The following is a 55,765-nucleotide window of genomic DNA, read 5'->3' on the forward strand; positions in this document are numbered from 1 at the left end:
CGATCGTGCCGCTTTCCCTGTACCACCGAACGGCGAAGATAACCGTTTCCGCAGGTACTGATCGTGACGACGGCCGGGCGGGCGGGTACAGGCGTTCGTCCACCGCGACTTCTTAGGCTTTTCGCGTCCGGTGGTGGCGAGGGGTTCGGAGCAGCCGTCGAGTGGGGTACGACGGCTGCACCCGAGCCTTCAGACGCCGAAGCGCTCCAACAGGGCGCGGACGGCGGCTGGGTCCTCGACATGGGCGTTGTGTCCGAGACCGGCGAGGACGACCGCGTCCGGGTCCAGCGCGCGTAGCTGTTCCGGGCGGCACATCGGGTCGTTCTCGCCCGCCGCCAGCACAACCGGGCACCGCGCCGCGGCGAGCAGCGCCGGCATGTCCGGTGCGCCGACGCCGAACGCGGCCGGGTCCATCGCGAGGCGCCAACCTCCCTCGGTCTCGCGAAGCCCGGCCGGGTCCGCGGGCGCGATCCCGAGCAGCCCGGACACCTTGAGGTACGCCTGCTCGGCGTCTTCGCGGGTCTCGAACACCCGCGCCGGGCGAGCCGCGAAGCTCGCCGCGCGCCCCAGGTCGTCCTGGCTCCACTCCACCTTCACGCCGAGCGCGAGCACGCCCGCGACCTCGACGTCGTACTTACCGGACGCCAGTTCCAGCGCCAGCACCCCGCCGAGCGAGTGCCCGGCGACGACCAGCGGGCGGCCGTCCGGCAGGGCCCGCGCGAGGGCCGCGGTGAGCGTCTCGAAGCTGTAGTGCGGCAGTGGCGAGGACGGGCCGTGGCCGGGCAGGTCGGGGACCAGGACGCGCCGGTCGAGCAGCACGGAGAAGTGGGCCCACACGGCGCCGGTCGCGCCCAGGCCGTGCACGAGGAGGACGGCCGGTTCGCCCTGGCCGCCGGTGCGCATGTTCAGCGTGTCCATCCCGGCAGCCTGCCCGAGCGGGCCGCCCGGAGCTAGGGGGCGACGCCGCCGCGGAGGGCGTCGAACAACGCCTCCAGCCGGACGCGCTGGCCGGCGGCCACGTCGTCCGGCGGGTCCCCGGCGATCAGCCGGCGGGCCATCTCCACGAACACCGTGCCGTACCCGGCGACGAAGAAGGCCGCGTACAGGGCCGCGTCGCCGTCGAAGGCCGGGTCGCGGGCCAGTTCCTCAGCGAGGACAGCTTGGAGTTCGGCGCTGATCTCCCGGGCGCGGGAGAGCAGCGCGGGCGAGCCCGCGACGGTCCGGAAGAACGCGGCCGACCCGTCCGCGAGGCCGGAAACCGGGTCGCGCTCGTCGAGGAGACGCAGGGTGGTCGTGCGCAGGGACGCCGTCACGTCGGTGCCGGGCGCCCGGTCGCGCACGGCCGCGCGCAGGACGTCGACGGCGTCGGCCGAGCGGTCCAGGAAGAGGTCTTCCTTGCGCGGGAAGTGCTTGAAGACCGTGACGCTCGAGACACCGGCCTCGCGCCCGACCTCGGCGACCGTCACGTCGTCGAACCCGCGCTCGAGGAACAGCCGGGCCGCGACCCCCGCGATCTTCGCCCGCGTCTGAGGCCCGCCGCGCGCACTGGTCCTGGGCATCCGAGCACCTTCTCTTGTGTCACTAAACTTAGTCCGTTAACGTAGTGGCGTGTCCTCCGAACGCGCCACGGCCATTCTGGCCGCACCCCGCGCCCCGCGATCGCTGCGGGAAGCCTGGGTCGCCCTCGCGGGCCTGTCCGCGGTCTTCCTCTTCGAGATGCTCGACAACTCGATCCTCACCGTCGCGCTGCCGACCATCGGCCGCGACCTGCACGCCTCCACCACCGCCCTGCAGTGGGTGACCGGCGCCTACGCCGTCGTCTTCGGCGGCCTCATGCCGGCCTTCGGTGCGCTGGCCGACCGGTTCGGCCGCCGCCGGATCATGCTCGCCGGGCTGGTCCTGCTCGGCGCGGCGAGCCTCGCCACCGCGTTCGTCACCAGCGCGGAGCAGCTGATCGCGGTCCGGGTCGCGATGGGCGTCGCCGCCGCGATGACCACGCCCGGGTCGATGGCGCTGGCCTTCCGGCTCTTCGACGACGACGGCCTGCGCGTCCGCGCGACGACGATCATCTCGACGGTGGGCCTGGCCGGGCTCGCGGTCGGCCCCACCACCGGCGGCTTCGTGCTCGCGCTCGTGCCGTGGCAGGCCCTGCTGCTGGTGAACGTGCCGATCGCGGCGCTCGCCTTCCTCGGCATCCGCGGCGGCATCGCCGCGGACGACCCCGCGAGCCTGCACCGCGACCCGTTCGACGTCCCCGGAGCCGTGTTCGGCACCGCGACCGTCGTGCTCGCGCTCGTCGCCCCGACGCTGTTCGTCGACGAAGGCGCCGGCTCGTGGGTGCCCTGGGCGGTCACGGCCGCGACCGTCGCGGCGGCCGCCGGCTTCGTCCGGCGCGAACGCTCGGCGCGGCACCCGCTGCTCGACCTGAACCTGGTCGCCCGTCCGCTCGTCTCCAGCGGCCTGGCCTACAAGGCCGCGTCCGGGCTCGCGACGGCTGGGCTCGGCTACCTGGTGACCCTGCAACTGCAGCTCGACTGGGGCTGGCCGCCTGTGCTGGCCGCCCTCGGGATGCTGCCCCAGGTCGTCGTCCTCGTCGCGGGCGGCACGCTCGTCTCGCCGTTCGTGAACCGCGTCGGCCTCGAGCGGGCCGCGTGGCTCAGCGCGTCGGCGGTCGTGGCCGGGCTCGCGGTCTACGCCGTGCTGGGGCGGCTCGGCTACGTGTTCGTCGCGCTCGCGCTCGTGCTCGTCGCCGCCGGGATGCGCGTGGTCGGCGTCGTCGCCGGGGTCAACGTGCTGCGCGGCCTGCCGGAGAACCGCACCACGATCGGCGCGGCGCTCACCGACACCGCGACCGAGGTGACCTCCGGTGCGGGCATCGCCGTCACCGGCACGCTGCTCGCCGCCCTCTTCACCGGCTCCATCGCGACCCCGCACTGGACCGCACACCAGACCGCCCAGTTCCGGGAAGCCGTCACGATCGCGGGGCTCACGCTCACCGTCGTCGCCGCGGCGCTCGTCGCCTGGGGCTTCCTCCGCATGCGGCGCGCGGCCCGCGACAACGGTTAGATTCGGTCCGTGGGGATCACCGATCCGGACACCTACGTACGAGGCGTCCCGTACGACGAGCTGGCGCGGCTGCGGGCCGCGTCGCCGGTGGTGCGCGTCGACGACTTCTGGGCCGTGCTGCGGCACGCCGACGTGCGGCGGGTCCTGCGCGACCCCGGGCTGTTCTCCTCGCAGCTCGGCGGGACGCAGATCCGGGACCCGGCGACGTCCGCGGACCTCGCCTACGTGCGCCGGATGATGCTCAACATGGACCCGCCGGAGCACGGCCGGCTGCGCGGGCTGCTCACGAAGGCGTTCACGCCACGCGCCATCGCGAAGCTGACTTCGCAGATCGAGACGTGGGCGCGGGACCTCGTCGCCGCGGTCGCCGACGACGGCGAGTGCGACTTCGCGAAGGTGGCCGCCGACCTGCCGCTGCTCACGCTGGCCGGGGTGTTCGGCGTGCCGGAGCGGGACCGGCGGCTGATGTACGACTGGAGCAACCGGGTCATCGGCTACCAGGACGCCGAGTACGCGGTCAGCGCGACGGTGTCCGAAGCCGACGTCACCGACCTGGCGCGGGCCGCGCTCGCCGTCCGCCCCTCCCCCGGCCCGGACGGCTCGATGCCGGATCCGCGCACCCGCGCGGGAATGCCCGATCTCTACGCGTACGCGAACGCGTTGGGCGACTACAAGCGCTCGCACCCCGGCGACGACGTGATGAGCAACCTGATGCAGCACGTCGGCGCCGACGGCGGCCGCGTCCCGCTCGCCGAGTTCGAGAACCTCTTCTGGCTGTTTTCCGTGGCGGGCAACGAAACCCTGCGCAACGGCCTGCCCGGCGGGATGCTGGCGCTGCTCTCACACCCCGCGCAGTACCGGCGGTTGCTGGCGGACCGGTCGCTGCTGCCGTCGGCGGTCGAGGAGATGCTCCGCTGGTGGACGCCGGTCATGAACTTCCGGCGGACGGCGACCGCCGACGTCACTCTGTCCGATGTGGACATCCGCGCCGGGGACAAAGTGGTGGTGTGGTTCTCCTCGGCCAACCGCGACCCTGACGTGTTCGACGACCCGGACGCGTTCGACATCTCCCGGACGCCGAACGACCACCTGACCTTCGGCCACGGCCCGCACTTCTGCCTCGGCTCGCACCTGGCCCGCGTCCAGCTGCGGGCGATGTTCGCCGCGGTCCTCGACCTGCTGGGCGAAGTCTCCCTGGCCGGGGACCCGGTGCGACTGCGCTCGACCTTCCAGAACGGCCTGAAGTCGCTGCCGATCCGCTGGTCCCGCTGATGGAGATCCGCGAACTGCGGGCGTTCGTCGCCGTCGTCGAGGCGGGCGCGATGTCGAAGGCGGCGCGCCAGCTGCACGTCAGCCAGCCGGCGCTGTCCCAGACGATCACCGCGCTGGAACGGCGGCTGGGTGTCCAGCTGCTGGTGCGCACCAGTACCGGTGTCCAGGCCACGGACGCCGGGACGACGTTGCTCGGCGAGGCCCGCGCGGTTCTGGCCCGGCACGACCAGGCCGTGGCCACGATGGGCCGGCACACCGCGACCGGCGTGCTGCGCGTCGGCGTTCCCCTCGAGCTGCCGCCGGACCTGCTGCCGTCGGCGCTCGCGCGGCTGGCGGAGGCCTACCCGGACACGCGGGTGCAGGCACGGCACCTGTCGTCAGTGGCGCAGGTGGCGGCGTTGCGGGCGGACGAGCTGGACGTCGGGCTGGTCCGCGAACGCCCGCCCGGGCCCGACCTCGACGCGGCGCTCGTCGTCACCGAGGACGTGGGCGTCCTGCTGGCGACGGACGTCGCGGAGAAGCTGGGCTCGCCCGTCCGGCTGGAAGACCTCGCGGGGCTGGAGTGGTTCGCCTTCCCGCGCGCGGGCAGCCCGGCCTGGTACGACGAGCTGGCGGCGACCCTGCGCAGCCACGGCCTCGACGTCGGCCCGGAAGTGCCCGAGGAGCAGCGGCTGATCGTCGAGCTGAAGATCCCGGCGGTCAGCGCGGGCGGCGCCTACGCCTTCGCCCCGCCCGAGTGGCCGTACCCGATGCCGGACACCGTGCGGTGGCTGCCGCTGGCGGGAAACCCGATCGTGCGACGGACCTGGGCCGTGTGGCCGGCGACGTCGCATCGGCGGGACGTCGCGGAGTTCGTCGCCGCGCTGGAAGACCATCGGCGGGACTGATCACGGGCATAAGGAAGGCCGAACGCTCGTCCGGAAGTCCTTTTCCGTGGTCGCGCTTGTACCTCGTGACGGACATCGGGAACGAGGAGTTGAGTGATGACTGCAGATCTGTCCGGGTCGACGGCCCTGGTGACCGGCGGGACGAGCGGGATCGGCCGCGCGACGGCGGTCGCGCTGGCCGCGCTCGGCGCGCACGTGGTGGTGTCCGGCCGGGACGCGGCCCGCGGCGCGGAGGTCGTCGCGCGGATCCGGGAATCGGGCGGCAAGGCCGACTTCGTCGCGGCCGACCTGAAGGACGCTTCGTCGGCGCGCGAACTGGCCGCGCGTGCCCGTGAAATCGGCGGGCACGTCGACGTGCTGGTGAACAACGCCGGGATCTTCCCGACCGGGCCCACCGCGGACACGGCCGAGGCCGAGTTCGACCGCGTCTCCACGACGAACGTGAAGGTGCCGTTCTTCCTCGTCGCCGAGCTGGCGCCGGAAATGGCCGCGCGCGGGCACGGCGCCATCGTGAACGTGTCCACGATGGTCGCCGCGCGCGGCATGGCCGGGATGGCGCTCTACGGCTCGTCGAAGGCGGCGGTCGAGCTGCTGACCAAGGCGTGGGCCGCGGAGTACGGGCCGTCCGGCGTCCGGGTCAACGCGGTCAGCCCCGGCCCGACGCGCACCGAAGGCACGGCGGTCTTCGGCGACGGCCTGGACGAGCTGGCGGCCGCCGGCCCGGCGGGCCGCACGGCGGCCCCGGAGGAGATCGCCGCGGCGATCGCGTTCCTCGTGACCGGCGAGTCGAGCTTCGTCCAGGGCGCGATCCTGCCGGTGGACGGCGGGCGGCTGGCGGTGTGAGTCCGGCCGGGACGGCGTCACCGCAGGAAGATGACGCCGTCCCGGGGGCGCTCGTCCACCGTCAGCGAGAAGACGTCCGGGCGCGCGTAGTGACCCGAGACGTCGAGGCTCTTGCGGGCGGTCACGATCTCCTCGAGGTCGATCTCCGCGGTGATCAGGCCTTCGCCGTCCCGCAACGGCCCGGCGAGGACCTCCCCCAGCGGGCCCACGATCACGCTGCCGCCGCGGAACGGGTCTTCTCCCGCAGACTCGTACAGGCACGCCGAAACCACGAAACACCGGCCTTCGTCGGCGATGTGGCGCATCGAGGCCTGCCAGACGTCGCGGTCGTCCGCCGTCGGGGCGCACCAGATCTCCACGCCCTTCGCGTACATCGCCGCGCGCAGCAGGGGCATGTGGTTCTCCCAGCAGATCGCCGCGCCCGCCAGGCCCGCCGCCGTCGGGACGACCGGCAGCGTCGAGCCGTCGCCGCGGCCCCAGACCAGGCGTTCGCGCTCGGTCGGGACCAGCTTGCGGTGCTTGCCGACCAGGCCCAGGTGCGGGTCGAGGAACACCGCCGTGCTGTACAGCGTCGAACCGTCGCGCTCGATGACACCCGCGACCAGGCTCGCGCCGGTGCGGGACGAGAGCGCCGCCAGCTCCTTCACCTCGGGGCCGGGGACGTCCACCGCCGCGCGGAAGTAGCCGGCGAACGGGCCACCTCGCGGGTAGCCGCCGACCACCGCCTCCGGCAGCACCACGAGCGAGGCGCCCCGCAGCTGCTCTTCGAACGCCAGGATCCGGTCCAGGCCCGCGCCGACCTGGAGCGCCGCGACGACCGTCATCCGCGGACGGACTCGCGCTTGGGCCACCACGGGACCACCGCCGACACCCGGCGCTGGTAGTCCGCGTACTCCGGGTACCGCGACTTCGTGATGCTCTCGGTGAACTTCGTCGAGCCGACGAACAGCAGCGTCAGCAGGACCGCGCCCACGACCGTCCACTGCAGACCGCCCGCGACGACGCCGAACGCCGCGATCGCCCACCACTGTGCCTGCTCGAAGAAGAAGTTCGGGTGCCGCGAGCAGGCGAACAGGCCCGTCTGGCAGAAGCGCGTCGACGCGCGGCCCGCGTGCTTCTCGCGGTGGAAGACCCACTGCTGCTGGTCCGCGGTCGTCTCGCCGACCAGGAAGGCGGCGAAGATCACCGCGACCACGACGTCCGCGACGCCGAACGAGCCCTGGTGCTGCAACGCCGTCAGGGCGGGCAGTGTGATCAGCAGCAGGATCGCGTTCTGGTACAGGGAGATGAAGAAGAAGTTGAACACCTGGAACTGCCACGGCGCCATCCGCTCGCGCAGCACCGCCCACCGGTAGTCCTCGCCGCCGCGGGCGTAACCACCCTTCCGGGCGAAGTTGAACGTCAGCCGGATCCCCCACAGGGCCACCAGCGCGAACATCACGTCCAGCCGCGCGTCGGCGAACCCGGCGGCGCCCGCGAAGATCGCCAGGTAGACCACCGGGACGATCGACCAGATCCGGTCCACCCAGGAGTACTCCCTGGTCAGCACCGACACCAGCCAGGTGCCGAGCGTCACCCCGGCGAAGACGTAGAGGCACACCCGCAGCGCGTCCATCCCCTCACAATAGGACCTAGGATCGGCCGCATGAACCTGCCGCTGCGGGACCGCAAGATCGACGTCTTCTTCGCGGTGCTGTTCTCGGCCTTCACGGTGACGTCGCTGATCAGCGACCTGCTGCCGACCGTCGGCGTCGACTTCTCGCAGCCGTCGAGCAACTTCTTCGTCAACTCGAACTATTGGTACGCCCACGACGCCGACGTCCTGTTCATGCACCCGCCGGACTGGATGCGGATCGTCACCGGGCTCTCGGCGTTCGTCTACATGCCGTTCTACGTCGTGCTGGTGTTCGCGTTGCTGACCGGCCGGAACTGGATCCAGCTGCCGGCGGTGATCTACGCGACGATGATCGTCACGCTGACCGGGATCGTCGTGTTCGGCGTCGAGTTCTTCGGCGACCCGGCCTTCCGGACCGGCAACCCGGCGAAGTTCCTGGCGTTCAACCTGCCCTACGTCCTGGTGCCGCTCCTGCTGCTGGTCCGGATGCGCAAGCCACTCCCGTTCACCCGCCCGTTCTGACCGGAGGCGCCGTGCCGTACTCGTTCCTCAGCCACCTCGAATGCTCCCGGACCGGCGAGCGCCTCGACGCCGACGCGGTGCAGGGCCTGTCGCCCTCCGGCGCGCCGTTGCTCGCGCGCTACGACCTCGACGGCGTCCGCGAAGCCGTGACGCCGAAGGAGATCGCCGGGCGCGAACCGACGCTGTGGCGCTACCACGAGGTGCTGCCGGTGCGGTCGGCCGAGCACGTGGTGAGCCTGGGCGAGGGCATGACACCGTTGCTGCGCCTGCCGCGCTACGGCCGTGAGCTGGGGCTTTCGCGGCTGTGGATGAAGGACGAGGGCCTGGTCCCGACCGGCACGTTCAAGGCGCGGGGTGCCGCGGTCGGCGTCTCGCGGGCGGCCGAGCTGGGCGTGGGCGGCATCGCGATGCCGACGAACGGCAACGCGGGCGCGGCCTGGGCGCTGTACGCGGCGCGCGCGGGCATGTCGAGCCTGGTCGCGATGCCGGACGACGCGCCGGCGATCACCATGCGGGAGTGCGTCGCGGCCGGCGCCGAGCTGTACCGGGTGGACGGTCTCATCGGCGACGCGGGGAAGCTCGTGGCGGACGCGGTTTCGCGTCGCTCCGGTGTGCAGGACGTCTCGACGTTGAAGGAGCCCTACCGCATCGAGGGCAAGAAGACGATGGGGTACGAGATCGCCGAGCAGTTCGGCTGGCGGCTGCCTGACGTCATCCTCTACCCGACCGGCGGCGGGGTCGGGATCATCGGGATCTACAAGGCGCTGCTGGAAATGCTGGCCCTGGGCTGGGTTTCCGGGCCGCTGCCGCGGCTCGTCGCCGTTCAGGCCACCGGGTGCGCGCCGATCGTCACGGCGTTCGCGGCGGGTGCCCGGGAGAGTGTTCTGTTCCCGGACGCCCGGACCGTTGCCTTCGGCATCACGGTGCCCAAGGCCCTCGGTGACTTCCTGGTGCTCGACGCGGTTTACGCCACCGACGGGACCGCTGTTGCCGTCACCGACGAGGAACTGCTTGCGGCGCAACGGGAACTGACCACCTTCGAGGGGACGTTCGTCTGCCCCGAAGGTGGTGCGTGCTTCGCCGCGCTCCGGCACCTGCGCTCGTCCGGGTGGCTTTCCGGCGACGAGGACGTCGTGGTCCTGAACACCGGCGCCGGGATCAAGTACCCGGAGACGGTGGCCCTGGACGTGCCTTTGCTGCCGCGGGACGGCCGCATTCCCTAAAGGACCGAGCGGACCGTTTCGGGGTCGCGGGCTACGACCGTCGTGCCGTCGTCGGCCGTGATGATCGGGCGCTGGATCAGCTTCGGGTGGTTCACCAGCGCTTCGATCCACTTCGGCCGGTCCGCGGGCGTGCGGCCCCACGTCTTGAGGCCGAGTTCCTTCGCGACCGGCTCCGCGGTGCGCGTGATGTCCCACGGCTCGAGGCCGAGCCGCTTCAGGACGGCCTTCAGCTCCTTGACGGTCGGCGGATCGTCGAGGTAGCGGCGGACGGTGTACTGCGCGCCCGCTTCGTCGAGCAGCGACACGGCGGACCGGCACTTCGCGCACGCGGGGTTGACCCAGATCTCCACGGCGGCAGCTTACCGCCCTGGTTTTGGAGCACGTGTTCTGTTACGGTGGCGGCATGCCCCGCCCCCGCGTTCACGACCTCGACGCGCTGCTCGACGTCGCCGAACGGCTCGTCGCGTCGTCGGGAGAGGTCACCGTGCGTGGCCTCGCAGCGGCCGCGGGGGTGCCGAACGGGACGATCTACCACGCGTTCGGGTCGCTGAACGCACTGCTGGCGCAGGTCTGGCTGCGCGCGGCGACGGCGTTCCTCGACCTGCAGACCTCGGTGGTGGACGCCGCGCCTTCGCCGGTGGACGCGGTCGTCGCGGCGGCGGACACGCCCGCGGTGTTCGCCACCCGGCGTCCCGACGGCGCGCGGATGCTGTTGAAGGTCCGCGGCGACCGGCTCTTCGGGCCCGACCTGCCCGACGAGCTGGCGGAGTCCCTGCACGCGCTGGACAAACGCCTGGTGGCGCTGCTCGTGCGGCTGGCACGTCAGGTGTGGGACCGCGGCGACGGCCTGGCCGTCGAGGTGATCACCACCTGCGTCGTCGACCTGCCGACCGCGTTCTTCCGGCGGGATATCACAGACCCCCTGGTGCGGGAAAGGCTGGCCGCCGCCGTGCGGGCCGTGCTGACCGTGCCACCCCGAGAAAAGGACCGACCGTGACCGTTTTGCACTTGGGCGACGACGAAAACCGCTTCTCGCCCGACTGGCTGCAGCGCGTTCATTCCACTTTGGACGAAGTGTCCGACGTGCTGGTGACCACCGGCGGCGGCAAGTTCTACTCGAACGGCCTCGACCTCGAGTGGCTCCTCGCGAACGGCGACAAGGCCTCGGAGTACGTCGCCGAGGTGCAGGAGCTGTTCGCGCGGGTGCTGACGCTGCCGGTCCCGACGGTCGCGGCGATCAACGGCCACGCGTTCGGCGCGGGCGCGATGCTGGCGATGGCGCACGACTTCCGCGTGATGCGGGCGGACCGCGGCTACTTCTGCTTCCCGGAGGCCGACATCAACATCCCGTTCACGCCCGGGATGGCCGCGCTGATCCAGGGCAAGCTGACACCGTCGGCGGCGATCGCGTCGATGACCACCGGCCGCCGCTTCGGGGGCGCGGACGCGCTCGCGTTCGGCCTGGTGGACGAAGTCGTCGCGGAGCCCGATCTGGTGACGGTGGCCGCGGAGCGGGTCGAGGCCTTGGCGGGCAAGGACCGCGGCACGCTGGGCGCGATCAAGGCGACGATGTTCGCTCCGGCGGTCGCGGCTTTGCGTACCGCTTAGCCCTGCGGCCCCGGATGTCTTGCTCGCCGCTTGGCCCTGCGGCCCCCGGAGGCTCTGCGCGCGGCTCAGCCCTGCGGCCCCGGCTTAGCCTGCGCGCGGCTCAGCCTGCCGCCATCGGAGGCCTTGCTCGTCGCCTGGCCCTGCGGCCCCTGGAGGCCCTGCGCGCCGCCTGGCCCTGCGGCCCCGGCTAAGCCTGCGCGGCTCAGCCCTCCCGCCATCGAAGGCCTTGCGCGCGACTTAGCCCTCCGGCCCCCGGCATCCAGTTTACCGGCGGCCACCGACACTTCCGGGCCTACGCACGCCGCCCGGGCCCACTCCATCCACACCCGCCGTGAGGGTGTCCCTCACGGCTCCCGGCACTCGGTGAGGCGGCGCCGGAGGTGGGCGCGCTCGGGTTCGGTGCGGGCCAGCGTCAGGGCGTCGCGGTAGGCCTGGGCCGCGTCGGTGAGGCGGCCGAGGCGGGCGAGCAAGTCGCCTCGTGCGGCTGGGAACGGGCTGTACTCGCGCAGGCGTGGTTCGTCCGCCAAGGCGTCGAGGAGCACGAGGCCCGCCGATGGGCCGTCGCGCATGGCCACCGCCACCGCCCGGTTCAGCTCCACCACCGGGGACGGCGCCAGGCCGCGCAGGACGTCGTACAACCCGACGATCTGCGGCCAGTCGGTCCGGGACACGTCCGGGGCCTCGTCGTGCAGGGCCGCGATCGCCGCCTGCACGCCGTAGGGGCCCGGTGGGCCGCCGGTCAGCGCCACCGGGACCAGGTCGGTTCCCTCCGCGATGAGCGCCGGGTCCCAGCGGGCGCGGTCCTGGTCGTCGAGCAGGACCAGGTCGCCGTCCGGGCCGGTGCGGGCCTCCCGGCGCGCGTGGATCAGCAGCATCAGCGCCAGCAGGCCCGCGACCTCCCGCTCCGCCGGCAGCAGCCGGCGGAGGATGCGGGCCAGCCGGATCGCCTCCTCCGCCAGGTCGAGCCGCTGCAGGTCCGGGCCCGAACTCGCCGCGTAGCCCTCGGTGAAGATCGAGTAGACGACCTGGAGCACGCCCGGCAGCCGGCCGGGCAGCTCGTCCGCGTCCGGCACCCGGAACGGGAGGCGAGCCGCGCGGATGCGGTTCTTCGCCCGCACGATCCGCTTGCCCATCGTCGCGCTGGGCACCAGGAACGCCCTCGCCACCTCCGGCGTCGTCAGCCCGGCCAGGCACCGCAACGTCAGCGCCGTCCGGTCTTCGGCCGGCAACGCCGGGTGGGCGCAGGTGAAGAACAGCTGCAGGCGCTCGTCCGGCAGACCGCCGTCGGACGCCGGGGCGGGCGCGGCGCGGTCGGCCTCGACCTGCAGCACCGCGACCCGGGCCGCGTAGGCCTGGTCGCGGCGCAGCCGGTCGACCGCCTTGCGCCGCGCCGTCGTCATCAGCCAGGCACCCGGCTTCGGCGGCACGCCTTCGGCGGGCCAGTGCACCAACGCGGCCTCGATCGCCTCGGACGTCACCTCCTCGGCCAGGTCGAGATCGCCGAACCGGCGGACGAGCGCGGCGAGCAACAGCCCGCGCTCCTCCCGGAACACGGCTGCCAGGGTCAGCCGGGGCTCCGCCCCGGGCCGGGGGCTCCGCCCGGAAGCACCGGCCGCGCCGTCCGCCACGGCCGTCAGTCCCCGTAGGAAGCGAGCGGCCGGACGACGATGTGCCCGCCGTCGCGGGCGCCCGGGCAGCGCGCCGCCCAGTCGAGCGCGACGTCGAAGTCCGGCACGTCGACGACGAAGTAGCCGCCGAGCACCTCGCGGGACTCGGCGAACGGCCCGTCGGTGACGATCCGCTCGCCGCGCTCGTCGACGCGAACCGCGGCGGCCGTCGTGAAGTCGGCGAGCGAGTTGCCGCCGACGTGCACGCCGGCGTCCTTCATGGCCTTGTCGAACAGCATCCAGTCCTCCGGCGTGCTGCAGCCGGCAGGCTCGCCGTTCGCGTCGAGCGAGGCGTTGATCAGCATCAGGTACTTCACGGGATCCTCCTGTGGCTCGGTTGCCGTACGCGGTGACTACGAACGGCCGACGCCGCCTTGGACACCCCTCGACCAAGATTTTCCCACGTCGGGAACCCGGCAAAACCGACCCGCGTTGCGCACGTGCTCGGGATCATCCCCGGAAGCCGCGGTCCTTCAGCTTCTTGATCCGGTCGATGTGCGCCGGGTGCCCGGCCAGCAGCCGCGCCCACAGCCGCCGCTCGTCGCCGCCGGTCACCCGGATCCACTCGCGGAACAGCCCGATCAGCGCGGGCCCGTAGCCCAGCCGCGCCGCCATCAGGTCGGCCCGGTACTCGCCGAGCCGTTTTGACCAGGCGAGGAGCGGGCCGAGCAGCGGCGTCAGCAGCAGCCACGGGTCGAGGAAGGCGAGCGCGGTGAGGATGCCCAGTGCCAGCAGCACGGTCACGAGCACGGCCACCGACCGCCCGAACGCGGCGAACGCGCGCCCGACGTAGGGCACGGCCAGCGCGAGCAGCCGGACCAGGCGGGCCAGGACCCGGGCCGGCAGCTCCAGCCACCAGAGGAACAGGGAGACGCGGGTGTGCCCGGAAAGGTGGTGGCCGAGCTCGTGGGCGAGGATCGCCTCCAGGCCGGGGCGCGGGAGTTCGAGGGCCAGCCGCGTCACGGCGACGGTCCGGCCGCCTGCGGCGAAGGCGTTCAGCTCCCGCGAACGCTCGACCCACAGCCGGTACCGGCCGCTGTCCACCCCGGCGGCGGTGCAGACGGCCGCCCAGCACGGCGTCAGGCGCGTCAGCTCCCCCGCGGTCGGTGAGCGCAGGCCGAACAGCAGCGGCAGCAGGAGGTGCTCGAACGCGGGCACGAACGTGATCCCGCCCGCCACCACCCAGCCCGCGGGGATCACCCAGAAGTACGGCGGCCACGCGAGCTTCCCGACGAGGGCGAGCACGAGCAGCCCACTGGCGACGACCGGCACCGACAACACGACGGCGAGCACGGCGGAGAGGTCGGGACGGGAGGCCTTCACCGGGTCAGCGGAAAGCGGCCGCGTGCGCGTGCGCCCAGTCGGCGAACGTGCGGGCGGGCCGTCCGGTCACTTCGGCCACCGTCGGGTACACCGTTGCCTCGTCGAGGGTCCCGGCGACGTAGAAGTCCCAGAACGCGTCGACGTACTCGCGGGGCATGCTCGCCTCCAGTTCCGCGCGCGTCTCCTCGTCGGACAGGCCCACGAACTCCAGGTCCCGGCCGAGCACCTCCGCCAGCACGGCGACCTGCTCGGCGGGCCGCATGGCCACCGGTCCGGTCAGGTCGTACGCCCGGCCCTCGTGTCCGCCCGCGAGGGCTTTCGCCGCCACCGCGGCGATGTCGGCCGGGTCGACGCTCGCCGCGGCGACGTGCGGGAACTGCGCGCGGACCGTGTCGCCTTCGCGCAGCTGCGGCAGCCAGCGCAGCGCGTTCGCCATGAACGCGCGCGGCCGCAGGAACGTCCAGTCCAGGCCCGACGCCCGGACCGCGCGTTCGGCGAGCGTCATGTACGCCGAGACCGCGTTGTCCAGGTTCTCGAGCGCGGCCGACCCGCCGGACAGCAGGACGATCCGGCGGACGCCCGCGTCCCGCGCCCGCGCGAGCATGCCGGGCATGTCCTGGTAGCCGGCCAGCAGGAAGATCCCGTCGACGCCCTTCAGCGCGCCGTCGAGACTTCCGTGGTCGTTGAGATCGCCGACGACGGCTTCGGCGCCCGGCGGCAGGGCGGCGTCCGGCCGGCGCACCAGCGCCCGGACCGGCTCACCCGCCTTCGCCAGTGCCGCAACCACTTCCGCGCCGACGTTGCCGGTGGCGCCGGTGACGAGGAACATCGCTCCACCCCCAGTGAACGGTTCCGCGCCAGCCTAGCGCCACCGGGGCCGTCAGTCCCGCGGCTGAAGGTCCTCGAACTCGACGACCTGGCGGACCTCCACCTCGATCTCGAGGTCGAACAGCTCGACGTACCGCTTCGCGAACTCGACGGCCTCCGCCCGGTCCGCGGCGTTGATCAGCGCGAACCCGCCGATGACCTCCTTGGCCTCGGCGAAGGGGCCGTCGGTGACGCGGACGGCCGCGCCGCGCGGCTTGCGGACCAGGGCGCCCTTGTCCGTCGGGTGGACGCCCTCCGCGGTGATCAGGATGCCCTTCTCGGCCGACTCCTGGATGAACCCGCCCATCTTCGCCATGAACTCCGGGGTGGGGTTCCACGCCTGCGGGTCGTGCTCGTCGATCCGGTGCATCATGAGGAAACGCATGGTCTGCTCCCTGGTTCTCGTCGGCCGGGGCCCGGGTCGTCCCGGGCTCGTGACCGGCCTTCACCCCCGCGTCGATCGGCCGCTCGCGGCGTTCGACATTTTTCCCCCGAGATTTTTCGGGAGCGGCGCAGGCCCCGCTTCGAGCTCGGTGAACAGCGCCGCCGCCCGCCGGGCCGTGACGGCCGCGCGGTCGCCCGTGCTCAGCAGCGCCAGGGCGAGGACGCCGGCGCCGAGCGCGGCCACCAGCCACCACACGCCGGCCGCGGTCCCGGTGCCCGTGCCGGCGATCGTCCCGGCGATCGCGACGCCCAGGGTGGTGCCGGTCTGCCGGCCCGCCGAGGCCAGCGAACCCGCGACCCCCGCCATCGACCGCGGCATCCCGGACACGGCGGTGTTGGTGATCGGCGGGTTGACCGTGCCGAGGAAGATGCCGAACAGCACGTAGACGGCGAGCACCGCGGGCAGCGGCGTCGCCGGGCCGAGCCACGCGGACGCGGCACCGCCCAGGGCGAGCGCCGCCCCGGCGACGACCAGCGGCAGCCGCGGGCCGCGCGTGCCGACCAGCCGGCCCGTCCTGGGCGAAAGGACCAGGACGAGCACGCCGACGGGGAGCAGGCACAGCCCGGCCGTCAGGGCGGTCATGCCGCGCGCGTCCTGCAGGTACTGCGTGGTCAGGAACAGGAAGGCGCCGAACCCGCAGAGCGAGAACAACGCCATGACGATCGCCGAGCTGAACGAGACACTGCGGAACAGGCGCAGTTCGAGCAGCGGGTCGGCGCGGCGCGGCTCGTACCGGAGCAGTCCCAGCACGCCGAGGCCGGCGAGGACGAGCAGGCCGAGCGTCACCGGCGACGTCCAGCCGAGCCACCGCGCCTCGATGATGGCCTCGACGACGCTGCCGAGCACGACGACCACCAGCACCTGGCCGACGAAGTCGAACCGGCGGGCCCGCGGCGCGCGGGACTCGGGCACGAACACGGCGGTGGCGGCGATCGCGACGGCGATGATCGGCACGTTGACCCAGAAGACGGCCCGCCAGCCGAAGCCGTCGACGAGCGCGCCACCGAGGATCGGCCCGAGCGCGAGGGCCAGACCCGACATCGAGGCGAAGACGCCGATGGCGCGGGCGCGTTCGGCGGGCACCGGGTAGACGGTGGCGACGATGGCCAGGGCGACCGGGTTGAGCATGGTGCCGCCGACGGCCTGCACGGCGCGGGCCGCGATCAGCCAGCCGATGCCGGGCGCCAGGCTGCAGAGCAGCGAGCCGGCACCGAAGACGGTGAGCCCGGTGAGGAACACGCGCTTGCGCCCGAACCGGTCGGCGGTCGACCCGGCGAGCACCAGGAAACCGGCCAGCACGAGCGTGTAGGCGTCGACGGTCCACTGCAGGCCGGAGACGGAGGCACCGAGGTCACGGCGGATCGACGGCAGCGCGACCGTGACGATGGAGATGTCCATCACCGCGACGACGATGCTGGCGCAGCAAATGGCCAGCACGAGCGCCGGATGACGCGAAGTCGGAACGTTCATGGCATCGACGCTAGGATTTAGAGCGTGCTCGAAGTCAAACCGATCCCCGAGGCCGGCCTGACCATCGCCGAAGCGGCGCAACGCACCGGAGTCAGCGCGCACACGCTGCGTTACTACGAACGTGCGGGCCTGGTGGTCACCGAGGTCGACCGCACCTCCGGCGGCCGGCGCCGCTACCGCAAGCTGGACCTGGACTGGATCAAGATCTGCACCAAGCTGCGCGCGACGGGCATGCCGATCAAGCTGATCCGCCGCTACGCGGAGCTGGTCAGCGCCGGCCGCGGGAACGAGGAGGAGCGGCTGGCGTTGCTGGAGTCCCATCGGGCGGACGTGCTGGCCCGGCTCGAGGAGCTGCAGGAGAACCTGAAGCTGATCGACCGCAAGATCGGCGTCTACCGCGGCCGGCTGGAGGCCGGGGACGCGGACGGGTTGTGGGCGCCGGGCGGGGTGACCGGGAAAGGGCGTTAGTCCTGACACCGCGACACGCGGTAACGGCGATCGCTCGCGCCACGACTAGCTGCCGAACGGTCGCGCGTCGTGGCGGGAGAGCTGATGGAAGCGAGTGCTTGGGCCAAGCTGTCGGTCCTGGACAAGGTGCAACAGGTCCTCGAGGACGTGTCGGTCGACGACCACCACTTCGGACGGCGGTGGGTGACGGCCTATCAACTGGCCATCCTGCTGGACGAGCGGTACCCCGAGGTGGGTGCGGAACTCGGCCTCGAGGTCGGCGGGGCCGGCACTGGCAGCCACACCAGCCTCTCCCAGTACCTCGCCCGGCAGCTCTCCGGCTTGATCAAGGCCGAAGGCGACCGCTTTCCCGTCGAAGGCGCGTTCCTGTCGAACGAGCACGTCGCGTCGCTGAACTTCGTGGGACCGGGCGGAGCGACGGTGACGAGCAGCCTCACCGACAGCGGTTACGACCTCTCGATGTTCCGCGTCCGCGCGGTGTGACTCAGAACAGCGTCGCCTGGGTGGGTTCCTCCGGGGGCTGCCCCCGCCGGCCGTTGAGGGCGAACTTGTCCTCGATCGCCTTGCCCGGCTCCGGGAAGCCGTACCGGGCGATCACCGGCCGGATGCGGGCCGCGATCTCGTGGCGGTACGCCGTCTCCGAGCCCGACGAATACAACCGCGTGTAGTCCGGCACCAAAGCCGGGTGCGCCGACCGGAGCCAGGCGAAGAACACGTCCTTCACCCCGGAAGACAGGTACAGCGGGTGGAACAGCACGTCGGTCGCCCCCGCCGCGGCGACCGCCGCCACCAGCTCCTCCAGCTGCGCAACCGAATCCGACAGGTACGGCAGGATCGGCGACAGGAACACCGTGCACGGCAGCCCGGCTTCGCGGATCGCGCGGACCGTCGCCAGCCGGGCGGACGTCGTCGCCGTGCCGAACTCCACCGACTGCTGCAGCTCCTCGTCCAGCATCGACAGCGACACGCCCAAGTGCACGGTGCACCGCGCCGAGGCGTGGACCAAAGCCGGCAGGTCCCGGCGGATCAACGGGCCCTTCGTCAGGATCGAGAACGGGACCCGGTGCCCGGACAGCGCGTCGATGATCCCCGGCATCAGCTCGTACCGGCCCTCCGCGCGCTGGTAGACGTCCGTGTTCGTGCCGAACGCCACCTGCGGCGGCAGCTTGCGCTTGCGGGCCAGCTCGTTCCGCAGCACCTCCACGATGTTGGTCTTGACGATCACCTCGTTGTCGAAGTCGCCCGCGATGTTCAGCCCCAGGCGCGTGTGCGTCGGCCGCGCGAAGCAGTACTGGCACGCGTGCGTGCAGCCGCGGTACGGGTTGATCGTGTACTCGCCCGGCAGCATCCGCGCGTCCGCCGGGACGTGGTTCAACGCGCTCTTCGCGAGCACTTCGTGGAACGTCACGCCGCGGAACTCCGGTGTCCGGACGCTGCGCACGAACCCCGTCAGCCGCGCCAACCCGGGGAGTGCGCCCTCGTCGACCCGGTCCGCGCGCTGGCCGCTCCAGCGCATCACGTCTTCGTTCACCCGCCGAGCATGCCCGGGCCGCCGGGGCCCGGGCTAGCCGTATTCGGACATCACCCCCTAGAGCGCTTCGCCCCACTGCCCGGGCCCGGAGACTTGCCGCGGGTCGGTGACCGTGTGGTAGCCGCCGTGCACGAACACCAGGGCCGGCGCGTGCCGGTCGTGGCCGGTCGCCAGGACCTCCCCGACGACCAGCGTGTGGTCGCCGAGGTCGAACTTCTCGGCCAGGGCGCATTCCAGCCAGCTCGCGCCGTCGAGGACGAGCGCGCCCGTCCGCTCCCCCGGTTTCGCTTGCAGGGCCGCGATTTCGGCGGCCCGCGCCGCGCGGGGCCCGGCGAGCCGGCGGGCGAGCTCGCGCGCGCCCGCCGGCAGGATGGACACCACCCAGGCGCCGGTCACCAGGAGATCCGTGAGGAACGCGGATTCACGGCGGAAGGCCAGCGAGACCAGCGGCGGGTCCAGCGAAATCGACCCCAGCGAGTTGACGGTCACGGCGTCGTGCCGCCGCCCGCCCGGCGTGTCCAGGTACGTCGTGGCGACGCACACGCCGGTCGCGAAGGTGCGCATGGCACCGCGGAGATCGGTCATCACAACGCCTGCGGGAACTCGAAGAACCGGTCCGGGTCGTACCGGCGCTTGACCTCGGCGAGCCGGGCGGCGTTCGGGCCGTAGTAGGCGCCGCGCCAGTCCTCGAGGTCCGGGTCGGTGAAGTTGACGTACGACGCGTCCGGCGCGAACTCGCCCGTCTCGGCGTGCAGCGCGTGCAGCCAGTCCAGGTTCGCCGCTACGACGCCCGGCGAGTCGTCCGAAGTCCACGACGTGTCGAGGCTCAGCAGGAACTTCGTATCTCGGTGCGGGAACGCGCTGCCGGCCACCGGAACACGGCCGATCGCCCCGCCCCAGGCGAACAACGCGGCCCCGGCCCCGTCCGGGTTGCCGCTGCCGGGCCACTTTTCGACGGCCCGGACAAGCGCCTCCAGCCCGGCGTCGGCGATCGCGTGCGGCGTGCACCGCGTGCGGACGGCGAACGCCCCGCCCTCGCTGGCGTGATGCAGGAACCGGGCCGCTTCCCAGAAGTCGCGGTCCTCGACGTCCACGCGGTCGGGTGCCGCGACGGCGAAGGCGGGGGCCAGCAGCTCACGCAGCTCCGACGCCGGGCCCAGGTGGTGGCCCACCACGGAGACCACGCCGTCTTCGCCCGCCGAGCGCGCGATGCCGATCCGCGCGGAGAACTCCTCCGGCGCGGCCAGCATGATCTCCTGCAGCACCGCCAGGACCTCGACCGCGTGCGGCCACGCCCAGAGCACCACGCAGGTCGAACCGGCCGGGGCCGGCCGCGCCTGGAACGTGAAGCTCGTGTTGACGCCGAAGTTGCCGCCACCACCGCCGCGGCAGGCCCAGAACAGGTCCGGGTGCTCCGTGGCGGACGCCGTGACGACCTCGCCGGACGCGAGCACGACGTCGGTCGAGACCAGCGCGTCGCACGTGAGGCCGTGCGCGCGGGAGATCGTCGTGACGCCGCCGCCGAGGGTCAGGCCGCCGATGCCGACGGTGTCGGAGTTGCCGAGCGGGAACGTCAGGTCCCACGGGCGCAACCCCGCGTACAGCGCCTTCATCGGCGTCCCGCCGCCGACGGTGACCAGCCCGGTGCCGCGGTCGACGCGGATCCCGGACAGTCCCCCGAGGTCGAGCACCAGGCCGGGACCCGCCGAGTGGCCCGCGTAGCTGTGCCCGCCGCCGCGGACGGACACGGGCACCGACTCCGCGCGGGCCCACTCGACGGCGCGGGCGACGTCGTCGGCGCGCACCACCGAAAGCACCGCCGCCGGGCGGGTGGCGGCGAACCGCCGGTTCACCGGGGCCACGGCGGCGAAGCCGGGGTCACCGGGGAACCGGAGCTCGCCCAGCCCGCGCAGCGCGTCCCACCTGGTCATGACGCGACCGCCTGCGGGATCTCCTCGAGGTAGGAGACGCCGGTGGCCGCGTGCTCGCCGTAGCGCTCCCAGACCTCGCGCAGCACGAGCGTGCCGCCGTGCCACTGCGGGGTGTTGGTGCTGTGCCCGGCGATCACCTCGCCGCCGCGCAGGACCATCGTGTAGGCCAGCCGCAGGACGCCGCCGGCGTCGCAGGTGCCGGTCACCGTGCCGCGCAGGACGTGCCCGCCCGCGAACTCCGCCCAGACCAGGTTCCCCTGCTGGCGGTATTCCGCGTACGTGCCGTCGCCGCCGCCCAGTGCCTGGAACCGGCGGCCGTCGTAGTGGATGCTCATTCGTCCACGTCCAGGAGCCCGGCCGGCATGGCGAGGGTGGTGCCCGCGGGCGGCGGCTCGATCTCGACGGCGTCGAGCTCGACGAGCGAAGCCGCGTGCTCCAGCCGGCCGCGGCACGTCTCGGCGTCGTTCGCCTTGCACACCACGAACGAGTGCCGCGCGATGTAGCCGCCCGGCGGCAGCCGCAGCGTGGTGCCCGGCTCGACCATCGGCGACGCCGTGACCAGGCCGTCGGCGTCCCACGGCACCTCGACCGAGTGCACGACGCAGTCGTGGTCCGGGTAGCCGAACCGGATGCCGGCCACCCCCGAGCGCGTCGGGGTGACGTCCGGGCGCCGGCCGGTGGCGACGTCGAACAGGACGCTGCCCGGGTCGATGCCGGTGGCCGTCTTGCCGAGGAACGGGATGAGGTCGCCGCCGAGCCGGCCGTTGACCTCGATGATCACCGGGCCGCGGGCGGTCAGCCGGACCTCGGTGTGGGTGATCCCGTTCTCGATGCCGAGCACCTTGTGCGCGTCGGCGAGCACGCCCAGCAGCTCCTCGTCGCGCAGCAGCGGGTCGGCGGCGTCGACGAGGTGGCCGGTCTCCTCGAAGAACGGCGGCATGCCGGTGCTCTTGCGGGCGACGAACATCGGCAGGTACTCGCCCTGGTGGACGGCGCCGTCGATGCTGATCTCCGGGCCGTCGGCGAAGCCCTCGACGATCGCGCCGCCGCGGTAGGGCTCGTCGCCGACCAGGCTGGCCTCGTGGGCGACGCGGTAGGCGGCGTCGAACTCCGCCGCGTCCCGGGCGAGCGAGACGCCCATGCTGGCGCCGAGCGCACGGGGCTTGACGACCACCGGGAAGCCGATCCGGGCGACCGCCGCGCGGGCGTCGTCGAGGTCGGCGGCCAGGTGGAAGCCGGGCTGCGGCAGGCCGGCCTCGGTGAGCCGGACGCGGCAGCTGTGCTTGTCGCGGCAGCCGTGCACACCCGGGATGCTCAGGCCCGGCACGCCGAACTCGGCCGCCAGCTCCGCCGCGGGCATCACCAGCGGCTCGTCCCAGCAGAGCACCCCGGCCACGGTGTAGCGGGTCGCGAGCTCGCGGGCGGTCCCGGCCAGCAGCGCGTGGTCGAAGACGTTGACGACGGTGATGTCGTCGAAGTACTCGTGCTGCCAGGTCGGCTTGAGGTTGTTGATCAGGACCAGCCGCAGCCCGGCTTCGCGGGCGCGGTCGGCGACGGACTTGACGAGGTATTCGCGGTACAGCTTGAGACCGCTGCCGATGACGAGCAGCGCACCCGGGTTCGGGTTCATCGGAAGTCCTTTCGGGTCAGGGGAACGAGGGCGGGGCCGGCCAGTTCGGCGACGACGTCGTCGGCGGCCAGCGGGGCGGTGCGGAAGCCGTCGGGGCCGCTGGCCGGGCGGGCCCACGCGGCGGCCCCGACGCGGACGAAGCCGGTGTCGCCGTCTTCGGCCGTGGCGTAGTGGCAGTGCTTGACGCGCACGACGGCGTAACCGTCCACATCGGACACGACGCCGGCGGCCAGGACGCGCGCCGCCCAGCCCGCGTCGTCATCGGGGCCCGACAGGGTGCGCACCTCGCGCCGGACGGCGTCGGTGCTGACCTTGAGCAGGGTGCCCGCCACCGACGGCAGCAGCCACGCCCGCCCGTCGGCGCCGATGCCGCCCGCGGTGGGCGTCGCCGCCCAGGCGTGGGCGAGCGCGGCGGGCGGGCGCAGGTAGACCATCGTCTGCCGGTGCAGGAACACCGGCCGGTCGACCAGCGCCCCGGTCCACGGCCCGGCGGCGACGAGCACGACGTCGCCGGTTTCGGCGCTGCCGTCGGCCAGCTCCACCCGCGCCCGGTCGGCGTCGACGGCGACGGCCTCCCGGCCGGGCCGCAGCTCGGCGTCCGGGTGGTGCCGCAGCCAGCGGGCCGCGGCGTGCAGCACGCGGTCGGCGAGCAGCGTCCCGGCGTGCGGCTCGAGCACGGCACCGCTGCCGCGCGGGAAGCCGACGAGCGGGTAGGCGGACGGGTGCACGATCCGGACCGGGACCCCGGCGGCCGCCGCGGTGGCGACGGCCGCCGGGATCTGCCCGGGCGGCAGGGCCTGGAGCACCCCGACGCGCCGGTAGAGGCCGGCACCCGGCAGGTGGTCGCACAGCAGGGCGTCCAGCTCCCGCCACCGCCGGTGCAGCTCGGCGGCCCGGCGGGTGGCGGCCCGGTCCCCGACGACGAGCGCCCGCAGCGCCCGGTGCTGGTCGAAGGAGGTGGCCCCGGGGTGCGGCACCGGGCCGCGTTCCAGGAGGACCACGCGGTGCCCGGCCAGCACGGCCCGGATCGCGGTGAGCAGCCCGGTGATCCCGGCCCCGACCACGACGACCCGGAGGCCCCCAGCCGTCGCTTTCCCGGGAAAGTGATGCCCTTCGCTTTCACGAAAAAGCGACGCGCTGTCCTGCCAGGTGCCCGTGCTCACCGCCCGGCCCCCGCTTCCCGCAGCCGCGGCAGCGCGACCGGGGTGAACGACTCCGCGTCCGCCCCGGCGTCCGGGCCGAGCACCCGCGCCGCCAGGTCCACCAGGATCGGCGCGGCCCCGCGCAGCAGCCGGTCGACCTCGAAGCAGAAGTCGCCGGCGTCCGCGGCCGTCACCTCGCGGCGGTCGAGCCGGGCCAGCTGCTCGGTGATCGCCTCGGCCGCCCGGTTCAGGCTGAACCCGGCCAGCTCGTACGACGCCGCGAACCGCTCGGCCATCCGCGAAGCCGCGCGGCGCGACCGCGAAGACACCGGCAGCGGGCCCCGCCCGGTCCAGCGGTTCACCTTGTCCGCGACGCGGTTCCAGGGCTCGACCAGCCGCGAAGACGTGACGCTCGCCAGCGCGTCCCGGCTGAAGCTGGTCCGCTGGTGCTCCGGGCTGGTCGCGGCCAGGTGGAACCGGATCAGGTCGCGCGGCACCTCGGCGGCCAGCTCCCGGCTCCACACCACGTGCCCGCGGCTGGTGGAGAACTTCTTGTGGTCCAGCTCGTAGAACTCGTTGGTCAGGTACCGCGTGGGCACCTCGTAGCGGCCGTCGAGCGCGAAGAGCATGGCCGGGCCGGCGATCGCGAACGGGTAGATGTTGTCGAACCCGAGGAAGTACACGATCTCCGAGCCCGCCCCGGCGAGCCACAGCGCGTCTTCCGGACCCGGCCGGCCGGACCGCGCTTCCGCGGCCAGCGCCGTCGCGTGCATGCTCCACGCCATCGGCTCGGCGTTGGGGTTGACGCGCTGCCCCGCGACCTCCGGGAAGGGCACCTCGATGCCCCACGAGATCGGGTAGGTCACCGGGAAGTCCGGCAACGGCCGCGCGAGCATCGCCGCCATCGCCTGCGCCATGTGCGGCCGCAGGCCCGAGGCGTGCGCCTCGAAGTGCGCCCGCAGCTGCTCGCGGTAGCGCTCGACGGGCAGCACGAGCACGTCCGCTTCCCGCAGCTCCACCGGGTCCGCGGGGTCCAAAGTGGACCGGACGTCCAGCAGCTCCCCCGCGGCGACGAGCTGCCCGCAGCTCTCGCACAGCCCAGCGCACCCCTCGGCCAGGCACTCCGGGCAGCTGCCCGACGCGAACCCGTCCACGAGGAACTCGCCGGTCCGCGACGAGTACGGGAACTTCATCGTGCGCAGCTCCAGCTTGCCCGCCGAGTGCAGCCGGCCGACGAATTCGGCGACCCACCGGGTGAACCGGGCGTCGTCGCCGGTGTAACCGTCGACGCCGATGCCCATGGCTTCGAGGCTCGCGGAAATCTGCGCGGCGGAGGTCGCGACCAGCTCGGCCGGCGTGACGCCGCGCCGGTGCGCGGTCGTCACCACGAACGTCGAGGTGTCCTGGAACCCCGTGCCCAGCAACACTTCCCGGCCCTGCGAGCGGGCGTAGCGGGTGTGCACGTCGGCGGCCAGGAACGGGCCGGCGATGTGCCCGAGGTGCAGGTCGCCGTTCGCCGTCGGGGCCGGCGAGATGACGACCGTGCGGGAGCTCATGACACGCCTGCTTCGTGGCGGGCCGTGAACTGCGCGGCCATCTCGGTGTCCCACCAGACGCCGTAGTACTCGAAGTCCGCGTCACCCTCGTTGGCGACGCAGTGCTTCGAACCCGGCGGCAGCCGGACGACGTCGCCGGCGGTGAACGGGTGCGGCTCGTCGTCCACGACCAGCGTCGCGCTGCCGGAGACGGCGATGAAGATCTCGTACTCGTGGTGGGCGTGCGGCGTGGACGTCGTGCCCGGGCGCAGGACGCACCAGGCCCCTTCGAACGGCGCGTTCAGCTGCGGCCAGGGCAGCAGGCGCTGGGAGTCGAGCCCGTACGCGCGTTCCAGGTTTTCGCGGTCGAGCGAGCGGATGTCGATCATACCGCCACCACCACGGACTCGTCGGACCGGCGGAGGTCGTCGTCGGGACCCGCACCCGTGGCGCGGCGCTCGACGATGTCGCCCGCGATCTCGGCCGAGCGCTGCGCGAGCACGCTGATCAGCGAGTCCGAGATGCCGTGCGTCGCCTCGTTGACGCCCTGCAGGTACAGCGCGCCGTGGGCGTCTTCACCGAGGTCGGCGCGGTACTGCCGGTTGACGGTGACGCCGTCCAGGCCGATCGCGCCGGCCAGGCCGCGGACCATCGACGGCATCCGCGGGTCGAAGCCGGTGCCGAGGAAGACCGCGTCGCAGTGCACCCGCTCGACCGTGTCGTGCTTGAGGTCGCGGACGTCGAGCACGATCTCGCCGCCTTCGGCGCGGGCGCCGACGACGTCGGCCGAGCCGCGGATCGTCGAGACGGGCTGGCCGAGCATCTTCTGCTTGTAGAGCATGGTGTAGAGCTCTTCGAGGAACGGCGCGGCGAGGCCGCCGTAGTTGGTCAGGTGCATCTCTTCCAGCACCTTCGCCCGGGCCTCGTCGGACATCGTGAAGAACTCGTCGACGAACGACGGGAAGAACAGCTCGTTGACGAACTTGCTGGTCTGGTAGTCCTTCAGCGCGATCGACCGCAGCAGCAGCGTCGGCGACGAGCCCGGCGCCTCATGGTGCAGGGCCATGAACATCTCGGCCGCGCTCTGCGCGCCGCCGACCACGACCGGCCGCAGCGCCTTGCCCGGCCGGGCCAGCCCGACGGTCTCCGCGACACGGGTGCTGAACTCCGTGCTGTGCACGACCCGCTCGGCCGGCAGCCCGCGGAACACCTCGGGCACGTGGGCGTCGCGGCCGCCGCCGACGACGAGGTCGCGGCAGAGGATCGTGTCGCCGTCGGACAGCGGGACGGTGAAGCCGAGCACCCGGCCCGACTCCGAGTGGATCGGCAGGACGCGCTCGGCGCGGGCGTTGTAGCGCACCTTCACCTGCTCCAGCGAGTCGGCCACCCACTGCAGATAGGCCGAGACCTGCCAGCGGAACGGGTTGAACGTGCCGAGGTTGACGAACTCGTCGAGCTCGCCGCGCTCGTGCATGAAGTTGAGGAAGGAGAAGCGGCTGCGCGGGTTGCGCAGGGTCACCAGGTCCTTCACGTAGGACACCTGGCTGCGCGCCCACGGCAGCATCAGGTTCCGCTGCCACTTCACGTCCTCGTACTGCTCGAGGACCATCGCGCCGCCGGCCACGCCGGAGCGGCCGCACTCCTCGAGGGCCACGGCCAGCGCGAGGTTCGCCGGGCCGGCCCCGATCATCAGGACATCCACTTCGTGGACAGTCATCGCTGTTCTTCTTTCCGGGATCGACGTGCGGCGCGCCGGGTCGCGGCGCGCCGCACGGAGCTACTTGCTGACGGTGACGCTGAACAGGTCGAGCTCGCGGAACTGGGTGGGCTGGACGTTGTGCAGCCGGGACGCCCACGCGGCGGTGCCGGACTGCCACCAGATCGGGATGGTCGGCATGTCCTGCAGGACGAGCTTTTCGGCCTGCTGGTACAGCGCCTGGCCCTGCTGCTGCGACGGCGCCGCGTCGGCCTGCTTGAGCAGGTCGTCGACCTTCGGGTTCGAGTACTGGCCGACGTTCGAGGCCGCGCCGGTGCGGAAGAGCGGGTTGAGGAAGTTCTCGATCGACGGGTAGTCCGCGACCCACGCCGAGCGGTAGATGCCCGTGACGGACCGGTCGTTGAGCTTCTTGCGGAACTCGCCCAGCGTGGTCTGCGGGGTGAACTTGCAGGTGTGGCCCAGCGAAGCCTGGATCTGCTTGCAGATGACCTCCATCCACTCCTGGTTGCCGGAGTCGATGTTGGACGTCAGCTCGATGTCACCGGTGAAGCCCGAGGCGTCGAACAGCTGCTTGGCCTTCTGCGGCTGGTAGGTGCACAGCTCGCCGCACTGGTTGTCCAGGTGGCCCTGGACGTTCGGGGCGACCAGGCCGTCGGCCGGGGTGCGGCCGCCGTTGAACACCTGCTGGATCAGCGACTTGCGGTCGATGGCCATGGAGATCGCCTGGCGGAACTGCGGGCTGTCGTAGCGCTTGTCGAACAGCGGGAACGCGATCGCCTGGTAGCCGAGGTAGGTGTAGGTCTTGCGGCGGTCGTCGGGCAGGTCCTTCTTGATCTTGCCGCCCTGGGTCGACGTCCACGGCGTGAAGGAGAGGAAGTCGAGCTTGTTGGCCAGGACGTCGGCGTAGGCCTTGTCGAGGTCGGTGTAGAAGCGGAAGTCGATGCCGCCGATGTTCGGCTTCTGCGCGCCGGCGAAGCCGTCGAACCGCTTGACGACCAGGTCCTTGCCCGGCGTGTAGGACTCGAACTCGAACGGCCCGTTGCCGATCGGGTGCGCCTCGAAGGCCTTGCGGTCGGCGAAGAAGCTCGCGGGCATCGGGAAGAACGCCGCGTAGCCCAGCTGGACGCCGAACTCCGAGAACGGCGCGTCGAGGGTGACGGTGAACGTCCTGTCGTCGACGATCTTCAGGCCCGACAGCGTCTTCGCGGCCGGCAGGGTGGCCGGCTGCTTGCCGTCCGCGGTCGCGTTGTTGACCTGCGCGAAGCCCTCGACGTGCGAGAAGTAGCTGGCGCCGGCCATCAGGTTCGGCGAATACGCGGTGTAGTTCCACGCGTCGACGAAGCTCTTCGCGGTGACGGGCGTGCCGTCGTGGAACGTCCAGCCGTCCTTGAGCTTGATCGTCCACACCTTGGAGTCGGTGGTGGTGACCGAGTCCGCGACGGCGTTGTGCGGGGCGGCCGTCTTGGCGTCGTACTCGATCAGGCCGCGGAAGAGCGTGCCCAGCACGCTGATCCCGCCGACCTCGGTGGTGTTGCCGGGAACCAGCGGGCTGGCCGGTTCGGTCTCGCTGTAGCTGATGACGGCGTCGCGGTCGATGGCCGCCGCGGCCGGGGCGGCGGCGCCGTCCGGGGTCGGGGCGGTAGTGCCGGACGGCGTGCTGCACGCCGTGAGCGTCACGGCCAGCACGGCGGCCGCGCACACGGCGGCCCGGAGCTTTCGCATGGGTGTCTTCCTTTTCGTGGGGTGGGGTGAGTCAGCGCCGGCTCGAGGTGATGCCGAGGGCCAGCGGGAACGCGGGGCGGCCACCGAGGAGGTGGGCGCCGGCGGTCTGCAGGATCCGGTCCTGCGCCACGATGTGCTGGCACATCGTGGTGGTGTCGCGCAGCCAGCGGTCCAGCGGCGAGGGCCGGTAGATCGCGGACGTCTGCACGAGGTCGTAGAGACGGGTGACGATCGAGCGGGCGGTGCGGAACGCGTGCCGCCGCGACAGCGGCAGGGCGGCCCGTTCGCGCGGGGTCAGGTCGTCGAGGGTGCCGCCCGCGACGAGGACTTCCTGCTGGCGCCGCAGCGCGCCGTAGACGCCCTCGCGAGCCGCGGCGAAGTCGCCTTCGCACTCGGCGATCGTGGTCTGCGTGCGGTAGTCGTCCTCACGCCCGGCGGCGACGGCGGTGTCCGTGACGTGGTCGAGGGCGGCGCGGGCGACGCCGAGCGCGACGCCCGGCATGTTCCGCATGTGCACCTCGGGCTGGGCCAGCGGACCCGAGCCGCCGCGGACTTCGGCGAAGACGAGCGTGTGCTCGGCGGGCACGAACACGTCGGTGATCGCGTAGTCGCAGCTGCCGCTGCCCGCCAGGCCGGTGGTGTGCCAGGTGTCCAGCACCTCGACGTCGGCCTTCGGCACCATGAGCAGGATCGAGTCGTGCTCGGGCTCGCCGTCGCGGTAGAGGAACGCCCCGGAGACGACCCAGTCGGCGTGGGTGACCCCGCTGCCGAACTGCCAGCGGCCGGTCAGGCGGTAGCCGCCGGGGACGATTTCCGCGCGGCCGTTGGGGAAGAGCAGCCCCGCGGTCGCCATGTCCAGGCTGGGGAACATCGCTTCGGCGACGGCGTGGTCCAGGAAGGACGCGTACAGGCCGGTGTCCGACCCGATCATCGCGCACCAGGCGGCGCCGGCGTCGCCGTGGGCGAGGGCCTCGATCACCTCGGTCTGCTCGATCGAGGTGAGCTCGGGCCCGCCGTGGGCGCGGGAGAACCCCATCCGGAACACGCCGGTGCCGCGCAGGAGGTCCACGACGTCCGCGGGCAGCCGCCGGGCCCGCTCGATCTCTTCGGCGCGCTCCCGCAGCACGGGGGCCAGGGCCTGCGCCCGGGCGAGGATCTCCGAGGCGGTCTCGGGCGGCCGGACGGGCAGCGGCTCGACTACGGTCATCACATCACTTCCCTCGAGGTCTTCTTCTCGGTTGTGGAAGTGATTGAAGCCAGCGCATTAATTGATGGAAACGGTTGTCCACCAAGGAAAATCAATGGACCGTGAACGGGAGTGGACACGAAAACGGGCCGCGACCCCGGTCGCGGCCCGTTCGCCGGTGCTCAGCGGGTGACGGCGCCGTTCACCGCCCCGAAGTCGAGGCCTCCTTCGAGCGCGCCGTAGGTCCCGTGCTCGAGCAGTTCGGCCGCGGCCCGCCGCGCGACCCCGTAGGCGGCCTGGGCGATCGCGGTGCCGACGCTGACCCGGCGGACGCCGACCGCTTCCAGCTCCGCGACGGTCGGCGCTCCCGGCCACACCATCACGTTGACCGGCAGCGGGCTCTCCTTCACCAGCCCCTTGAGGATCTCCAGGTCGACCAGGCCCGGCACGAACAGGCTGTCCGCACCCGCTTCGGCGTAGGCGGCCGACCGCGCCAGGACGTCGTCCACGCGGCCCTCCGGCTCGCCGATGCCGAAGAGGTAGACGTCCGTGCGGACGTTGATCCACAGCTCGGGCAGGCCGGCCGCCGTCGCCGCGGCGCGGGCCGCGCGAACCCGCTCGGCCTGCTCGGCGACGGCGAAGAGCGGGCCGCCGGGCGCGGTCGAGTCCTCCAGGTTGACGCCCACCGCGCCGGCCTCGACGATCGCCCGGACGGTCGCCGCGACGTCGTCGTAGCCGCCTTCGATGTCGGCGGTCACCGGCACGTCGACGACGCGCACGATCCGCGCGACCAGCTCGGCCATCTCCGCGCGCGTCAGGCCGTGCCCGTCGGGGCGGCCCGCCGACCAGGCGACCCCGCCGCTCGTGGTGGCGATCGCCGGGGCACCGGCCCCCGCGACGAGCGCCGCGCTGGCGGCGTCCCAGGCGTTCGGCAGCACCAGCGTGCCCTCGTGCAGGGCGCGCAGCTTTTCGGCGAGCTCCCGCCGGTTCGTGGACATCCGTTCTCCTTTTCGGGGTGGTCAGCCGGCCGGCGTCGGCAGGCCGGCGGTGATCAGGTGGGTGGCGGCGAACGCGCGCCACGGGTGCCACGCGGCGGCCAGCCGGCCGGCGTCGGCCGCGGGGTCGTGGTCGAGCACCGTCGTCTCGAGCGTGCGCTCGGTGGCCGGGAACGCGTCGGCGTACCCGAGCCGCAGCGCGATCTCCTGGGCGGTGCTCTGCTCGATGCCGGGCAGCGCCGTCAGCCCGGCGGTGCAGTCGGCCAGGCTCGCGCCGGGGTCGAGCAGGTGCTCGTCGGCGGCCGCGGCGGCGGCGAACGCGCGCAGCGTCCGCTCGGTTTTCGCGGGGAGCCGGGCCGCCGACAGGTCCGCCTGGGCCAGGGTCTCGGCCGAGGGGAACAGGTGGGTGAGACCGTGCTCGAGGCCCGGCACGGCCTGGCCCGCCGCCTCGACCAGCGCGGCCAGCTGCCGCCGCACCCGCGTCCGGACGCCGTACTGGCTCAGCACGGCTTCCACGCCGACCTCGAAGAACCCCCACGCGCCGGGCACCCGCAGCCCGGGCCGCGCGCGCAGCAACGGGCCCAGCACCGGATCGCCGGCGAGAGCGCTCACGGCCGGGGCGGTGTCGGCGTCGACGCCGAACATCCGCCCGACGCGGTCGACGACGTGGATCAGGCCTTCCCAGAACGGCATGTGCGCGGTGAGCAGCAGGTGGTCGGCCCCGCCGAGGCGCACCTCGATGACGCCCGCCTCGCCGTCGAGGCTGATGGTGCGCCGGTAGACGCCGTCGAGCACCGACTCGACGCCGGGGACCGCGCGTTCGGCCAGGAACCCGCTGAGCGCGGCCCAGTCCAGCGGCGGCGCGAACGGCAGCCGCAGCATCAGGCCGCCGTCCGCGGCGAGGCGGTCGGCCTTGCGCCGCCGGTTGCGCAGCTCGACCGGCGAAGCGCGGAAGACCAGCTTCATGTCCCGGTTGAACTGGCGGAGGCTGCCGAACCCGGACGCGAACGCGATGTCGGCGACGGTCAGGTCGGAGTCGTCGAGCAGCCGCCGCGCGAAGTGCGCCCGCCGCGAGCGGGCCAGCCCGTCCGGCGTCACGCCGAGGTGGTCCCGGAAGAGGCGGCGCAGGTGCCGCGGCGACACGGCCAGCCGCTCCCCGAGGGCCGCCTCCGTCCCGGTGTCCAGCACCCCGGCGATGATCAGCTGCACCGCGCGGCACACCAGCTCGGGCGCGTCGGCGCCGACCGGGCCCGCGACGCGGTAGGGGCGGCAGCGCAGGCACGCCCGGAACCCGGCCGCCTCGGCTTCGGCGGCGAGCTCGAACGTCTTCACGTTCTCGGCGAGCGGCTTCGCCCCGCACCCGGGACGACAGTAGATACCGGTCGTGACCACGGCCGAAAAAGTCGTCATGCCCCAGGTTTAGGCGATCGGCCACCACCCGCGCTAGCCACATCCGGACACGTCGATCGTGTCCGGATGTGGCCGGACGCGCTCCGACCTGCCCGGCAGAGTGGTTCCCGACCGGCGGCGCGCCGACCGCGCACCGCACGACAAGAGAGGTTCCCCCCATGCTGGCGAAGGTGTTCCCCATCCCCCTCAAGCCGGGCAAGCAGGCCGAGGCGGAGCGGCTCGTGCAGGAGTTCGCGCCGCTCGGCCCCGGGCAGGAGGACGGCACCGTGTCCTTCCGCGTGTACCGCGACCCGGCCAAGCCGGACTACCTGCTGTTCGTGGAGCATTTCGCCGACCAGGCCGCCTACGACGCCCACACCGGTTCCGCGGCCTACAAGGAACTGATCGCGGGCAAGTTCGCGGACCTGATCACCGAGTTCGTCGAAATCGATCACGAAATGATCGTCGGGCTCTGATTTTCCGATACCGGCCGGATGCAGCAACCGCTGCGTCCGGCCGGGCGCGGGTAAGACGAAATCCGCGACAACCGCGTCACCCTCCGAATCTTCAGTTGCCCACATCACGCCGGAATTGATTTTCCGGCGGGGACAACTCTGCCGGTCAACCGGCCAGGCCGCTGCAATGAAGAAGCCGTCACCCCGGATCAAGGGGCGGCACCCCCTCTTCGCAAGCCACCTGGAGGCTCGGCCGTGACCACCACCGAAAAACCCGCCGGCGTGCGCGCCGTCCTGCGCCGGACGCCGGCGCCGGTGCGCTACCTGCTCGGCGGCGTGCTCGTCAACCAGCTCGGCGCGTTCGTGCAGACGTTCATGGTGCTGTACCTGGTCTTCCGCGGCTTCTCCGCGGGCCAGGCGGGCGTGGTCATCGCCGCCTACAGCATCGGTTCGGTCCTCGGCGGGCTCGTCGGCGGCGAGCTCGTCCACCGCGCCGGGCCGCGGGCGACGATCGCCGCCGCGATGTCCGGTTCGGCCGCGATCCTCGCCGTCGTGCCGGTGTTCGGCCGTCCCGCGCTGTTCGTCCCGCTGATGGCCGCGATGCTCCTCGCCGGCCTCGCGACCCAGGCGTACCGGCCCGCGGCGGCCGTCCTGCTCAGCGAGCTGATGCCCGAAGACGACCGCGTCATGGGCTTTTCGATGATGCGGATCGCGCTCAACCTCGGCGCGGCGCTCAGCCCGCTGGTCGCGGCCGGGCTGATCCTCCTCGACTGGAACCTCCTGCTGTGGTTCGACTCCGCCACCGCGGTGCTCTACGCCGTCATGGCGCTGCGGCTGCTGCCCGACCGCCGGGTCGAACGCGAGCCGGCGACGCGCGAAAAGAGCGGCACCCGGGCGGCGTACGCGACCTTGCTGCGCGACGGGCGGTTCTGGTTCTTCCTCGCGTCGGTGCTGATCGGCTCGGTCATCTACGTCCAGTACACGGTCTCGCTGCCGCTGAAGATCACCGCCGAAGGCCATTCCGCCGGCCTCTACAGCGTCGTGCTCGTCACCGCGTCGGCCGTGCTGATCCTGTGCGAGCTGAAGATCACGTCGTACGTCACGCGCTGGCCGGGCCACGTCGCCGCCACCGCCGGGACCGTCCTGATGGGCCTGGGGGTCGCCGGGTTCGGCATCAGCGGCGGCTCGGCCGTCGCGCTCGTGCTGTGCACGGTCGTGTTCGTCTTCGGGATCATGATCAACGGGCCGACGATGTTCGCCTACCCGTCGACGTTCCCGGCCGCCGTCAAGGCCCGCTACATCAGCGCCCACCAGGCGACGTTCGGCCTCGGCATGGCCCTCGGGCCGCTGTTCGGCGTCGCCGCGTGGGTCGCGCTGGGCAACGGCGTCTGGTGGGTGTGCGGCGTGCTGGGCCTGGTCGCGGCGCTGTGCGCCCTGCTCGGCATGACGGCCCGGCGCCCGGCCGCCGCCTGAGCCGGCCCCCTCGACGGCCGCCTGCCGCGCGCGGGCGGCCGTCGAACTTTGCCCCCATTCGCCGGATCGGCGTAAACAAGTACCAGGAATAATCGCAAAACGTCAACGTGATACCCGAACGGGCTAACAAGGCCGCCAATGAGCGGAAGAGACACCGACCGCGAAGAGCGACGCTGAGTGAGAAGGGGAAAGGGATTCACATGGGCAGACCAGAAAAACCCGTCAACACGTCCGGTGGCATCGCCACCCAGTTCGCTCGCGAATTGCGGGAACTGCGCGCCCGGGCCGGCAACCCGACCTACCGGGAAATGGCGCGCTCGGCGATGTTCTCGTCGTCGGTGCTCTCCAGCGCGGCGAGCGGCAACCGGATGCCCTCGCTGCAGGTGACCCTCGCGTTCGTCGCCGCGTGCGGCGGCGACGACGAGGCGTGGCGCCGGCACTGGCACGCGGCCACGAGCGGCTATACGCAGCCCCCGTTCGGGGGCCGCCGAAGAAGACCCACGCTGTTCCAGCGCCGCGGCACCCCGCCGCACCCGGCGCAGCTACCGCAGCGGCCGCGGGGGTTCACCGGACGGACGACCGAGCTGGCCTGGCTGCGGTCCCCGCGCGACACCCCGGTGGTGATCAGCGGCCCGGCCGGCGTCGGCAAGAGCGACCTCGCCCTGCACTACGCGCATGCCATCGCGGCGGAGACCGACGGGCAGCTCTACGCCGACCTCGGCGGCCTGCGCCACGGCGGCGGCGCACCGGCGGCACCGGCACCCGCGGACGTCCTCGACGGCTTCCTGCGGGCCCTCGGTGTCGACGACGACCAGCTGGCCACCACGTTCGACCACCGCGCGGGCCTCTACCGCACGCTCCTGGCCGAACGCCGGCTCGTGGTCGTGCTGGACCACGTCCGGGACGAGCACCAGGTGCGCCCGCTGCTCGCCGAGACCACCACGAGCACGACGCTGCTGGTCAGCCGCAAACGGCTGCTGGGCCTGCGCGACGTCCACCGCCTGCAGCTCATCCCGCTGCCGCGCGGGGACTCGATCGCGATGATCACCGCGGCGCTCCCGCACCTGGCCGTGTCCGCCGGGCCCGACTGCGACCGCCTCGCCGAGCTGTGCGGCGACCTGCCGCTCGCGCTCGACCTGGCGATCCGGAAGATCGCCTCACGGCCGCGGCTGACCCTGCGGCGGGTCGTCGAAGAATGGCGCCTGAACGGCAACACGGTCGACTGGCTGAGCGTCGGGGACCTGTCCCTGCGCGATTCCCTGGCCTCCGCCTACCGCACGCTCGGCCCGGCGGCCCGGGAGCTGCTGGAGCTGCTCGCGCAGACGCCGCCCGGCGAGCTCGCCGCGTTGCCGCCGGCACCGGACGAGCTGACCGAGGAGATCGCCGACGCCGGGCTGCTCACGCACGCCGACCCGTACCTCCACGGCGTCCCGGCACCGGTGCGCGAATTCGTGCTCGGCATCGCCGAAACCGGCGAGCACGACCTCCCGGCCCTCGCCGGGCCCGTGTCCGCCTAGACCCGGACGGTCCGGCAACGGCGCCGCCGTCCTCGTCGTCTCCTCGTTCGCCCCGGTTTGATTTTCCTTTCCGGACAACGCTCCCAGCCAAGTCCGCGATGGCCTGTAATCAGCACAGCACGGATTTTCCGCTGACGCAGGCCGGTTTCGCCCCGGTCGTTCCGGCGGAGCCCGTTCCCACGGCTTTCCCGGAAGGACAAGGACATGCTCGACAACGGCATCCCGGTGCGGGTCGCCCCGCCGCTCGCGCCGCGCCCCAGTGCTCTACGACGCTACGGGGCCTATTACGCGATGTCTGCTTCGATCATGCTGCTCGGCGCGGCGATCTGGCTGTCGACGCAGCTGCGGCCCACGACGGCTTGGCACGACGTCGCGTTGTTCGCGCATCTCGCGTCGCTCGTGCTCGGCTTCGGCGCGGTGCTCGTCGCGGACTACTTCTTCGCGCTGTGGGCGCTGGGGCGCCTGGCGTTCGGCGAGGCCGTCCACAGCGCGTCCCGGCTGCACCTGCTGGTGTGGGGTGGTTTGACGGGCCTGGTCGCGAGCGGTGCGCTGCTCTCGCCGGACCTCGGGTCCGCGGCCACGGTGGTGAAGCTCTGCCTGGTCGGCGTCCTGGCCGTCAACGGCGTGCGCGCGACGGTACTGGGCAAGCGCATGGCGCTGGTCGAGGGCCCGGTCCCGGCCCGCCTGCTCGTCCAGGGCGGGCTCACCACCGCGGTGTCCCAGCTGTGCTGGTGGGGCGCGGTCGTCATCGGCTTCCTCAACGCCACGCGATGAAGCTGTCCGGATCTGGCCAGACCCGCGGGCCCGTCCCCGGGCACCCTGAAATCCGTTGTCCCGCATCACCTACAGGGAGAAGAAATGATCGCCAAACTGGTCCGTGCCGTGAGCTCGGCGATGCGGCCGTCCCCGTCCGCCACGACGGTCGCGCAGCGCATCGAAGCGGCCCGGTCGCAGCCGGACTACCTGATGACGATCGAGCTGTTCCGGCTGCGCGGCCTGGGCTGACGCCGCTCACTCGCTTCGTCGGCCGCGCGCCTCCCGGGCCCGGGTTCCGCCGCAGGCCCACCCCGCCCGTCCGACGAAACGAGTGACCCATGACCCACCAACGGCTTTTGATGTGCTCCGCGCGTTATTTCCGCATCGAATACGAAATCAACCCGTACATGCACGTCGGCGTCCAGCCGGACGTCGACGCCGCGATCGCGGAGCACGAGAACATCGTGGAGGCCCACCTGGCGGCCGGCCGCAAGATCGAGTTCGTCGACGCGGACCCGGCGTGCCCCGACATGACGTACACGGCGAACGCGGCGGTGGTCCGCGGCGACCGGGCGGTGCTGGCGACGCTCCCCCCGGAGCGGGCGGCGGAAACCCCCCACCACCGGGCCTGGCTGGAATCCCACGGCTTCGAGGTCGAGTCGACGCGCTACGCGTTCAGCGGCCAGGGCGACGCCCTGGCGTGCGGCCCGCTGCTGCTGGCGGCCCACGGCCAGCGCACGGACATCCGGGCGTTCCGCACGCTGGCCAGGCTGGACTACGAGATCGTCCCCCTGCGGACGACGAGTGCCCAGTGGTACGACCTGGACCTGGCGGTGGCGGTGATCGCCCCTTCGGTCCTGGCGTACAACCCCGCGGCACTGGACGCACCGAGCCTGCGCACGTTGCGGGGCCTGGGCGTGGAGCTGATCGACGTGGCTCCCGCGGAGGCGGCGGCATTCGCGCTGAACCTGATCAGCGACGGCCACACGGTGACGATGACGTCGGGCGCCCCGCGGCTCGCGGCCGACTTGCGATCGCTGGGGCTGACGGTGACGGAGCTGGACACGACGGAACTCCGCAAGGGCGGCGGCGGAATCCGCTGCACGGCGTTGACGTTGGACAACCCCGCCTGACGACCGGCGCCTGGCGAGCCCACGGCTCGCCAGGCGCCGCTTCACCACTCGCGGCCCGCGAGGCCTGCCTTACGGTGATCGGCATGGCGAGTGGCGAGGGAACCCGCGACCCGGAACCGGCGGCGATCACCTACCGGGTCCTGTCGATCCGGATGATCTGGTTCGCGTCCGCGGTGATCGTGGTCCTGGGGGTAGCGGTCGCGGTGTGGTTGCTGACGGCGTTCGGCCACGGCGACGCACAGGAGCGGAACCAGCTCGAGGCGATCAAGACGGCCGGCACCATCGTGGTCGGAACGGGCGGGGCGGCCGCCCTGCTGCTCGCCGCCCGCCGGCAGCGGAGCGCTGAGATCAGCCTGCAGCAGAAGGACTTGGACCAGGCGGCCGTGGCCCGCACGCACGCGCTGCAGGAGCGGATGGCCGAGGACACCCGCCTGGACGCCGCGGAACGGCGGCTCACGGAGCTCTACAGCACGGCGGTCGATCAGCTGGGCTCGGAGCGGCTGGCAGTACAGCTCGGCGGGCTGTACGCGTTGGACCGCCTGGGTCAGAGCAGCCCGGGCCAACGGCAGACGATCGTGAACGTCCTCTGTGCCTACCTGCGCATGTTCACCGACGCGGCCGCCGACGCCGCCGACAGCCGCGAACAGCGCGTCGTGCAGCAGGGCCGGGTCAGGCAGGCCGTCAGCGACGTGCTGGCGGCCCACTTGCGCCCCGGGGCACCGGACGACCGCTTCTGGCCCGGAACCGACCTCGACCTGGCCGGAGCAAGCCTGCTCGACTTCGACCTGAGCGGCTGCCGGGTGCGGGCGGCCACCTTCCGGACGGCGACGTTCGTGGGCGCAGCGCGCTTCGACGGCACGGCGTTCACCGGCACGGCCGGGTTCGGCTCGGCGAGGTTCACCGCGGAAGCGGACTTCACCGGAGTCGCGTTCGAGCGGGGCTCGGACTTCACGTCGGCGACCTTCGGCGGCGACGCGGTGTTCACGTCGGCGCGGTTCGACGGCGGCACGGAGTTCCGCGGCGCCCTCTTCTTCGCCGGCTCCCGCTTCGCCGCCGCGCGGTTCACGCTCGGCGGCGCCGCCCCGGTGCCGTTCGACGACCTGCCGCCCGAGCTGATCCGGCAGTTGACATCCATGCCGGCTCGAGTTCCGTGCGCCGACGTACCGGCCTCCGAGCCGGGCGCCGTGCCGCTCGGAATAGCCGTGGACGGAACACCGAGCGTCTGGCGTCCCGCCGACGACGCGCACTTCGTGGCGTTGATGGGACCGGAATCGGGCAAGACGACATTGCTGCGCACCATCCTGCGCGGCATCGTCGAGCGCGCCACGCCGGCGGAGGCGGTGATCTTGCTGGTCGACTACCGCCGCACCCTGCTCGGCTACGTCGCGACGGAGCACCTGCTGGGCTACGCGGTTTCGGCCAACCAGCTCGTAGCCATGCTCGAAGACGTCCGTCAATCGCTGCGGCGACGCCTGCCGGGACCCGAAGTCACGCAGGAGCAGCTGAAGAACCGCACCTGGTGGTCGGGCCCCGACCTGTACGTGGTCGTGGACGACGCCGAGCTCGTCACCCAGGGCAGTGACGACCCGCTTGAGCCGTTGCGCGAGTTCATCCCCCAGTCGAAGGACGTCGGGCTTCACGTCGTGCTCGCCCGCCGCACGGAAGGAGCGGCGGAGGCCCTCGAACACGGAGCGCTGAAGACCCTGGCGAGCATCCAGGCCCCGAGCGTGGTCGGCAACGGCGACTTCCGCGCCGGCCCGCTACTGGGCGGTGTCTGGCCGTCGCCCCTGATGCCGGGCCGGGTGACTTCGGTCCGGCGCGGCGGCCGGGAACTGGTTCAGCTGGCGTGGACGGAGCCCGATCCGCTGGAAGCTCCGGCCGCACCCAGCCCGGGTCGCGAGGACTGACCGCGATGGACATGGAAGACGTGAGCGCACGGCTGGTGCGGCGGTTCGGCCCTGAGGCCGACGGTTGGCTCGCCGAGGTCCCGGACCTCGCCGCGCGGTTGGCGTCCCGGTGGGGCTTCGTGCCCGGCGAGCTGTTCGAGAGCGGCGCTTCGTCCGTCGTCCTGCGCTGCAGCTGGCCTGACGGCACTCCAGCCGCGCTCAAACTCAGTCCGGACGGAACCCTGCTGGCCAAGCAGGTGAAAATGCTGCGAGTGTTCGCCCCGTCAGGCCGGGTTCCCGCTGTGCTGGCGGCCGATCCCGAGGCCGGGGCGATGGTCCTCGAGGAGATATTGCCCGGCACCGCGGCCGAAGATCTGCCGCCGACGTCGTTGCCCCGGCAGTGGGGAGAGCTGCTCGCCGCACTGCACGCCGTTCCCGCACCCGGGCCATGGCCGTGGAGCCTGCGCGGCCGGTGCGACGAAGCGTTCGCCCGGATCGGCCGGAGGCTGTCCGAACCGGCCATCGGCGCACGGATTCCGGAAACCCTGTGGCAGCAGGCAAAACGGCGTTGTGAGACGTTGCTGGACACGCAGCGCACCGTCGTCCTGCTGCACGGCGACCTGCACCTCGGTAACGCCTTGGACGGCGGCCCGTCACGCGGCCTGGTCGCGATCGACCCGAAGGCGTGCACAGGCGATCCGTGCTTCGACGCCGTGGACTACGTGGTGGCCGGCGCGGGAGCCGAGGGTGTCGGAGCCCGATGCCACCGGGTCGCGACCGCGTGCGACCTCGACGGCGACCGGCTGTACGCCTGGAGCCAGGTGATCGCCCCGATGCTGGCGATCGCCCACCTCACCTACGGCGGTCCGGAGGCGGCAATCGGCGAACTGCTCGCGCTGGCCGGTTGAACCGGGTCAGCGGTCAAGCCACGGAGCGAGCAGCTGCTCCAGATCAGCGTCCGACAACGCCCGCGGCCCGCCGTGGAACTCGTGCCACCGCGACGCGTCACACGCCGCCGTGTAATCGACCTCGAAGGCGCGCATCAGCACGTACATGAACGTCACCGAGCTGAACCGCTCGCCCAGCAGCGTCCGCGCCTCGCGGGCGACCTGCGTCGCGTCCGTGAAGTCCGAGAGTTTCAACGATTCCGCAGCCGGGTCCACCAGGCTGGGGGCATACATCACGACAAAATCTCCATCATCGAACGAAAAATCAGCCTTCGGCGGCCAGCTGGCCGCACGCCGCGGCGATGTCCTGGCCGCGGGTGTCCCGGACCGTGCAGGCGACGCCGCCCGCGTTGACCAGCCGCACGAACTCCCGCTCCACCGGCTTCGGCGACGCGTCCCACTTCGACCCCGGCGTCGGGTTCAGCGGGATCACGTTCACGTGCACCAGCTGACCCAAGTGCTTCCGCAGCCGCTCGGCCAAAAGCTCCGCCCGCCACGGCTGATCGTTGATGTCCCGGATCAGAGCGTACTCAATGGACACCCGCCGCCCTTGAAGTGTCCGCGTAGTACCGCGCCGCCGAGAGCACCTCGTCCACCGACCAACGCTCGTTCACCGGCACCAACGTGTCCCGCAGCTCGTCATCCGGCGTGTGCAACGACACCGCGAGACGCACCTGCATCTTCTCGTCCGCGAGCTTCCGGATCGCCGGCGCCAGACCCACCGTCGACACCGTCACCGAACGCTGCCCGATCCCCAGCCCACCCGAAACCGGATCGGTGATCCGGCGAACCGCGGCGACGACGCGCTTGTAGTTGGCCGGCGGCTCACCCATGCCTACCCTTTTACAACTCCTCTACCAGCGGATACACGCAACGCCTCGACGCTTGCCTCAGAGGCCTCGCACGCCGGGGCAAGCTTGCCGTCGGGCACACGAGGACTCGGTGGGTTCGCTTCGGCGACTGCGACGGAAGATTCGAGTCAGTCGATCGCCCGAGCGGGACGACGACTCATTCGTATCCGCGAACGTCCTCTCGGCGCGATCTGGAAAACAGTGTCACCACTCCCGGATTCCCGGGGAGAGACCACTGACCTCCCGGCCATTCAACTTCGGTCGGGCGCCAGCCCGACCACGTTCGCTTTGACACCAGCTCGACGTTCCCGTCGACCAGCGCATGAGCAAGCGACTCGAACTCCTCCAGGTCTTTCGGCGAAGCTTCATCCAATTCGAACGGATCAAGATCTTCGATGAACAGCTCCGCTACGCTTCCCGCCGATCGCAACTCCAGACGAGGCCCGTTGGAGCGCCCCGGCTCCAGCTTCGCGGTCGTTTCGTCATCACCATCGTCGACGGTGAGTGTCACCGTTCCGCTCTCCAGCAGCTCGTGATACGCAGACCTGAGGGAAGCCAGGAACCGGCCACCTGACGACTCCGGGTGGCTCATCGTCCTCCCTTGATGATGTGGTAATGGAAGTGGATGTTGATCCGCTTGCCACGGAATCGTACATAGCGCCCGCGGAAGCCCAAGAACGAACGCTTCGACCCCACGCGCAGGCTCAGCATGTGCCGACCGTTCTGCGCACTTCCCCGCCAGGTCCAGCCGAGGCGGAGTTTGTCGGTGCGGTTGAAGATGCCGATCTTGTGCCTGCCGAACAGCTTGCTGGCCGCACCGAAGATCTTCGACTTCTGGACGACCTTTCCCACCGCGGCGACGTAGCGCGCGGCGCCGAAGGTGACCGCGCTGGCCAAGTACATTCCGGCCTTGAGGTAGTTTCCCTGGATCGCGTTACCGACGGCGGCGATACCGCTGGCGACCGTGCCGATGGGGCCCGGGATCCATGCCGCGACCTCGGCGACCTTGGTCACGACGTTGACCGCGGCCTTAAGCCAGCCCCACATCTTGCCGTCGAGGTCCGTGGCGTTGACCGGGTCGCCCGCGACGTAGTCGTAGTCGTTGGCCGACCCGCCTTCGACTGGGTCGACGGACAAGAAACGGCCCAGCAGCGGGCTGTACGGCCGCGCACCCATCTGCACGATCGACAGCGCACCGGTGTGCTCGTAGGCACGCTGATGCTCGCCGAGCCAGCCGTAGTCCATCGCGCCGGGCGAGTTGTCCGGCACGTTCTGGTTGTCGACCGCACCGGAGGCCGTCAGGGGCTGGCCGTAGGGATCGAACGTGCGGAGGTCGCCGACCTGGTGACCGGCGGCGTCCGTCGTCAGCACGAGGTCACCGCGCACGGACGGGTGGTCGAATGTCGGTGTGAATGCACCGTCCGAGCCGACGCGAGCCGAGTACAGCACCCCGCCCGGAAGGGTCACTGTGAACGACGTGAGGCGCCCATCGGTGTTCAGCGTGAGGTCCGGTGTGTCCTCATCGTTGGTGAAGCCATACCGCACGACGGTGTTGTTGTCACAGTCCCGCGGGTCACGACGCACGATCCGGTTGGTCGCATCGCGCGTGTAGGCGATGTTCGCATTGAGCGCGGCGTTCGACCCGATGGTGGCGACGCCGATGTTCCGGTCCGCGCCGTCCCAGTTCAGGGTCGTGGTCGCGCCAGTGCCATCCTTCCAGCCGGTTGTGTTGCCGTCCGCGTCGTAGGTGACGTCTGAGAGGGCTGTCGCACCTTCGGTCGCGAGGAGCCGGTCGGCCGCGTCGTAGCAGTACCGGGTCTCCGCGGTGCCAGTGGAAGTTTCGTCCAGCAGGCGCATCCTGTTGGTGTTCAGGCCGGCGTTACTCTGCGTTCCGGTCGGGCACGTTGCCGACGCAGCGGCGGTGTAGTCGTAGGTGTAGTGGTGACCGGTCACGAAGGCCTCAGTGAGCCGCCCGACAGCGTCGTAGACGTAGTTCGGCGCATTGGGCCTCGCGTCGGCTCCACCGAGTGATTCGTCGACGATGGTGCCCGCAGACGTCCGACCGACCTGGGACACCAGGGAGTTACCATCGCTGGTTTTCCAGCCGAGCGACAGCAGCCGAGCCCCATTGTCCTTGGCGATCGAGGACAACGATGTGCCGTTGCCGTACGTGACCGTTGCCAGCTCGCCGGCCGCGTCGTAGGTGACGGACGCGAGCACGGTGTCGCCGAGTTTCTGGTTGAGAACTCGGCCTGTGTCGTCGTAGGTGACCGACACCGTGCGCGGGGCATCGGCGCTGTTCGGCGGAGTTACGGTCGAGGTCGTCGCCCGGCCGACCAGGTCGTAGGAGGTGGTGGTGCGGACGCCGTTCGCGTCGGTGTACGCGACGACCCGGTCGAGAAGGTCGACCGTGCTCGAGATCGTGCCCTTGTCGTCGGAGATCGACGAGGTCAGCGGATCGCCACCGATCGCGTAATCGTGGGTGACCGTCCGCGCAGGCGCATCCTTGCTCGCGGGAATCTGCTCTTGCAGTGGTCGGTCGCGGTTGTCGTAGGTGGTGCAGGTCCACGCACCACCGGTCGCTTCCGCGATGACCCGGCCCGACGCGTCGTACACCCGTTCTTCCACCCGAGCCGGCCCTGAAGCGGGAGCGGCGGACAGGGTGCGCTTGGGCATGCCACCCTGGTTGATCGCCGCGCTGCCCGGCACGCACGGATTCGCCCGGGTTTCAGTGTCTCCGTAGTACTCGTACGTCGTCTTCGCGCCAGTCGGCATGGTCTTGGCGGTCTTGCGCAGGTATCCCGTACCCGGCGCCTCGTAACTCACCGAGCCGGCGACCTTCAAACCCGCCGGATTCGCGAGCCCGGACGTGGCCAGGCCGTATGCCGGGTCGAGTCCGGCGTCGCCGAAGCTGGTAGTGGCGGCCTTGTCGGCCACGCCGTTGGATTCCGACGCTGTGGTGGACGTCTTGAGGCCGTAATGCGGACGCAGCTGGGTTCCCGGCACGGGCTGTTGCGTACCGGACGGTGTGGTCCAGTGCAGCTCGAGCTGGGCAGTCAGATCGAACTCGTAGTAGTCGACCCGGATGCGCTTCGCCTGGCCAGGAGCGTCGCTGTGTACAACGCCTTGGCGCCACTTGGCGGTGGTGTTGATCCAGTCGTCGACGACGAGTTGGTCGTCGACCCACACACGGACACCGTCATCCGCGAGTACACGCAGGGTGTAGTCGCCTGCGGCGGGGAACACGATGTCCCCGGTCGCGCGCAGGGAGAAGTGGTCGGCGGGGACACCAGGCGTTGGCGCGACGCTGTTCCAGTTCTTGACGAGGGTGCCATCGGTTGTGCCCAGGCCGGTGGTGTAGGCCTTCGGCGCCCCTGAGAGCTGGTCGTTGTCGTACCAGCCGACCGCGAGGCCGTTGATGCCCTCGTCGTAGGCGTCGTGCGCGTGGGCCATTCCGCCTGGGCAGTTCCCGCTCGGCAGCTGGCCGGAGAAGCACGATGCCGGAGCCGGGCCGTAGGAGTCGACCGGCCGGTCGGCGTAGTCGTAGACCGTCGTCGCCTTACGCCCAGCCGGGTCAGTCGTCGACAGCGCCAGGTCCTTGGGTGACCACTCCTGGGTAGTGGTCTTTCCTGCGGCGTCGGTCGTCGAGGTGGTGCGGTCGGCGTCGTCGTAGGTGACCTTCGAAAAGAATCCCGTCGCCGGGGAAAGCCCGGTGACGTCGACGAACGTCTGACGGTTGGCGAGGTCGTAGCGGTATCCGCGTGCCGGTCGGGGCTGTCCGATTGCCGGTACGGACGCAGCGAATCCGGTGATCTTCGGCTTCGCGGTGGTGTCGTAGGTGATTTGGTTGGTCAGGTCGCCTTCGTTGGCTTTCCGGTTCGCCGGGTCGGCGGCGATCCAGTCGTTCGCGAGGCTGCCTCGCATTCCGGCAAGAAGCCCGGCGGAGTTGTACCCGTAGTCGGTGATCTCGGAGCCGGGGTCTTCGATCCGGCCGAGGAGGTTGCCACCGACGTACCAGAGACGGGTCTCGGTTCCGTCCCAGTAGCTGATCCGGCACAGCATCTGCGACGGCGGAAGGGCCTGCGCACCCGCCGGCGGGGTGACGCCGCCGTAACAGTCATCGCCCGGGCGGTTGTAGTGCAGCACATGCGACCGGCCTGAGACAGGGTCCTTGATCTCCCGCAGCCGGGACGGTGTGCCGTCGTAGATGTACTGCAGCGCTGCGGGCTTGCGTGAATCCGTGGTGGAGGACTGGCTTTCGAGCTTGCCGTCGGCGCGGAAGACGAAGACGTCGCCGCCGTCGATGAGTGTGACCTTGCCCGCCGGGTCGAGGGCGAGCACGCCGTCTTCGTTGTCCGGTGTCGTGTAGCCGCCGGTGCTCTTCTTGGTCCAGGTGTGCTTGGCGCCGCTGGCGTCGGTTAAAACGATGTTCTGATCGGTGACCTTGGCTTCGGTGTAGCTGGAGCCGTCGCCGTCGAGATCGGCGGACAGCGTCCAGCCTTGAGGCAGCACCGGCAGGTCTGAGGTGTAAAGCCAGTCCGCGGGAACGATCTGCGGCGCGACAGTGGTGTTGTCGGCGGTGCGGACGAACAGCCGCATCTTGGCCGGGCCGGTAGCTTCGGCGCTTTCGATCTTGATCGGCACCCGCTGCCCCGCGGTGAGCGAGACGTTCGTCGCCTGGGTCCAGTTCAGGTCACTGGGGGTGCCGACGTCATAGACCTTGCCGCCGTTGATCCACACGACCGCGCCGTCGTCGTGGACGCCGGCGAACTGGTATGTGCCGGTGACCGGGGCCTGGAAGAAGCCTTCCCAGCGGGCGACGAACCAGTCCGCCGGCAAGGCCGGAGCGAACGGTGAATCGGTGCCCCAGTCGACGTTGACCTGCGGCTCCGTCCGTACCAGTACGGGCTGCTGGGCGTCACTGATAAGGCCGTTGTGCGACAGGTCGACGAAGTAGGACGCCTTGAGGCCCTTGTTTTCTCGCTGCTGCGAGTTGTAGGTGAGGGTGAGTCCGGCGTTGCCACCGACAGTTGTGAACGTGGGGCTTGCCTGCGACGTCGTCACGTTGCCGTTGGCCAGGTTCACCGTTACCGGGCCGGCGTCGTCGGTCGGCGAAGGCCCGTGGTCACCGATCCGCTGGTCGATCTTTAAGTGACCGACCCACGTCGGGGTGATCGTCGTGGTGCCGCTGTAGGTCATCGCCTGCCAGGTGTAGGCGACGCCGTCCTGCAAGATCCCTGCAGGAACCGTCCAGGTCGGAGTCGCCAGGCAGCCGGACTCGACCACGACACCGGACTTCGCGTCGGCGCCGGTGGCGATGCGGAAGCAGTACTTGACCTGCTCGCCGTCCGGGTCGGTGACCGGCTTGACCGACAACGTCGGGGTCAGCGACGTCGACACCGTGCCGTCCGCCGGCCCGACCAGGGTGGTCGCCGGGGCCGGGGAACCGGTGTCGACGGTCAGGGTCGCATTGAGGTTCTTGTACGTCCACGTACCGGCGTTCTCCGCGCCGATCATCATGAAGAAGACCGAGCCGTCGCGGGCGTTGACGCGGTCGCGGATGAACCCGGTCATGCCTTCGCCGACGAAGCTGCCGACGTCGCCGACCAGCGCGCTGGTCATGTAGCCGCCGACGCCGTTGTAGTTGAACGCCGAGGCGTGGTAGAGGTTCGCGTTCCACGTCTTGAGCGACCCGACCACGCTGGTGTTGCGGGTCAGGTCCATGCGCGCGCCGACCACGGTCTTGCCGAACAGCGGCGAGTAGTCCATGTGGAAGACGCTGCGGTTGTAGGTGTCGCCCTTGGCCTGGCTGTTACCGATCCGCAGGCCGCAGGCGTCACAGTTGGTGCCGTCTGAGCGGTAGGAGTGCGACTCGGTGACGCCGTAGGTGAAGGTCGGATCGACGGATACCGGGTAGACGCGCTTGGGGTCGCGCAGCCAGTTCGAGTCGACCGCGACGGTCAGCCACCAGTCCGCGCCGGCCTTGTCCAGGGTGTAGGTGCCGCCGGTCATCGCCGGGGCGGTCACGCCGTTGCCCGCCGAATCCCAGGTCTCGATCGGCGGGAGAACGATCTTCGCCGCGCCGGTCTTGTCGGCGAGGGTGACGGATCCGTTCCTCTCCAGCTTCGGGGTCAGGTCGCCCGTGGTGAGCTTGAATTTCCAGGACGAGCGCCCGTCGGCCGGGGGCCGCTTGAGCTTGATCGTCTCCTTGACTGCGCCCGGCGTGACCTCGTAGTCCAGGTCCGTGCCGACGGTGACCTCGGGGTAGGTGACCGAGTCGCCCTTCACTGCGGCCGCAGTGGGCGCGGCCTGATCGAGGGCCAGGCCGGCGGTGTGACCGCCGGACTCGACCTGTAGCACCGCGGCGTCGTTGGCCTTGGTCGCCAGAGACGGGCTCAGCGGGTGGTTGTCGGCGTCGGCGCGCTTGGTCGCCGGGTCCGTCTCGAGGGTGGTCTGGACCGGCCGCCACTGACCGTGCTCGTCCTGCACGTTCATCGGCTGGTTCGACTGGCGCACCGAGCGCGTGCCATCGGCGTTGACGTACTCGGTGCTGAACATCGTCCACGACACCGGCGTCGAGCGCTGCGGGTCGAAGTGCGTGCCCGCTCCGCCGTCCAACCGGCTCTGCGCCGCGAAATCGGCCTTCGATGGCGACTGCGGGGCCACCGGCGCGGGTGCGGCCGACGGCAGCAGGCCGACCTCGCGCGGGTCGATCGGCTTCGGCGCATCCGCGACCCGCGGCGGAGCCGCGATCGCTTCGGTACTGCCGACGAGCAGGGTCATCGTGAGGGCGAGCACGATCGCTCTGACCCAACGGACCAGATGGACAGGACGCGACAACCGCAGCACGGCCAGTTCCTCCCCCGGCGACCCGGCGTCTCGCCGCGGTCGCCCCCAATGGCCCGCGGAGCACAGCTTGCCGCCGCGGAATAGTGCCTGCCGGGCACTCCAGACACGTAGTGCCGGGTCTACCCGGGGGTCGGGAATTCTCATCCCTCGCCCGCACCCTGCATCGCCACGACCTCACACTGCCGTTACACCGGCCAAATGAGACGAAGCGCACAATTGCCAACACGGCCCGGATCCAGTACACCCAGGTCGTCGCCTTGTCAGCGACCGGCCACCGGCTACCCTGCCAGCCGATCTCCAGATCCCGTGTATCCCGTTCTGCAGGAGACCCATGCCCGAGCAAGCGCTCGCCGACGCCGCCGTCACCGCCGAGATCCCGCGCACCACCGTGCGGGTCCGCGGGACAGCCTCGCGCCGGCTCGGCATCGCGGCGCTGTGGGTCTTCGCCGCCGTCCCCGCCGCGTTGGCTCTCCTGGCCGCGGCTCGCGCGCCGAAGATGCACGTGCTCCTCGACTACTGGCACGTCTTCGCGAAGATCACCGACGACAACGGCAATCTTCTGCTCGGCCAGGTCTTCACCTACCACCTCGACCAGCCGTTCGTCGTGCCGTCGCTGCTGTTCTACGCCGACGCCGCGTGGTTCGGCGGTGACAACCGCGTTTTGACCGTCCTGACGATCGCCCTGCTCACGGTCGCGGTGTTCGCGCTGCACACCATGCTTCCGCGGCACCTGAACGCGACGACGCGAGTGACCTTGACCGTGACCATGTCCTGGCTGTTGTTCAGCTCCCACGCCACCGAACTGTGGCTGCAGAGCACGAACGGCATCAGCTGGGTCCCCGCGGTCACGTTCTGCACGATCGCCGTCGCCTGTGCGCACCACGGTCGGCCGATCACCGCTTACGTGGCTGCCGTGCTGGGCTGTCTCAGCTTCGGCGCCGCGCTGCCGATCTGGTTCGTGATCGCCGTCGTCGCCTGGCTACGCAAGGAATCCCGGCTCCGCGTCGCGGTCCCCGCAGTGGTCGGCCTGGTCGCCCTCGCAGCCTGGTGGCTCACCAAGCCCGCAGGAACGCAGTCCGGGGCGACGTCCGCCTTCGACCCGGACGGACGCGTTTCCGTCGCCGCCGCCGCCATCGGCGGACTGTGGTCGGTGGACATCGCCGTACTCGCGGTCATCGCGGGCGGACTGACTGCCGCCTTGCTCGCCCTGCTGCTGCGCCGGACGATCGCCGATCGGCCGGCCATGGACGCGGGATGGGTGGGACTGGCCTGCTACGCCTTCGCGCTGGCCGCGATGCTCGCGCTCGGGCGGACCACAACCAACGTCCCCGGGGGTAACGTCGGCCTCATCAGCCGATACGTCCTAGTAGCGGCGCTGGCCACCATCGCACTGCTCGTACTGGCCACTTTGCACCGTCCACAGTGGTCACAACGGTACCTCGTCGTGGCGGTTGTCGCGCTCTCCCTGGTCACCCATGCCATCGGCGGCGGTAAGGCCGACGAAGTGCGCCGCAGCTACGCGCCGCTCAGTCTGTCCGCGATCGCCCTCCGCGTCGACGCACCCGCGGCTCTGGAGCAGCTGCACATCCAGCGCGCCGCCGCCCCAGCCGCCCGCGCGTTACAGGCCTACCCCTTCAACGACAGGTTCACGCTCGGTTGCCACGGCCCCGAACTGGGCGGCCACTTGGATCCGACGACCGCCCAGCCGGTGTCTGCCACCGGCTCCGGCACGGCACACGGAGCACTGGACGCTCCCGCCACCGACGCGGGCGCGATCATCACCGGCTGGGCCGTCATCGACGGCACGCGCCCGGACTGCGTGGTCATCACCGACCAGACAGGCACGATCACCGGCGGCGGCACCACAGGTCTGCCGCTCACCGCAGGCCAAACCGCGACAGCCCCAGCCGGCGCGACCGCGTGGCAGGCTACGGGTAGCACCGCGAATGGCCCGATCACCGTGCTCGCCGTCCAAGGCGGACACCTCTACCGGCTCAGCTGAACCGGGTCAGCGACCAAGCCACGGAGCCAGCAACTTCTCCAGATCTGAGTCCGACAACGCCCGAGGGCCGCCGTGGAACTCGTGCCACCGCGAAGCATCCCGCGCCGCGTTGTACTCCACCTCGAACGCGCGCATCAGCACGTACATGAACGTCACCGAACTGAACCGCTCACCGAGCAGCGTCCGCGCTTCACGGGCGACGTCCGTCGCGCCGGTGAAGTCCGCGAGCCGAAGCTCCTCCGCAGCCGGATCCAACAGGCTGGGGGCATACATCACGACAAACACTCCATCATCGACACGAACAAAATCAGCCTTCAGCCGCCAGCTGACCACAGGCCGCGGCGATGTCCTGGCCCCGGGTGTCCCGCACCGTGCACGCAACCCCGCCGGCGTTTACCAAGCGCACGAACTCCCGCTCCACCGGCTTCGGCGACGCGTCCCACTTCGACCCCGGCGTCGGGTTCAGCGGAATGACGTTGACGTGCACCAACTGGCCCAGGTGCTTGCGCAGCCGCTTCGCGAGCAGTTCAGCCCGCCACGGCTGGTCATTGATGTCCCGGATCAGGGCGTACTCGATCGACACCCGCCGTCCCGACGTGTCCGCGTAGTACCGGGCCGCGGAAAGCACCTCATCGACAGACCACCGCTCGTTCACCGGAACCAACGTGTCCCGCAGCTCGTCATCCGGCGTGTGCAGCGACACCGCGAGACGCACCTGCATCTTCTCGTCCGCGAGCTTCCGGATCGCCGGCGCCAGACCCACCGTCGACACCGTCACCGAACGCTGCCCGATCCCCAGCCCACCCGGAGCCGGATCCGTGATCCGGCGAACCGCGGCGACGACGCGCTTGTAGTTGGCCAGCGGCTCGCCCATGCCCATGAAGACGATGTTCGACAGGCGGCCCGGCCCACCGGGCATCGTGCCGTCGCGCATGACCGCCGCCGCCGAACGGACCTGGTCCACGATCTCCGCCGTCGACAGGTTGCGATCGAGCCCGCCCTGGCCGGTCGCGCAGAACGGGCACGCCATGCCGCAGCCGGCCTGGCTCGAGATGCACAGCGTCGCGCGGTCCGGGTAGCGCATCAGGACGCTCTCCAGCAGCGTGCCGTCGTGCGCGCGCCACAGCGTCTTGCGCGTCGCGCCCTTGTCGGCCTCCAGGGCGCGGACCTCGGTCAGCAGCGTCGGCATCAACGACTCGACGAGCCGGGAGCGGGACGCCGCCGGGATGTCCGTCATCTCCGCCGGGTCGACCGTCAGACGGGAGAAGTAGTGGTTCGACAGCTGCTTCGCGCGGAACGGCTTCTCCCCCAGCTCGGCCACGGCGGCGGCGCGCTCGGCCACGGTGAGGTCGGCGAGGTGGCGCGGCGGCAGGCCACGCTTGGGGGCGTCGAAGACGAGCGGGAGGGCAGTCATAACCTGACCAGTGTCCCACGCGCCCACCAGCCCCGCCCGGGCCGCCCTGGCCGGATGTATGCCAGGTCACCGGCGAAACCGGGAGGGCCGTCCGGGAGTCCAACCCGCGGACGAAAGAGGTGAGCCCGTGTCCTTCCGGCACAGCGTCGTGGCCGTCGCGGTGGTGCTGAGCGCCGCCGCCTGCAGCACGTCGACCGCGGGGCAGGCGCAGCCCGTCCCGACCGTGACGAAGGTGGCCGGCCCGCAGGTCGTCGTCGGGACCATGCACGTCGCCCTGCCCGTGGGGGCGAAGTACACCGACAAGAGCCAGGACGGCCTGCTCGACGGCTGCGTCGGCGAAGGCTCCGCCGTCTGCGAAGCACGGCTCCTGGACCTGCGCGAGGCGACGTCGGACCCCAACGCGCCCCTCAACCTGCCCAGCTCGAAACGGCCCTTCGGCTGGTACACCGGCACCGACGTCCCGACGTGCATCACGCCCGCCTCGCCGCCCGGCGACGGCTCCGAGGCGACCGGCAGCAACCTCGTCGAGTCCGGCTTCAAGCCGATCGGGCCCAAGAAGGCCGAGTACGGCCACTGGCAGGTCACCTGCAAGGACGCGAGCCAGAACCACGAGGTCCGGATGTGGTGGCTGCCGACGAGCAAGATCCTCGTCGTCCAGTACGGGACCTCCGCCGGCCGGGACGCGGCCACGGACGCCATGCTGGCGGCCGCGACCTTCAGCTGACGGCGTCCAGCGCGGCCCGGATGATCGCGTCGGTGTCGATGCCGTGGTAGCGGTAGACGTCCTCCAACGACCCCGACTGCCCGAACCCGGTGACGCCGAGCGCGACCGACGGCACCCGGTTGACCCCGGCCAGGAACGCCAGCGTGTGCGGGTGCCCGTCGAGGACCGTCACCAACGGGCGAGCCCGCGAAGCCGGGAACACCTGGTCGAGGATCCACGACTCGCCGCTCCCCCGGCCCGACCGCGCCTGCAGCGCCTCGAACAGCAGGCCCGGGCTGGTCACGCAGACGACGTCGGCCTCGACGCCCACCTGCGCCAGCCGCTCGGCGGCCGCCAGGGTGTCCGGCACCAGCGCGCCCATCGCCACCAGCGTCACCGCCGGCGAAGCGGCGCGGCGCAGCAGGTACGCGCCGGCCACGACCTGGCGGCGACGGCGTTCGCGCGCCGCCGGGTCGGCGGGCACGTCGGCCAGGGTCTGGTCGACCGGGCGCGTCGAGAGCCGGAAGTACGACGACGTGCCGCCCGGCTTGCCGAGCCGGCCGAGCGCGGCCAGCAGCGTCCACTCGGTGTCGATCGCGAACGCCGGCTCGTAGCTGACGCAGCCGGGCTGCTCGATGCCGACCGACGGCGTGGTGATCGACTGGTGCGCGCCGCCTTCCGGAGCCAGCGTGACGCCCGACGGCGTGCCGATGAGGATCGACTGCCCGCCCGCGTAGATGCCGAACGACCACGGCTCCAGCGCGCGTTCGACGAACGGGTCGTACATGACGCCGATGGGCAGCAGCGGCTCGCCCCAGCGGCTCCAGGTGGCGCCCAGCTCGCCCAGCAGGCCGACCAGGTTCGTCTCGGCGATGCCCAGCTCGACGTGCTGACCGGTCGGCTTCTCGCGCCAGTGCATGATCGTCTCGGGGTCGTCCTCGAACCAGTCGCGTCGTTCGGTCGCCGACCAGACGCCGACCTTGTTGACCCAGCCGCCGAGGTTGGTCGTCGAGCTGACGTCCGGGCTGACCGTGACGACGCGCTTCGCCGCTTCGGGCGCTTCGCGCGTCAGGTCGAGCAGCACACGCCCTAGCGCCGCCTGTGTCGTAGCGGTCCCGGACGGCGTACGCCCGATGTCGACCGGCAGTTCCAGCGAAGGCGCCGAAGGAATCTCAGGACGGCGAAGGCGCGAAGCGACTTCGGCGCACAACGCGGCTTCAGGCGACCCCTTGGCGAAGCCCTGCCATGGCGAGGCGAGGTCCGTCCCCAACGACGAAGCCAGCTCTTCCATCTGCGCGACGGTCAGCAGCGACGAGTGGTTCTGCGGGTGCCCCTGCGTCGGCAGGCCACGGCCCTTGACCGTGTAGCAGAAGATCACCGTCGGCCGGCTGTCCGAAATGGACGCGAAGGCGTCGTCGAGCGAGCCGAGGTCGTGGCCGCCGAGGTTGCGGATCGCGGCCAGCAGCGTCTCGTCGTCGAGCGACGCCACCAGCTCGCCCAACGCGGCGTTCCCGGCCGGCAGCCGGTCACGGACCTGGGCGGCGTCGCACCGCAGCAGGCGCTGGTACTCGGGGTTGGGCATCTCGTCGATGCGCGAGCGCAGCTCGGCGCCGCCGGGCCGGGTGAACAGCTCCTCCAGCAGCCGCCCGTACTTCAGCGTCAGGACCTGCCAGCCGGCCGCGTCGAACATGCCCTGCAGCCGTCCGGCCGCGATGTTCGGGACGACGCGGTCGAGCGACTGGCGGTTGAGATCGACGATCCAGACGATCTCGCCCAGGTCCGCGACGCCCGGGTCGAGGATGGCCTCCCAGATCGCGCCCTCGTCCAGCTCGGCGTCGCCGACCAGCGAGTACTGCCGCCCGGTCCCGGCCGACGAGCCGCGGGCCGTCAGGTAGCGGCGGGCCAGCGCGCCCCAGATCGGGGCGGTCGCGCCGATGCCGACCGAGCCGGTCGAGTAGTCGACGGGGTCGGGGTCCTTGGCGCGGCTCGGGTAGCTCTGCAGCCCGCCGAACTCGCGCAGCGTCGGCAGGTAGGCCTCGTCCAGCTCGCCGAGCAGGTAGTTGATCGCGTGGAGCACGGGCGACGCGTGCGGCTTCACCGAGACGCGGTCCTCGGGGCGCAGGTGCCGGAACCACAGCGACGTCATGATCGAGACCAGCGACGCGCACGACGCCTGGTGCCCGCCCACCTTGAGCCCGGACGGGTTCGCCCGGACGCGGTTGGCCTGGTGCACGATCGCGGTGGCGAGCCACAGGACCCGCTGCTCGATCGCGGTGAGCGCCGGGGCGGTCACGGGGGCATGGGTCATCGTCGACACCTTTCGTGCAGGAAGCACCCCCAAGAACAGCACTGGTGGACGCTTCGCACAACCGATGCCGCCAGGAGTGCGCAGAATGCATGCTCCAGCCGGACGGCTCAGGCCTCCGGGTGCGCAGAATGCACGCGCTCCAGCAGAGGCGTCAGGCGGTACGGGACGAGCTCGCGCATGACGAGCGAGATGTTCGTCCGCTCGACGCCGGGCGAGGCGAGGATGTGCCCGGCGATGCGGTAGAGGTCGTCGGCGTCGACGGCCACCACCTGCACCATCAGGTCGCTCGCCCCGGTCAGTCCGCACACCTCGGTGACCTCGGGAATGGTCGCCAGGGCGTCGGCGATCTCGGCGAGGCGCCGCTGGTCGACCTGCGCGTTGACGAACGCGCGCAGCGGGTAGCCCAGCCGGGCCGGGTCGATGCGGCGCTCGAAGGACCCGAGCACGCCGCGCTGTTCGAGCCGCGCGAGCCGGGCCTGGACCGTGTTGCGGGACAGGCCCAGGCGCTCGGCCAGCGCGACCGCCGTGGACCGGGGGTCCTCGCCGAGGGCCTGGAGCAGGCGCGCGTCGATCTCGTCGATGGTTTCCGGCACGCCGCCGATCTTCCCACCCGGCTGCGGCCGTGAGCGGCGTCACCACAGCAAGGTTGCCATCCGACTGTTTCCGATATATCGTGAACGTGTCGCAACAGTTCGAGAAAGGAACACAGACATGCGTAGGCAACGACACCCCTTCGCCCACGAGCGTGGGCGCGCACCTTTCGGCCCCTTCGGTGGTTTCGGCGAGTTCCCCCCGGGCTTCGGCCCCGGCGGTGGACGCGGTCGCGGCCACGGACCGGGCAGGCGGGGTCACGGCGGACGGCGCAGCCGCCGCGGTGACGTCCGCGCCGCGATCCTGGCGCTGCTCGCCGAGCAGCCCCGGCACGGCTACGAGATCATCCGCGAAATCGGCGAGCGCTCCGGCGGCTTCTGGCGGCCCAGCCCCGGCTCGGTCTACCCGACGCTGCAGCTGCTGGCCGACGAAGGCCTGGTCATCAGCAAGGACGAGCACGGCAAGAAGCTCTTCGAGCTGACCGACGCCGGCCGCACCGCCGCGGAAGAGCAGGACAGCACCCCGCCGTGGGAGCAGATCGCGCAGGACGTCGACCCGACCGAGGTCGGGCTGGCCAAGGCGGGCAAGAACCTCGCCGCGGCCGTCGTGCAGATCATGCGGGCGGGCACCGAGAGCCAGCAGGCCCGCGCGGCCGAGGTCCTCAACGACGCCCGGCGCTCGCTCTACGGCATCCTCGGTGAGGACGAGGACGAGTCCCCGTCGCCCGAGACGGCCGAGTGACCAGGCAGGACGAGGCCGGTGGGCTTCACCCGCGTGTGGACGCGGTAGCCCACCGGCAGCGTCAGGTCCTGCGCACGATTCCCGT

General features: G+C 71.5%; 53 protein-coding genes and 1 pseudogene (1 of these 54 running past the window's edge). 21 read left to right on the forward strand and 33 right to left on the reverse strand.

Annotation, left to right across the window (positions count from 1 at the left end; all coding sequences use genetic code 11):
• Positions 1–189: 189 nt before the first annotated feature.
• Together ACWEN0_RS18100 and ACWEN0_RS18105 are read right to left on the reverse strand one after the other, a co-directional pair.
• Complete coding sequence (locus ACWEN0_RS18100) at positions 190–918, reverse strand: alpha/beta fold hydrolase (RefSeq protein WP_451974511.1); 729 nt, start codon at positions 916–918, stop codon at positions 190–192.
• A 32-nt stretch (positions 919–950) separates the two neighbouring features.
• Complete coding sequence (locus ACWEN0_RS18105) at positions 951–1,559, reverse strand: TetR/AcrR family transcriptional regulator (protein ID WP_451974513.1); 609 nt, start codon at positions 1,557–1,559, stop codon at positions 951–953.
• A 49-nt stretch (positions 1,560–1,608) separates the two neighbouring features.
• Here ACWEN0_RS18105 and ACWEN0_RS18110 point away from each other — a divergent pair, with 49 nt between their 5' ends.
• The 4 genes from ACWEN0_RS18110 to ACWEN0_RS18125 all read left to right on the forward strand — a co-directional run bounded on the left by ACWEN0_RS18110 (position 1,609) and on the right by ACWEN0_RS18125 (position 6,068).
• Positions 1,609–3,066, forward strand: a complete 1,458-nt coding sequence (locus ACWEN0_RS18110; RefSeq protein WP_451974515.1) for an MFS transporter — start codon at positions 1,609–1,611, stop codon at positions 3,064–3,066.
• A 9-nt stretch (positions 3,067–3,075) separates the two neighbouring features.
• The gene (locus tag ACWEN0_RS18115; RefSeq protein WP_451974517.1) at positions 3,076–4,338 is read left to right on the forward strand and encodes a cytochrome P450; all 1,263 of its coding nucleotides are present in this window, start codon (positions 3,076–3,078) and stop codon (positions 4,336–4,338) included.
• A complete protein-coding gene (locus ACWEN0_RS18120) occupies positions 4,338–5,225 on the forward strand; it encodes a LysR family transcriptional regulator (protein ID WP_451974519.1) in 888 nt (295 codons plus the stop codon). Before ACWEN0_RS18115 ends, ACWEN0_RS18120 begins: the two co-directional genes overlap by 1 nt.
• A 96-nt stretch (positions 5,226–5,321) precedes the next feature.
• The gene (locus ACWEN0_RS18125; RefSeq protein WP_451974521.1) at positions 5,322–6,068 is read left to right on the forward strand and encodes an SDR family NAD(P)-dependent oxidoreductase; all 747 of its coding nucleotides are present in this window, start codon (positions 5,322–5,324) and stop codon (positions 6,066–6,068) included.
• A 17-nt stretch (positions 6,069–6,085) separates the two neighbouring features.
• Here the strand turns inward: ACWEN0_RS18125 and ACWEN0_RS18130 are convergent, their stop codons facing one another.
• Positions 6,086–6,892: a carbon-nitrogen hydrolase family protein gene (locus tag ACWEN0_RS18130; RefSeq protein WP_451974523.1), complete on the reverse strand. Its 807-nt coding sequence runs from the start codon at positions 6,890–6,892 to the stop codon at positions 6,086–6,088.
• The gene (locus tag ACWEN0_RS18135) at positions 6,889–7,683 is read right to left on the reverse strand and encodes a DUF1295 domain-containing protein (RefSeq protein WP_451974525.1); all 795 of its coding nucleotides are present in this window, start codon (positions 7,681–7,683) and stop codon (positions 6,889–6,891) included. The genes ACWEN0_RS18130 and ACWEN0_RS18135 overlap by 4 nt, the downstream gene beginning before the upstream one ends.
• A 30-nt stretch (positions 7,684–7,713) precedes the next feature.
• Here ACWEN0_RS18135 and ACWEN0_RS18140 point away from each other — a divergent pair, with 30 nt between their 5' ends.
• Both ACWEN0_RS18140 and ACWEN0_RS18145 read left to right on the forward strand, forming a co-directional pair.
• A complete protein-coding gene (locus ACWEN0_RS18140) occupies positions 7,714–8,205 on the forward strand; it encodes an EXPERA domain-containing protein (RefSeq protein ID WP_451974527.1) in 492 nt (163 codons plus the stop codon).
• 11 nt (positions 8,206–8,216) lie between these two features.
• A complete protein-coding gene (locus ACWEN0_RS18145; protein WP_451974529.1) occupies positions 8,217–9,428 on the forward strand; it encodes a threonine synthase in 1,212 nt (403 codons plus the stop codon).
• On the opposite strand, the gene ACWEN0_RS18150 is transcribed toward ACWEN0_RS18145, so the two are convergent.
• Entirely contained in the window at positions 9,425–9,778 is a 354-nt protein-coding gene (locus ACWEN0_RS18150) for an arsenate reductase family protein (RefSeq protein ID WP_451974531.1), read from the reverse strand. The two genes, ACWEN0_RS18145 and ACWEN0_RS18150, sit on opposite strands and share 4 nt — an antisense overlap.
• A 53-nt stretch (positions 9,779–9,831) precedes the next feature.
• On the opposite strand from ACWEN0_RS18150, the gene ACWEN0_RS18155 reads away from it, so the two are divergent.
• Entirely contained in the window at positions 9,832–10,425 is a 594-nt protein-coding gene (locus ACWEN0_RS18155) for a TetR/AcrR family transcriptional regulator (RefSeq protein WP_451974533.1), read from the forward strand.
• Positions 10,422–11,036 carry an enoyl-CoA hydratase/isomerase family protein gene (locus ACWEN0_RS18160; RefSeq protein ID WP_451974535.1) on the forward strand — a complete coding sequence of 205 codons (615 nt, stop codon included), beginning with the start codon at positions 10,422–10,424 and terminating at the stop codon, positions 11,034–11,036. The genes ACWEN0_RS18155 and ACWEN0_RS18160 overlap by 4 nt, the downstream gene beginning before the upstream one ends.
• 344 nt (positions 11,037–11,380) lie before the next feature.
• Here ACWEN0_RS18160 and ACWEN0_RS18165 read toward each other — a convergent pair whose 3' ends face one another.
• The 6 genes from ACWEN0_RS18165 to ACWEN0_RS18190 form a co-directional block, all read right to left on the reverse strand.
• On the reverse strand, positions 11,381–12,589 hold the full coding sequence (locus ACWEN0_RS18165; protein WP_451974537.1) for an RNA polymerase sigma factor: 1,209 nt from the start codon (positions 12,587–12,589) through the stop codon (positions 11,381–11,383).
• An 80-nt stretch (positions 12,590–12,669) separates the two neighbouring features.
• Positions 12,670–13,020 carry a YciI family protein gene (locus tag ACWEN0_RS18170; RefSeq protein ID WP_451974539.1) on the reverse strand — a complete coding sequence of 117 codons (351 nt, stop codon included), beginning with the start codon at positions 13,018–13,020 and terminating at the stop codon, positions 12,670–12,672.
• Positions 13,021–13,153: 133 nt separating this feature from the next.
• Entirely contained in the window at positions 13,154–14,026 is an 873-nt protein-coding gene (locus tag ACWEN0_RS18175; protein WP_451974541.1) for a M48 family metalloprotease, read from the reverse strand.
• Between the two features lie 4 nt (positions 14,027–14,030).
• Positions 14,031–14,855 (reverse strand): NAD(P)H-binding protein, encoded by an 825-nt coding sequence (locus ACWEN0_RS18180; protein WP_451974543.1) that lies wholly within the window; start codon positions 14,853–14,855, stop codon positions 14,031–14,033.
• 51 nt (positions 14,856–14,906) lie between these two features.
• Complete coding sequence (locus ACWEN0_RS18185; RefSeq protein ID WP_451974545.1) at positions 14,907–15,278, reverse strand: YciI family protein; 372 nt, start codon at positions 15,276–15,278, stop codon at positions 14,907–14,909.
• A 60-nt stretch (positions 15,279–15,338) separates the two neighbouring features.
• Positions 15,339–16,808 carry an MFS transporter gene (locus tag ACWEN0_RS18190; RefSeq protein WP_451974547.1) on the reverse strand — a complete coding sequence of 490 codons (1,470 nt, stop codon included), beginning with the start codon at positions 16,806–16,808 and terminating at the stop codon, positions 15,339–15,341.
• 24 nt (positions 16,809–16,832) lie between these two features.
• Between ACWEN0_RS18190 and ACWEN0_RS18195 the strand changes: the two genes are divergently transcribed.
• Together ACWEN0_RS18195 and ACWEN0_RS18200 are read left to right on the forward strand one after the other, a co-directional pair.
• Complete coding sequence (locus ACWEN0_RS18195) at positions 16,833–17,276, forward strand: MerR family transcriptional regulator (protein WP_451974548.1); 444 nt, start codon at positions 16,833–16,835, stop codon at positions 17,274–17,276.
• Positions 17,277–17,360: 84 nt separating this feature from the next.
• Positions 17,361–17,759, forward strand: coding sequence for a hypothetical protein (locus ACWEN0_RS18200; protein ID WP_451974550.1), 399 nt, complete (start codon positions 17,361–17,363; stop codon positions 17,757–17,759).
• A 1-nt stretch (position 17,760) separates the two neighbouring features.
• Here ACWEN0_RS18200 and ACWEN0_RS18205 read toward each other — a convergent pair whose 3' ends face one another.
• From ACWEN0_RS18205 to ACWEN0_RS18265, 13 genes are all read right to left on the reverse strand, one after another.
• Positions 17,761–18,807 carry a radical SAM protein gene (locus ACWEN0_RS18205; RefSeq protein ID WP_451974552.1) on the reverse strand — a complete coding sequence of 349 codons (1,047 nt, stop codon included), beginning with the start codon at positions 18,805–18,807 and terminating at the stop codon, positions 17,761–17,763.
• 57 nt (positions 18,808–18,864) lie between these two features.
• A complete protein-coding gene (locus ACWEN0_RS18210) occupies positions 18,865–19,392 on the reverse strand; it encodes a flavin reductase family protein (protein ID WP_451974554.1) in 528 nt (175 codons plus the stop codon).
• Positions 19,392–20,738, reverse strand: coding sequence for an FAD-binding oxidoreductase (locus ACWEN0_RS18215; protein WP_451974556.1), 1,347 nt, complete (start codon positions 20,736–20,738; stop codon positions 19,392–19,394). The genes ACWEN0_RS18210 and ACWEN0_RS18215 overlap by 1 nt, the downstream gene beginning before the upstream one ends.
• Entirely contained in the window at positions 20,735–21,073 is a 339-nt protein-coding gene (locus ACWEN0_RS18220) for a hypothetical protein (protein ID WP_451974558.1), read from the reverse strand. The genes ACWEN0_RS18215 and ACWEN0_RS18220 overlap by 4 nt, the downstream gene beginning before the upstream one ends.
• Positions 21,070–22,368 (reverse strand): ATP-grasp domain-containing protein, encoded by a 1,299-nt coding sequence (locus tag ACWEN0_RS18225; protein WP_451974560.1) that lies wholly within the window; start codon positions 22,366–22,368, stop codon positions 21,070–21,072. Before ACWEN0_RS18225 ends, ACWEN0_RS18220 begins: the two co-directional genes overlap by 4 nt.
• Positions 22,365–23,531 (reverse strand): NAD(P)/FAD-dependent oxidoreductase, encoded by a 1,167-nt coding sequence (locus tag ACWEN0_RS18230; protein WP_451974562.1) that lies wholly within the window; start codon positions 23,529–23,531, stop codon positions 22,365–22,367. Before ACWEN0_RS18230 ends, ACWEN0_RS18225 begins: the two co-directional genes overlap by 4 nt.
• Entirely contained in the window at positions 23,528–25,066 is a 1,539-nt protein-coding gene (locus ACWEN0_RS18235) for a class I tRNA ligase family protein (RefSeq protein WP_451974564.1), read from the reverse strand. The genes ACWEN0_RS18230 and ACWEN0_RS18235 overlap by 4 nt, the downstream gene beginning before the upstream one ends.
• Positions 25,063–25,434 carry a cupin domain-containing protein gene (locus ACWEN0_RS18240; RefSeq protein ID WP_451974566.1) on the reverse strand — a complete coding sequence of 124 codons (372 nt, stop codon included), beginning with the start codon at positions 25,432–25,434 and terminating at the stop codon, positions 25,063–25,065. The genes ACWEN0_RS18235 and ACWEN0_RS18240 overlap by 4 nt, the downstream gene beginning before the upstream one ends.
• Entirely contained in the window at positions 25,431–26,762 is a 1,332-nt protein-coding gene (locus ACWEN0_RS18245; protein WP_451974568.1) for a SidA/IucD/PvdA family monooxygenase, read from the reverse strand. The genes ACWEN0_RS18240 and ACWEN0_RS18245 overlap by 4 nt, the downstream gene beginning before the upstream one ends.
• A 60-nt stretch (positions 26,763–26,822) precedes the next feature.
• Positions 26,823–28,484 carry a peptide ABC transporter substrate-binding protein gene (locus tag ACWEN0_RS18250; RefSeq protein WP_451974570.1) on the reverse strand — a complete coding sequence of 554 codons (1,662 nt, stop codon included), beginning with the start codon at positions 28,482–28,484 and terminating at the stop codon, positions 26,823–26,825.
• 31 nt (positions 28,485–28,515) lie between these two features.
• Positions 28,516–29,691 (reverse strand): acyl-CoA dehydrogenase family protein, encoded by a 1,176-nt coding sequence (locus tag ACWEN0_RS18255; protein WP_451974572.1) that lies wholly within the window; start codon positions 29,689–29,691, stop codon positions 28,516–28,518.
• Between the two features lie 161 nt (positions 29,692–29,852).
• Positions 29,853–30,668 (reverse strand): isocitrate lyase/PEP mutase family protein, encoded by an 816-nt coding sequence (locus tag ACWEN0_RS18260; RefSeq protein WP_451974574.1) that lies wholly within the window; start codon positions 30,666–30,668, stop codon positions 29,853–29,855.
• A 21-nt stretch (positions 30,669–30,689) separates the two neighbouring features.
• Positions 30,690–32,075: an AlkA N-terminal domain-containing protein gene (locus ACWEN0_RS18265; protein ID WP_451974576.1), complete on the reverse strand. Its 1,386-nt coding sequence runs from the start codon at positions 32,073–32,075 to the stop codon at positions 30,690–30,692.
• 158 nt (positions 32,076–32,233) lie between these two features.
• Between ACWEN0_RS18265 and ACWEN0_RS18270 the strand changes: the two genes are divergently transcribed.
• The 8 genes from ACWEN0_RS18270 to ACWEN0_RS18305 all read left to right on the forward strand — a co-directional run bounded on the left by ACWEN0_RS18270 (position 32,234) and on the right by ACWEN0_RS18305 (position 40,182).
• Positions 32,234–32,530, forward strand: a complete 297-nt coding sequence (locus ACWEN0_RS18270) for a putative quinol monooxygenase (RefSeq protein ID WP_451974578.1) — start codon at positions 32,234–32,236, stop codon at positions 32,528–32,530.
• Between the two features lie 234 nt (positions 32,531–32,764).
• Positions 32,765–33,982, forward strand: coding sequence for an MFS transporter (locus ACWEN0_RS18275; protein WP_451974580.1), 1,218 nt, complete (start codon positions 32,765–32,767; stop codon positions 33,980–33,982).
• Between the two features lie 200 nt (positions 33,983–34,182).
• A complete protein-coding gene (locus ACWEN0_RS18280) occupies positions 34,183–35,499 on the forward strand; it encodes a helix-turn-helix domain-containing protein (protein WP_451974582.1) in 1,317 nt (438 codons plus the stop codon).
• A 204-nt stretch (positions 35,500–35,703) separates the two neighbouring features.
• The gene (locus tag ACWEN0_RS18285; protein WP_451974584.1) at positions 35,704–36,273 is read left to right on the forward strand and encodes a hypothetical protein; all 570 of its coding nucleotides are present in this window, start codon (positions 35,704–35,706) and stop codon (positions 36,271–36,273) included.
• An 84-nt stretch (positions 36,274–36,357) separates the two neighbouring features.
• Entirely contained in the window at positions 36,358–36,504 is a 147-nt protein-coding gene (locus ACWEN0_RS18290; protein WP_451974586.1) for a hypothetical protein, read from the forward strand.
• Between the two features lie 89 nt (positions 36,505–36,593).
• The gene (locus ACWEN0_RS18295; RefSeq protein ID WP_451974588.1) at positions 36,594–37,388 is read left to right on the forward strand and encodes a dimethylarginine dimethylaminohydrolase family protein; all 795 of its coding nucleotides are present in this window, start codon (positions 36,594–36,596) and stop codon (positions 37,386–37,388) included.
• 83 nt (positions 37,389–37,471) lie between these two features.
• Positions 37,472–39,295: a pentapeptide repeat-containing protein gene (locus ACWEN0_RS18300; protein WP_451974590.1), complete on the forward strand. Its 1,824-nt coding sequence runs from the start codon at positions 37,472–37,474 to the stop codon at positions 39,293–39,295.
• Positions 39,296–39,300: 5 nt separating this feature from the next.
• Entirely contained in the window at positions 39,301–40,182 is an 882-nt protein-coding gene (locus ACWEN0_RS18305) for an aminoglycoside phosphotransferase family protein (protein WP_451974592.1), read from the forward strand.
• A 6-nt stretch (positions 40,183–40,188) separates the two neighbouring features.
• On the opposite strand, the gene ACWEN0_RS18310 is transcribed toward ACWEN0_RS18305, so the two are convergent.
• The 4 genes and pseudogenes from ACWEN0_RS18310 to ACWEN0_RS18325 form a co-directional block, all read right to left on the reverse strand.
• Positions 40,189–40,455, reverse strand: a complete 267-nt coding sequence (locus ACWEN0_RS18310; protein WP_451975171.1) for a hypothetical protein — start codon at positions 40,453–40,455, stop codon at positions 40,189–40,191.
• Positions 40,456–40,486: 31 nt separating this feature from the next.
• Positions 40,487–41,060, reverse strand: a pseudogene (locus tag ACWEN0_RS18315) (radical SAM protein); the annotation flags it as partial.
• A gap of 169 nt (positions 41,061–41,229) precedes the next feature.
• A complete protein-coding gene (locus ACWEN0_RS18320) occupies positions 41,230–41,664 on the reverse strand; it encodes a hypothetical protein (protein ID WP_451974594.1) in 435 nt (144 codons plus the stop codon).
• Complete coding sequence (locus tag ACWEN0_RS18325) at positions 41,661–47,921, reverse strand: PA14 domain-containing protein (protein ID WP_451974596.1); 6,261 nt, start codon at positions 47,919–47,921, stop codon at positions 41,661–41,663. The genes ACWEN0_RS18320 and ACWEN0_RS18325 overlap by 4 nt, the downstream gene beginning before the upstream one ends.
• 331 nt (positions 47,922–48,252) lie before the next feature.
• Here ACWEN0_RS18325 and ACWEN0_RS18330 point away from each other — a divergent pair, with 331 nt between their 5' ends.
• The gene (locus tag ACWEN0_RS18330) at positions 48,253–49,923 is read left to right on the forward strand and encodes a DUF2079 domain-containing protein (protein WP_451974598.1); all 1,671 of its coding nucleotides are present in this window, start codon (positions 48,253–48,255) and stop codon (positions 49,921–49,923) included.
• A 6-nt stretch (positions 49,924–49,929) separates the two neighbouring features.
• On the opposite strand, the gene ACWEN0_RS18335 is transcribed toward ACWEN0_RS18330, so the two are convergent.
• Complete coding sequence (locus tag ACWEN0_RS18335; protein WP_451975173.1) at positions 49,930–50,196, reverse strand: hypothetical protein; 267 nt, start codon at positions 50,194–50,196, stop codon at positions 49,930–49,932.
• 34 nt (positions 50,197–50,230) lie between these two features.
• Positions 50,231–51,337, reverse strand: a complete 1,107-nt coding sequence (gene rlmN / locus ACWEN0_RS18340; RefSeq protein ID WP_451974600.1) for a 23S rRNA (adenine(2503)-C(2))-methyltransferase RlmN — start codon at positions 51,335–51,337, stop codon at positions 50,231–50,233.
• A 127-nt stretch (positions 51,338–51,464) separates the two neighbouring features.
• Between rlmN and ACWEN0_RS18345 the strand changes: the two genes are divergently transcribed.
• Complete coding sequence (locus tag ACWEN0_RS18345) at positions 51,465–52,061, forward strand: hypothetical protein (RefSeq protein WP_451974602.1); 597 nt, start codon at positions 51,465–51,467, stop codon at positions 52,059–52,061.
• Here the strand turns inward: ACWEN0_RS18345 and ACWEN0_RS18350 are convergent.
• On the reverse strand, positions 52,054–54,348 hold the full coding sequence (locus tag ACWEN0_RS18350) for a transketolase-like TK C-terminal-containing protein (protein WP_451974604.1): 2,295 nt from the start codon (positions 54,346–54,348) through the stop codon (positions 52,054–52,056). The two genes, ACWEN0_RS18345 and ACWEN0_RS18350, sit on opposite strands and share 8 nt — an antisense overlap.
• 107 nt (positions 54,349–54,455) lie before the next feature.
• On the reverse strand, positions 54,456–54,941 hold the full coding sequence (locus ACWEN0_RS18355; protein ID WP_451974606.1) for an Lrp/AsnC family transcriptional regulator: 486 nt from the start codon (positions 54,939–54,941) through the stop codon (positions 54,456–54,458).
• A 118-nt stretch (positions 54,942–55,059) separates the two neighbouring features.
• Here ACWEN0_RS18355 and ACWEN0_RS18360 point away from each other — a divergent pair, with 118 nt between their 5' ends.
• A complete protein-coding gene (locus ACWEN0_RS18360; protein WP_451974608.1) occupies positions 55,060–55,680 on the forward strand; it encodes a PadR family transcriptional regulator in 621 nt (206 codons plus the stop codon).
• Here ACWEN0_RS18360 and ACWEN0_RS18365 read toward each other — a convergent pair.
• Positions 55,623–55,765 carry the 3' portion of a class I SAM-dependent methyltransferase gene (locus tag ACWEN0_RS18365; protein WP_451974610.1) on the reverse strand. It continues 664 nt past the right edge of the window, so 143 of the gene's 807 nt are visible here — the last part of the coding sequence; the start codon falls outside the window, past its right edge; its stop codon occupies positions 55,623–55,625. The genes ACWEN0_RS18360 and ACWEN0_RS18365 overlap by 58 nt on opposite strands.

Source organism: Amycolatopsis sp. NPDC004378 (genome assembly GCF_053602455.1).

What these genes read in the sequence shown, in the direction of transcription:
- ACWEN0_RS18100 (WP_451974511.1), bottom strand. Translation starts at nt 918, where the DNA reads ATGGACACGCTGAACATGCGCACCGGCGGCCAGGGCGAACCGGCCGTC.
- ACWEN0_RS18105 (WP_451974513.1), bottom strand. Translation starts at nt 1,559, where the DNA reads ATGCCCAGGACCAGTGCGCGCGGCGGGCCTCAGACGCGGGCGAAGATC.
- ACWEN0_RS18120 (WP_451974519.1), top strand. Translation starts at nt 4,338, where the DNA reads ATGGAGATCCGCGAACTGCGGGCGTTCGTCGCCGTCGTCGAGGCGGGC.
- ACWEN0_RS18125 (WP_451974521.1), top strand. Translation starts at nt 5,322, where the DNA reads ATGACTGCAGATCTGTCCGGGTCGACGGCCCTGGTGACCGGCGGGACG.
- ACWEN0_RS18130 (WP_451974523.1), bottom strand. Translation starts at nt 6,892, where the DNA reads ATGACGGTCGTCGCGGCGCTCCAGGTCGGCGCGGGCCTGGACCGGATC.
- ACWEN0_RS18135 (WP_451974525.1), bottom strand. Translation starts at nt 7,683, where the DNA reads ATGGACGCGCTGCGGGTGTGCCTCTACGTCTTCGCCGGGGTGACGCTC.
- ACWEN0_RS18140 (WP_451974527.1), top strand. Translation starts at nt 7,714, where the DNA reads ATGAACCTGCCGCTGCGGGACCGCAAGATCGACGTCTTCTTCGCGGTG.
- ACWEN0_RS18155 (WP_451974533.1), top strand. Translation starts at nt 9,832, where the DNA reads ATGCCCCGCCCCCGCGTTCACGACCTCGACGCGCTGCTCGACGTCGCC.
- ACWEN0_RS18180 (WP_451974543.1), bottom strand. Translation starts at nt 14,855, where the DNA reads ATGTTCCTCGTCACCGGCGCCACCGGCAACGTCGGCGCGGAAGTGGTT.
- ACWEN0_RS18185 (WP_451974545.1), bottom strand. Translation starts at nt 15,278, where the DNA reads ATGCGTTTCCTCATGATGCACCGGATCGACGAGCACGACCCGCAGGCG.
- ACWEN0_RS18190 (WP_451974547.1), bottom strand. Translation starts at nt 16,808, where the DNA reads ATGAACGTTCCGACTTCGCGTCATCCGGCGCTCGTGCTGGCCATTTGC.
- ACWEN0_RS18200 (WP_451974550.1), top strand. Translation starts at nt 17,361, where the DNA reads ATGGAAGCGAGTGCTTGGGCCAAGCTGTCGGTCCTGGACAAGGTGCAA.
- ACWEN0_RS18210 (WP_451974554.1), bottom strand. Translation starts at nt 19,392, where the DNA reads ATGACCGATCTCCGCGGTGCCATGCGCACCTTCGCGACCGGCGTGTGC.
- ACWEN0_RS18215 (WP_451974556.1), bottom strand. Translation starts at nt 20,738, where the DNA reads ATGACCAGGTGGGACGCGCTGCGCGGGCTGGGCGAGCTCCGGTTCCCC.
- ACWEN0_RS18220 (WP_451974558.1), bottom strand. Translation starts at nt 21,073, where the DNA reads ATGAGCATCCACTACGACGGCCGCCGGTTCCAGGCACTGGGCGGCGGC.
- ACWEN0_RS18225 (WP_451974560.1), bottom strand. Translation starts at nt 22,368, where the DNA reads ATGAACCCGAACCCGGGTGCGCTGCTCGTCATCGGCAGCGGTCTCAAG.
- ACWEN0_RS18235 (WP_451974564.1), bottom strand. Translation starts at nt 25,066, where the DNA reads ATGAGCTCCCGCACGGTCGTCATCTCGCCGGCCCCGACGGCGAACGGC.
- ACWEN0_RS18240 (WP_451974566.1), bottom strand. Translation starts at nt 25,434, where the DNA reads ATGATCGACATCCGCTCGCTCGACCGCGAAAACCTGGAACGCGCGTAC.
- ACWEN0_RS18245 (WP_451974568.1), bottom strand. Translation starts at nt 26,762, where the DNA reads ATGACTGTCCACGAAGTGGATGTCCTGATGATCGGGGCCGGCCCGGCG.
- ACWEN0_RS18250 (WP_451974570.1), bottom strand. Translation starts at nt 28,484, where the DNA reads ATGCGAAAGCTCCGGGCCGCCGTGTGCGCGGCCGCCGTGCTGGCCGTG.
- ACWEN0_RS18255 (WP_451974572.1), bottom strand. Translation starts at nt 29,691, where the DNA reads ATGACCGTAGTCGAGCCGCTGCCCGTCCGGCCGCCCGAGACCGCCTCG.
- ACWEN0_RS18260 (WP_451974574.1), bottom strand. Translation starts at nt 30,668, where the DNA reads ATGTCCACGAACCGGCGGGAGCTCGCCGAAAAGCTGCGCGCCCTGCAC.
- ACWEN0_RS18265 (WP_451974576.1), bottom strand. Translation starts at nt 32,075, where the DNA reads ATGACGACTTTTTCGGCCGTGGTCACGACCGGTATCTACTGTCGTCCC.
- ACWEN0_RS18270 (WP_451974578.1), top strand. Translation starts at nt 32,234, where the DNA reads ATGCTGGCGAAGGTGTTCCCCATCCCCCTCAAGCCGGGCAAGCAGGCC.
- ACWEN0_RS18280 (WP_451974582.1), top strand. Translation starts at nt 34,183, where the DNA reads ATGGGCAGACCAGAAAAACCCGTCAACACGTCCGGTGGCATCGCCACC.
- ACWEN0_RS18285 (WP_451974584.1), top strand. Translation starts at nt 35,704, where the DNA reads ATGCTCGACAACGGCATCCCGGTGCGGGTCGCCCCGCCGCTCGCGCCG.
- ACWEN0_RS18290 (WP_451974586.1), top strand. Translation starts at nt 36,358, where the DNA reads ATGATCGCCAAACTGGTCCGTGCCGTGAGCTCGGCGATGCGGCCGTCC.
- ACWEN0_RS18295 (WP_451974588.1), top strand. Translation starts at nt 36,594, where the DNA reads ATGACCCACCAACGGCTTTTGATGTGCTCCGCGCGTTATTTCCGCATC.
- ACWEN0_RS18300 (WP_451974590.1), top strand. Translation starts at nt 37,472, where the DNA reads ATGGCGAGTGGCGAGGGAACCCGCGACCCGGAACCGGCGGCGATCACC.
- ACWEN0_RS18305 (WP_451974592.1), top strand. Translation starts at nt 39,301, where the DNA reads ATGGACATGGAAGACGTGAGCGCACGGCTGGTGCGGCGGTTCGGCCCT.
- ACWEN0_RS18310 (WP_451975171.1), bottom strand. Translation starts at nt 40,455, where the DNA reads ATGTATGCCCCCAGCCTGGTGGACCCGGCTGCGGAATCGTTGAAACTC.
- ACWEN0_RS18320 (WP_451974594.1), bottom strand. Translation starts at nt 41,664, where the DNA reads ATGAGCCACCCGGAGTCGTCAGGTGGCCGGTTCCTGGCTTCCCTCAGG.
- ACWEN0_RS18330 (WP_451974598.1), top strand. Translation starts at nt 48,253, where the DNA reads ATGCCCGAGCAAGCGCTCGCCGACGCCGCCGTCACCGCCGAGATCCCG.
- ACWEN0_RS18335 (WP_451975173.1), bottom strand. Translation starts at nt 50,196, where the DNA reads ATGTATGCCCCCAGCCTGTTGGATCCGGCTGCGGAGGAGCTTCGGCTC.
- rlmN (WP_451974600.1), bottom strand. Translation starts at nt 51,337, where the DNA reads ATGACTGCCCTCCCGCTCGTCTTCGACGCCCCCAAGCGTGGCCTGCCG.
- ACWEN0_RS18350 (WP_451974604.1), bottom strand. Translation starts at nt 54,348, where the DNA reads ATGACCCATGCCCCCGTGACCGCCCCGGCGCTCACCGCGATCGAGCAG.
- ACWEN0_RS18360 (WP_451974608.1), top strand. Translation starts at nt 55,060, where the DNA reads ATGCGTAGGCAACGACACCCCTTCGCCCACGAGCGTGGGCGCGCACCT.